50 protein-coding genes and 1 pseudogene (1 of these 51 only partly in view) are annotated in these 55837 nt (G+C 73.5%); 25 read left to right on the forward strand and 26 right to left on the reverse strand.

What is annotated here, in order from left to right:
* Nucleotides 1-147 precede the first annotated feature (147 nt).
* On the reverse strand, nt 148-456 hold the full coding sequence (locus ACFY0I_RS06685; protein WP_388891125.1) for a hypothetical protein: 309 nt from the start codon (nt 454-456) through the stop codon (nt 148-150).
* Nucleotides 453-1253 (reverse strand): carbon-nitrogen family hydrolase, encoded by an 801-nt coding sequence (locus ACFY0I_RS06690; RefSeq protein WP_388891128.1) that lies wholly within the window; start codon nt 1251-1253, stop codon nt 453-455. Before ACFY0I_RS06690 ends, ACFY0I_RS06685 begins: the two co-directional genes overlap by 4 nt.
* 137 nt (nt 1254-1390) lie before the next feature.
* Here ACFY0I_RS06690 and ACFY0I_RS06695 point away from each other — a divergent pair, with 137 nt between their 5' ends.
* The gene (locus ACFY0I_RS06695) at nt 1391-2215 is read left to right on the forward strand and encodes a maleylpyruvate isomerase family mycothiol-dependent enzyme (protein WP_388891130.1); all 825 of its coding nucleotides are present in this window, start codon (nt 1391-1393) and stop codon (nt 2213-2215) included.
* Between the two features lie 67 nt (nt 2216-2282).
* Here ACFY0I_RS06695 and ACFY0I_RS06700 read toward each other — a convergent pair whose 3' ends face one another.
* Nucleotides 2283-3629: a nitrate/nitrite transporter gene (locus tag ACFY0I_RS06700; RefSeq protein WP_388891133.1), complete on the reverse strand. Its 1347-nt coding sequence runs from the start codon at nt 3627-3629 to the stop codon at nt 2283-2285.
* Nucleotides 3626-4285, reverse strand: a complete 660-nt coding sequence (locus ACFY0I_RS06705) for a GntR family transcriptional regulator (protein WP_388891136.1) — start codon at nt 4283-4285, stop codon at nt 3626-3628. The genes ACFY0I_RS06700 and ACFY0I_RS06705 overlap by 4 nt, the downstream gene beginning before the upstream one ends.
* Nucleotides 4286-4430: 145 nt before the next feature.
* Between ACFY0I_RS06705 and ACFY0I_RS06710 the strand changes: the two genes are divergently transcribed.
* Nucleotides 4431-5651, forward strand: a complete 1221-nt coding sequence (locus ACFY0I_RS06710) for a DUF418 domain-containing protein (RefSeq protein ID WP_388891139.1) — start codon at nt 4431-4433, stop codon at nt 5649-5651.
* Here ACFY0I_RS06710 and ACFY0I_RS06715 read toward each other — a convergent pair.
* Nucleotides 5635-7527 (reverse strand): C1 family peptidase, encoded by a 1893-nt coding sequence (locus tag ACFY0I_RS06715; RefSeq protein ID WP_388891141.1) that lies wholly within the window; start codon nt 7525-7527, stop codon nt 5635-5637. The two genes, ACFY0I_RS06710 and ACFY0I_RS06715, sit on opposite strands and share 17 nt — an antisense overlap.
* Nucleotides 7528-7645: 118 nt before the next feature.
* On the opposite strand from ACFY0I_RS06715, the gene ACFY0I_RS06720 reads away from it, so the two are divergent.
* Nucleotides 7646-8167, forward strand: coding sequence for a nucleotidyltransferase domain-containing protein (locus ACFY0I_RS06720; protein WP_388891144.1), 522 nt, complete (start codon nt 7646-7648; stop codon nt 8165-8167).
* A gap of 88 nt (nt 8168-8255) precedes the next feature.
* On the opposite strand, the gene ACFY0I_RS06725 is transcribed toward ACFY0I_RS06720, so the two are convergent.
* Together ACFY0I_RS06725 and ACFY0I_RS06730 are read right to left on the reverse strand one after the other, a co-directional pair.
* Complete coding sequence (locus ACFY0I_RS06725; RefSeq protein WP_388891146.1) at nt 8256-9149, reverse strand: hypothetical protein; 894 nt, start codon at nt 9147-9149, stop codon at nt 8256-8258.
* Nucleotides 9150-9367: 218 nt separating this feature from the next.
* A complete protein-coding gene (locus ACFY0I_RS06730) occupies nt 9368-9973 on the reverse strand; it encodes a TIGR04222 domain-containing membrane protein (RefSeq protein WP_388891148.1) in 606 nt (201 codons plus the stop codon).
* 209 nt (nt 9974-10182) lie between these two features.
* Between ACFY0I_RS06730 and ACFY0I_RS06735 the strand changes: the two genes are divergently transcribed.
* Nucleotides 10183-11391 carry a DUF1266 domain-containing protein gene (locus ACFY0I_RS06735; RefSeq protein WP_388891152.1) on the forward strand — a complete coding sequence of 403 codons (1209 nt, stop codon included), beginning with the start codon at nt 10183-10185 and terminating at the stop codon, nt 11389-11391.
* A gap of 180 nt (nt 11392-11571) precedes the next feature.
* Here the strand turns inward: ACFY0I_RS06735 and ACFY0I_RS06740 are convergent, their stop codons facing one another.
* The 4 genes from ACFY0I_RS06740 to pdhA (ACFY0I_RS06755) form a co-directional block, all read right to left on the reverse strand.
* On the reverse strand, nt 11572-12510 hold the full coding sequence (locus ACFY0I_RS06740) for a GNAT family N-acetyltransferase (RefSeq protein WP_388891155.1): 939 nt from the start codon (nt 12508-12510) through the stop codon (nt 11572-11574).
* Nucleotides 12511-12651: 141 nt separating this feature from the next.
* Nucleotides 12652-14088 (reverse strand): dihydrolipoamide acetyltransferase family protein, encoded by a 1437-nt coding sequence (locus ACFY0I_RS06745; protein WP_388891158.1) that lies wholly within the window; start codon nt 14086-14088, stop codon nt 12652-12654.
* An 11-nt stretch (nt 14089-14099) separates the two neighbouring features.
* On the reverse strand, nt 14100-15080 hold the full coding sequence (locus ACFY0I_RS06750; protein WP_281210538.1) for an alpha-ketoacid dehydrogenase subunit beta: 981 nt from the start codon (nt 15078-15080) through the stop codon (nt 14100-14102).
* Between the two features lie 5 nt (nt 15081-15085).
* Nucleotides 15086-16294 (reverse strand): pyruvate dehydrogenase (acetyl-transferring) E1 component subunit alpha, encoded by a 1209-nt coding sequence (gene pdhA, locus ACFY0I_RS06755; RefSeq protein WP_388891161.1) that lies wholly within the window; start codon nt 16292-16294, stop codon nt 15086-15088.
* 325 nt (nt 16295-16619) lie between these two features.
* Between pdhA (ACFY0I_RS06755) and ACFY0I_RS06760 the strand changes: the two genes are divergently transcribed.
* A complete protein-coding gene (locus ACFY0I_RS06760) occupies nt 16620-17282 on the forward strand; it encodes a response regulator transcription factor (RefSeq protein WP_030857586.1) in 663 nt (220 codons plus the stop codon).
* Between the two features lie 195 nt (nt 17283-17477).
* Nucleotides 17478-17903 (forward strand): pyridoxamine 5'-phosphate oxidase family protein, encoded by a 426-nt coding sequence (locus tag ACFY0I_RS06765; RefSeq protein ID WP_388891164.1) that lies wholly within the window; start codon nt 17478-17480, stop codon nt 17901-17903.
* Between the two features lie 87 nt (nt 17904-17990).
* Here ACFY0I_RS06765 and ACFY0I_RS06770 read toward each other — a convergent pair whose 3' ends face one another.
* Nucleotides 17991-19607 carry a protein kinase gene (locus ACFY0I_RS06770; protein ID WP_388891167.1) on the reverse strand — a complete coding sequence of 539 codons (1617 nt, stop codon included), beginning with the start codon at nt 19605-19607 and terminating at the stop codon, nt 17991-17993.
* A 238-nt stretch (nt 19608-19845) separates the two neighbouring features.
* On the opposite strand from ACFY0I_RS06770, the gene ACFY0I_RS06775 reads away from it, so the two are divergent.
* The 10 genes from ACFY0I_RS06775 to ACFY0I_RS06820 all read left to right on the forward strand — a co-directional run bounded on the left by ACFY0I_RS06775 (nt 19846) and on the right by ACFY0I_RS06820 (nt 32566).
* Nucleotides 19846-21528 carry a protein kinase gene (locus ACFY0I_RS06775; protein ID WP_388891170.1) on the forward strand — a complete coding sequence of 561 codons (1683 nt, stop codon included), beginning with the start codon at nt 19846-19848 and terminating at the stop codon, nt 21526-21528.
* Between the two features lie 304 nt (nt 21529-21832).
* Complete coding sequence (locus tag ACFY0I_RS06780; RefSeq protein WP_388891173.1) at nt 21833-22342, forward strand: hypothetical protein; 510 nt, start codon at nt 21833-21835, stop codon at nt 22340-22342.
* A 95-nt stretch (nt 22343-22437) separates the two neighbouring features.
* A complete protein-coding gene (locus ACFY0I_RS06785; protein WP_388891176.1) occupies nt 22438-23112 on the forward strand; it encodes a PadR family transcriptional regulator in 675 nt (224 codons plus the stop codon).
* Nucleotides 23113-23137: 25 nt separating this feature from the next.
* Nucleotides 23138-23881 (forward strand): ABC transporter ATP-binding protein, encoded by a 744-nt coding sequence (locus tag ACFY0I_RS06790; protein ID WP_388891178.1) that lies wholly within the window; start codon nt 23138-23140, stop codon nt 23879-23881.
* A 101-nt stretch (nt 23882-23982) separates the two neighbouring features.
* Nucleotides 23983-26739, forward strand: coding sequence for an FtsX-like permease family protein (locus ACFY0I_RS06795; protein ID WP_388891797.1), 2757 nt, complete (start codon nt 23983-23985; stop codon nt 26737-26739).
* A 106-nt stretch (nt 26740-26845) separates the two neighbouring features.
* A complete protein-coding gene (locus ACFY0I_RS06800) occupies nt 26846-27385 on the forward strand; it encodes a bacterial proteasome activator family protein (protein ID WP_281211160.1) in 540 nt (179 codons plus the stop codon).
* 779 nt (nt 27386-28164) lie between these two features.
* On the forward strand, nt 28165-29076 hold the full coding sequence (locus tag ACFY0I_RS06805; protein WP_388891181.1) for an NTP transferase domain-containing protein: 912 nt from the start codon (nt 28165-28167) through the stop codon (nt 29074-29076).
* Nucleotides 29073-30362, forward strand: coding sequence for a molybdopterin molybdotransferase MoeA (locus ACFY0I_RS06810; protein ID WP_388891186.1), 1290 nt, complete (start codon nt 29073-29075; stop codon nt 30360-30362). The genes ACFY0I_RS06805 and ACFY0I_RS06810 overlap by 4 nt, the downstream gene beginning before the upstream one ends.
* A complete protein-coding gene (locus ACFY0I_RS06815) occupies nt 30350-31450 on the forward strand; it encodes a potassium channel family protein (protein WP_388891188.1) in 1101 nt (366 codons plus the stop codon). Before ACFY0I_RS06810 ends, ACFY0I_RS06815 begins: the two co-directional genes overlap by 13 nt.
* Before the next feature lie 138 nt (nt 31451-31588).
* Nucleotides 31589-32566, forward strand: coding sequence for an NAD(P)H-quinone oxidoreductase (locus ACFY0I_RS06820; protein ID WP_388891190.1), 978 nt, complete (start codon nt 31589-31591; stop codon nt 32564-32566).
* A 234-nt stretch (nt 32567-32800) separates the two neighbouring features.
* Here ACFY0I_RS06820 and ACFY0I_RS06825 read toward each other — a convergent pair whose 3' ends face one another.
* From ACFY0I_RS06825 to pdhA (ACFY0I_RS06835), 3 genes are read right to left on the reverse strand one after another with little or no spacing between them, the layout of a single operon-like run.
* On the reverse strand, nt 32801-34141 hold the full coding sequence (locus tag ACFY0I_RS06825; protein ID WP_388891193.1) for a dihydrolipoamide acetyltransferase family protein: 1341 nt from the start codon (nt 34139-34141) through the stop codon (nt 32801-32803).
* Nucleotides 34141-35109, reverse strand: coding sequence for an alpha-ketoacid dehydrogenase subunit beta (locus ACFY0I_RS06830; RefSeq protein WP_385690900.1), 969 nt, complete (start codon nt 35107-35109; stop codon nt 34141-34143). The genes ACFY0I_RS06825 and ACFY0I_RS06830 overlap by 1 nt, the downstream gene beginning before the upstream one ends.
* 35 nt (nt 35110-35144) lie before the next feature.
* Complete coding sequence (gene pdhA / locus ACFY0I_RS06835; RefSeq protein WP_388891195.1) at nt 35145-36281, reverse strand: pyruvate dehydrogenase (acetyl-transferring) E1 component subunit alpha; 1137 nt, start codon at nt 36279-36281, stop codon at nt 35145-35147.
* Between the two features lie 193 nt (nt 36282-36474).
* On the opposite strand from pdhA (ACFY0I_RS06835), the gene ACFY0I_RS06840 reads away from it, so the two are divergent.
* Nucleotides 36475-37014, forward strand: coding sequence for an Lrp/AsnC family transcriptional regulator (locus ACFY0I_RS06840; protein WP_388891801.1), 540 nt, complete (start codon nt 36475-36477; stop codon nt 37012-37014).
* Nucleotides 37015-37208: 194 nt separating this feature from the next.
* On the opposite strand, the gene ACFY0I_RS06845 is transcribed toward ACFY0I_RS06840, so the two are convergent.
* Together ACFY0I_RS06845 and ACFY0I_RS06850 are read right to left on the reverse strand one after the other, a co-directional pair.
* Nucleotides 37209-37820 carry a TetR/AcrR family transcriptional regulator gene (locus ACFY0I_RS06845; protein WP_388891197.1) on the reverse strand — a complete coding sequence of 204 codons (612 nt, stop codon included), beginning with the start codon at nt 37818-37820 and terminating at the stop codon, nt 37209-37211.
* On the reverse strand, nt 37817-39337 hold the full coding sequence (locus ACFY0I_RS06850; RefSeq protein WP_388891200.1) for a 3-hydroxyacyl-CoA dehydrogenase: 1521 nt from the start codon (nt 39335-39337) through the stop codon (nt 37817-37819). Before ACFY0I_RS06850 ends, ACFY0I_RS06845 begins: the two co-directional genes overlap by 4 nt.
* A gap of 168 nt (nt 39338-39505) precedes the next feature.
* On the opposite strand from ACFY0I_RS06850, the gene paaN reads away from it, so the two are divergent.
* Nucleotides 39506-41188, forward strand: a complete 1683-nt coding sequence (gene paaN, locus ACFY0I_RS06855; RefSeq protein WP_388891202.1) for a phenylacetic acid degradation protein PaaN — start codon at nt 39506-39508, stop codon at nt 41186-41188.
* 169 nt (nt 41189-41357) lie between these two features.
* Here paaN and ACFY0I_RS06860 read toward each other — a convergent pair whose 3' ends face one another.
* Nucleotides 41358-42074, reverse strand: a complete 717-nt coding sequence (locus tag ACFY0I_RS06860) for a MerR family transcriptional regulator (protein ID WP_388891205.1) — start codon at nt 42072-42074, stop codon at nt 41358-41360.
* Nucleotides 42075-42180: 106 nt separating this feature from the next.
* Here ACFY0I_RS06860 and ACFY0I_RS06865 point away from each other — a divergent pair.
* Nucleotides 42181-43119: pseudogene (locus ACFY0I_RS06865) on the forward strand (hypothetical protein); the annotation flags it as partial.
* Here the strand turns inward: ACFY0I_RS06865 and ACFY0I_RS06870 are convergent.
* The 3 genes from ACFY0I_RS06870 to ACFY0I_RS06880 all read right to left on the reverse strand — a co-directional run bounded on the left by ACFY0I_RS06870 (nt 43075) and on the right by ACFY0I_RS06880 (nt 45983).
* Nucleotides 43075-43854 (reverse strand): TrmH family RNA methyltransferase, encoded by a 780-nt coding sequence (locus ACFY0I_RS06870; RefSeq protein WP_388891208.1) that lies wholly within the window; start codon nt 43852-43854, stop codon nt 43075-43077. The pseudogene ACFY0I_RS06865 and the gene ACFY0I_RS06870 sit on opposite strands and share 45 nt — an antisense overlap.
* A gap of 72 nt (nt 43855-43926) precedes the next feature.
* The gene (locus tag ACFY0I_RS06875; protein ID WP_388891803.1) at nt 43927-45138 is read right to left on the reverse strand and encodes an HTTM domain-containing protein; all 1212 of its coding nucleotides are present in this window, start codon (nt 45136-45138) and stop codon (nt 43927-43929) included.
* A complete protein-coding gene (locus ACFY0I_RS06880) occupies nt 45135-45983 on the reverse strand; it encodes a DUF5819 family protein (RefSeq protein ID WP_388891211.1) in 849 nt (282 codons plus the stop codon). Before ACFY0I_RS06880 ends, ACFY0I_RS06875 begins: the two co-directional genes overlap by 4 nt.
* 135 nt (nt 45984-46118) lie before the next feature.
* On the opposite strand from ACFY0I_RS06880, the gene paaA reads away from it, so the two are divergent.
* From paaA to ACFY0I_RS06910, 6 genes are all read left to right on the forward strand, one after another.
* Nucleotides 46119-47138 (forward strand): 1,2-phenylacetyl-CoA epoxidase subunit PaaA, encoded by a 1020-nt coding sequence (gene paaA, locus ACFY0I_RS06885; protein WP_388891213.1) that lies wholly within the window; start codon nt 46119-46121, stop codon nt 47136-47138.
* A complete protein-coding gene (gene paaB, locus ACFY0I_RS06890; protein WP_281209342.1) occupies nt 47135-47419 on the forward strand; it encodes a 1,2-phenylacetyl-CoA epoxidase subunit PaaB in 285 nt (94 codons plus the stop codon). The genes paaA and paaB overlap by 4 nt, the downstream gene beginning before the upstream one ends.
* Nucleotides 47416-48180, forward strand: a complete 765-nt coding sequence (gene paaC, locus ACFY0I_RS06895; protein WP_388891215.1) for a 1,2-phenylacetyl-CoA epoxidase subunit PaaC — start codon at nt 47416-47418, stop codon at nt 48178-48180. The genes paaB and paaC overlap by 4 nt, the downstream gene beginning before the upstream one ends.
* A gap of 23 nt (nt 48181-48203) precedes the next feature.
* Complete coding sequence (gene paaD / locus ACFY0I_RS06900) at nt 48204-48689, forward strand: 1,2-phenylacetyl-CoA epoxidase subunit PaaD (protein WP_388891806.1); 486 nt, start codon at nt 48204-48206, stop codon at nt 48687-48689.
* Nucleotides 48690-49823 carry a 2Fe-2S iron-sulfur cluster-binding protein gene (locus ACFY0I_RS06905; RefSeq protein WP_388891217.1) on the forward strand — a complete coding sequence of 378 codons (1134 nt, stop codon included), beginning with the start codon at nt 48690-48692 and terminating at the stop codon, nt 49821-49823.
* A 160-nt stretch (nt 49824-49983) separates the two neighbouring features.
* On the forward strand, nt 49984-51126 hold the full coding sequence (locus ACFY0I_RS06910) for an acyl-CoA dehydrogenase family protein (protein WP_388891220.1): 1143 nt from the start codon (nt 49984-49986) through the stop codon (nt 51124-51126).
* A gap of 111 nt (nt 51127-51237) precedes the next feature.
* On the opposite strand, the gene ACFY0I_RS06915 is transcribed toward ACFY0I_RS06910, so the two are convergent.
* The 5 genes from ACFY0I_RS06915 to ACFY0I_RS06935 form a co-directional block, all read right to left on the reverse strand.
* On the reverse strand, nt 51238-51582 hold the full coding sequence (locus ACFY0I_RS06915) for a rhodanese-like domain-containing protein (protein ID WP_388891223.1): 345 nt from the start codon (nt 51580-51582) through the stop codon (nt 51238-51240).
* A gap of 39 nt (nt 51583-51621) precedes the next feature.
* Entirely contained in the window at nt 51622-52503 is an 882-nt protein-coding gene (locus ACFY0I_RS06920; protein ID WP_388891226.1) for a J domain-containing protein, read from the reverse strand.
* Nucleotides 52504-52649: 146 nt separating this feature from the next.
* A complete protein-coding gene (locus ACFY0I_RS06925; protein WP_388891228.1) occupies nt 52650-54122 on the reverse strand; it encodes a DUF2252 domain-containing protein in 1473 nt (490 codons plus the stop codon).
* Nucleotides 54123-54207: 85 nt separating this feature from the next.
* Nucleotides 54208-54855, reverse strand: coding sequence for a response regulator (locus tag ACFY0I_RS06930; RefSeq protein ID WP_388891809.1), 648 nt, complete (start codon nt 54853-54855; stop codon nt 54208-54210).
* Between the two features lie 20 nt (nt 54856-54875).
* A protein-coding gene (locus ACFY0I_RS06935) for a sensor histidine kinase (protein ID WP_388891231.1) crosses the window boundary here: on the reverse strand, nt 54876-55837 show its 3' portion. The gene runs 730 nt beyond the window's last position; only the last 962 of its 1692 coding nucleotides appear in the window; the start codon falls outside the window, past its right edge; the stop codon is at nt 54876-54878.

Genomic DNA, 55837 nt, shown 5'->3' on the forward strand with positions numbered 1-55837 from the left:
GCGGGGGGGGGGGGGGGGGGGCGGCGGGGGGGGGGGGGGGGGGGGGGGGCCGGGGGGCCCCCCGGGGGGGGGGGCGGGGGGGGGGGGGGGGGCCGGGGGGGGGGGGGGGGGGGGGGGGGGGGGCCCCCCCCCCCCCCCCCGGCCGACCTACGGGGCCTGCGCCCCCTCCGCGTGGTGGGCGCGCGCCGCGCGGCGGCCCTGGGCGAAGGGGTCGGACTCCGGGGTGTACGGCCCGCCGTGGGCCTCCAGGTGCTCGGTGATGCGCTGCCACTCCGCCACCACGGCCGGATCGGCGCCCGCCCCGCGGGCCGCCTCCAGGGCCTCGTGCGCCTCGTGGTGGGCCAGGCCGGTGGCCTCGGCGCACACCGCGTCCCGCGCCGCGCGCTCGCCGGGGGCGGGTACGTGGGGTTCCTGCGCGGCCTCGACCTGCGCCTCCTGCCCCTCGGGCGCGCTCATCGCGGGCCGCCCGGGGCCCGGACGCCCAGCGCCCGGTCCTTCAGCGCCGGGAACTGATCGCGGGTCTCGGCGACCTTCTTCGGGTCCAGGTCCACCGTGATGACGTCCTCGCCCGGCCCCGCTTCGGCGAGCACCTCGCCCCACGGGTCGACCACCAGGCTGTGCCCGGACTGCTCGACGCCCGCGTGCGTACCGGCCAGCGCGCAGCCGAGTACGTACGACTGGTCCTCCACCGCCCGCGCCCGGTTCAGCAGGGTCCAGTGGGACCGGCGGCGGGCGGGCCAGCCCGCCGCCACGACCATCGTCGTCGCGCCGGCGTCGACCAGGCCCCGGAACAGCTCGGGGAAGCGCAGGTCGTAGCAGGTGGAGATGCCGAGCGTCTGCTCGGGCAGGGTCACCGTGGTCAGGGAGTCGCCCGCCGACATCAGGACGGCCTCGCCCTGGTCGAAGCCGAAGCGGTGGATCTTGCGGTAGGTCGCGGCGAGCTCGCCCGTCGGGGAGAGGGTGAGGGCCGTGTTGTACAGGGAGCCGTCGCCCGCGCGCTCCACGATCGAGCCGGCGTGCAACCAGACGCCGGCGTCCCGGGCCGCGTCGGCCATGGCCTCGTAGGTGGGGCCGTCCAACGGCTCGGCCTCGGTCTCGAACTGCTCGTAGGCGAAGGCGCCGACGGTCCACAGTTCGGGCAGCACGACGAGATCGGAATCGCTCTGATCCCGTACGAGTTCGGCCACGCGGGAGCGCCGGGAAGCCACCGACTCCCCGTCGTTCACCGCGATTTGGATCAGCGAAGCGCGCACAGTACCACCGTCCTGGCTTGTCAGCCGTCGACTCGGGCCTACGATCGTCACACGAAAGCACTGCCGGGGTGCTCACCGGCAGCGTACTTTTGGGCACAGTCCACAACGCGCCACTGAACAGCACGCGAGGGGTCCCGTTGACCGTCCATCCCAGCCTCCAGCCCTATGCCGACGCGTGGACCCATTCCATCGAGGCGATATCCGAGCTGGTCCTCCCGTTGCCCGAGCGCGACTGGAACCGGGCGACTCCCTGCCCCGGCTGGTCCGTCCGTGACGTTGTGTCACACATCATCGGCATCGAGTGCGAGCAGCTCGGAGATCCCCGCCCCATCCACACGCTGCCGCGTGATCTGCGGCACGTGGTGGACGAGTTCACCCGCTACATGGAAGTCCAGGTGGACGTCCGCCGCCACCACACCGCCCCGGAGATGACCTCGGAGCTGGAGTACACCGTCATCCGGCGCTCGCGCCAGCTGCGCAACGAGAAGCGGGATCCGTCCACGATGGTGCGCGGGCCGCTGGGCGAGCAGGTGACGCTGGAGCAGGCGCTGCGGCTGCGCGCCTTCGACGTGTGGATCCACGAGCAGGACCTGAGGGCGGCGCTGGGCGTGCCGGGGAACTGGGACTCCCCCGGCGCGTACGTGGCGCAGGACATGCTGCTGGCCGGCCTGCCGAAGGCGGTCGCCAAGGGCGCGGGCGCGCCGGCGAACTCGGCGGTGGTCATCGACGTGCACGGACCGCTGGAGTTCATGCGGACCGTACGGGTGGACGCGGCGGGTCGGGGGACCCTGGACAAGTCCCCTTCGCTGGGCCCGGCCGTGACGCTGACCCTGGACTGGGAGACGTACGTCCGTCTCGCGGCCGGCCGGGTGCGACCGCGCACGGTCGCCGACCGGGTGAAGGCGGAGGGCGATCAGGAGCTGGCCGGGGCCATCCTGGCGGCGTTCGCCGTGACGCCGTGACACCGTGACACCGGGAAGCGCCGACGGCGCGACCCCGTAGCGCCCCCGGCCCCGCCCCGCGCGCGCCTCAGACCCCGGCCGGGTCCGTGGCGGCCACGGCGGCGGGTGCGGAAGCCACGGCGGCCGGGGCGCGGGAGCGTTCCCGGGCGAGCGCGCGTCCCCGCAGCCGCAGGATCTGGGTGGTGCCCAGCACCTGGAGGACGAAGACCGAGGAGAAGGCGATCCGGTAGTCGTCGCCGGTGGCGTCGAGCAGCACGCCCACCGCGAGCAGGGTGGTCATGGACGCGAGGAAGCCGCCCATGTTGGTGATGCCGGACGCGGTGCCCTGCCGCTCGGCCGGGTTGGCGGGCCGGGCGAAGTCGAAGCCGATCATCGAGGCCGGACCGCAGGTGCCGAGCACCACGCACAGGGTGACCAGGAGCCACATCGGGGCCCGGTCCCCCGGGTGGACGAGGACGGCGGCCCACAGCACGGCGGTCACGCCGACGGTGGTCAGGGCCAGCGGTATCCGCGCTCCCTGCCGGCGGCCGACGACCTGACCGTAGACCAGGCCGAAGGCCATGTTCGAGGCGACGATCAGGGTCAGCAGCCCGCCGGCGGCGGTCCGCGACAGCCCCTGCGCCTCGACGAGGAAGGGCATCCCCCACAGCAGCAGGAACACCATCGCCGGGAACTGGGTCGTGAAGTGCACCCACAGCCCGAGCTTCGTGCCGGGCTCCCGCCAGGAGTCGGCGATCTGTCGGCGTACGAACCCGCCGGCGGCCCCGGATCCCTTCGCGGCCGGGCTCCCGTACCCCTCGGGCTGGTCCCGGAGGAACAGCACGAGGGGGACCAGCACCACCAGTCCGGCGACGGCGCTGCCCGCGAAGGCGGGGACCCAGCCGATGCCGTGCAGGACGGGCGCCAGGACCAGGGTCGAGACGAGGTTGCCGGCCATGCCCACGAGCCCGGCCAGCTGGGCCATCAGCGGCGCCCGCCGGGCCGGGAACCACCGGGTGCCGAGCCGCAGCACGGAGATGAAGGTCATGGCGTCGCCGCAGCCCAGCAGGGCGCGGGCGGCCAGCGCCATCCCGTACGACGGCGACAGGGCGAAGCCGAGCTGCCCGGCGGTGAACAGGACGGCGCCCAGCGTGAGCACCTTCTTGGTGCCGAGCCGGTCCACCATCAGGCCGACGGGTATCTGCATCCCCGCGTAGACCAGCAGCTGGAGCAGCGAGAAGGTGGCCAGCGCGGAGGCGTTGACCTGGAAGCGGTCGGCGGCGTCGAGTCCGGCCACGCCGAGGCTGGTCCGGAAGATGACGGCGACGAAGTAGACGGCGACGCCGATCGACCAGATGAGGACGGCCTCCCGCCCACCGGGCGGATCCTTGGGGACGGGCCCCGATGCGCCCCGCGCAAAACCGGCGGCGCTCATCGGCCCGACCCCCGCACCAGGGCCTCGACCCGCCCGATGTGCCCGCGTACGGCGGCGGCGGCCGCCTCCGCGTCCCCGGCGCGCAGCGCGTCCAGGATCTCGGCGTGCTCGGCCAGCGTCCGGTCCATCCGGTCGGGGTGCGCGTGCAGCAGGGCGACGCCCATCCGCAGCTGGCGGTCGCGGAGCTGGTCGTAGAGGCGGGAGAGGATCGCGTTGCCGGCGTGGCGCACGATCTCGGCGTGGAAGGACCGGTCGGCGGTCATCGCGGCGGCGATGTCGCCGGCGGCGGCCTGCCGCCGCTGCTCGGCGAGCAGGGCGGCGAGCCGCTCCAGCAGGGCGGGCGGGGCGGGCACGGCCCTGCTCACGGTGAACTCCTCGACCAGCAGCCGGGTTTCGATCACGTCGGCGATCTCCTGCGCGGACACCGGCAGTACCAGCGCGCCCTTCTTCGGGTACAGCTTCAGCAGGCCCTCGGTCTCCAGCCGCAGCAGCGCCTCGCGCACCGGGGTGCGGGACACCCCGACGGCCTCGGCGACCTCGCCCTCGGTGAGCAGCACCCCGCCCTCGTAGCGGCGCTCCAGCACGCCCTGCTTGACGTGGTGGTAGACGCGGTCTGACGCGGTGACGGTGGCCCGGGCGGGGGAGTCGGATGGCATGGGCACAGCTTAGATACAACAGAGGTGCAAGCCGTGGACCGTCCGGGATGTGGACGGAGACCGCGCGCGGCTGCATCGAAGGATGTACCGGCCGTTCGTCCACGGGCAGGACGTACGGCGCCCCGCCCGCCGGGACGCTGAAGTCATGGCCGACACCCTGACCGTCCCGACCCGGCGCGCGACCGCGCGGCTGCCCCTCCTCGACGTCCTGCGCGGCGCCGCCATCCTCGGCACGCTCATGACCAACGTCTGGATCTTCACCTCCCCCGGCTCCGAGTGGGGCGTCCTCCAGGGCGGCCTCACCTCGACCGACCCGATGTCCGACCCGTCCGCCGCGAACATCGCCGAGACGGTGTTCCGCGCCCTCGCCGACGGCAAGTTCCTGGCCCTGCTGACGGTCCTGTTCGGCGTCGGCCTGGCCATCCAGTACGACTCCGCGGCCCGCCGCGGCAACCCGTGGCCGGACCGGTACTGGCGGCGTGCGGCCTTCCTCTTCGTGGAGGGCACCGTCCACTTCCTGCTCGTCTTCGCCTGGGACGTGCTGATGGGCTACGCGGTGACCGCCCTCCTCGTCGCCTGGCTGCTGGCCCGCTCCGAGAAGGTCCGGCGCCGCGCCATGTGGACGGCCGGGGCGCTGCACCTGGTCATGGTGGCGCTGCTGACCCTGGCCCTGGTGAGCGGCCCCGACGACGGCTCGAACGGCTCCGGATCCGGGGCCGGATCCGGGGCCGGATCCGGTGGGCCCGACGCCGATGTCGTCGCCCTCTACGCCGAGGGGAGCTGGTTCGACCAGATCGCCTTCCGGCTGGAGAACTTCGCCGCCCTGCGCGTCGAACCCGTCTTCTCCTTCGGGCTGCTGGTGTTCCTCTTCCTGCTCGGGGTCCGCCTGCACCGCGCCGGCGCCTTCACCGCCGGCGACGCCGGCCGCCGCATCCGGGCCCGGATGGCCGGCTGGGGCCTGGGGCTCGGCCTGCCCCTGACCGTCGCGACCACCCTCGGCGGCGGCGACTTCTTCGCCGTCGGCCGCTACGGCGTCGCCCCGCTGGTCGCCGTCGGCTACATCGGGCTCATCGGCATCGCCCTCGACCGGCTGTGGCTGCCGAAGCCGCTCGTCACCGCCCTCGGCTCGGTCGGTCGCACCGCCCTGTCCTGCTACGTCGCCCAGAACGCGCTCTGCGTCCTGCTCTGCTACGGCCTCGGACTCGGCCTCGCGACCCGCTTCGCCGGTGACGGGCCCTGGTGGGTGATGGGCCTGTGGGCGGTGATCTCCCTGGTCCTGGCCGTCGGTTCGTGGCTGTGGCTGCGCCGCTTCGAGCGGGGGCCGCTGGAGGCCCTCCAGCACCGGGTCCTCACGCCGGGCCGATGACCTGCCCCTCGTGCCAGCCGGCGCCGTCGCGCCAGTAGTGCTGGAGCAACCGGTCGGTGCGCAGCACGACGGCCTCCAGGTTGAACCCGAAGCTGCCCTGGAGCATCCCGGTCACGGCCAGCACGTCGTGCCCGAAGACCGCGCCCCGGATCCAGCCCGCGCCGGCCGCGTTGCCCCGCCACCAGTGCTCCACCCGCCCGTCGCCGCGGGCCGCGCACAGTTCGTAGTTCCCGGCGGTGTCCTCGTCCGCGGCCCCGTGCTGGCCCTCGATCAGGCAGGGCGCGGAGGTGACGCCGGCGCCGAACACCTCGCCCGGTCGCCATGCGAAGCCGTCCCCGTCGTCCCGCCACCACAACTGCATCCGGCCGTCGGTGCGGGCGGCGACGAGGTCCAGCCGGCGGCTCCGGGTCTGGATCAGGGCCGGCCCGTAGTGGGCCGTGCCGGGCGCGAAACGGCCGCCGTCGTTCCAGGTCCAGGGGGCGCCGTTGATCCGCCACCAGTGGTTCAGCCGGCCGTCGGCGGTCCGGACGACCACCTCGAAGTTCCCCGGCTTGCCGTAGTCGCTCTGGATGAACGCGGGGGTCGAGCCGACGGCCGCGTCGCCCGGTCCGAAGGCTCCGCCGTCGCGCCAGACCCGGACGGCCTGCTCGAAGTACCAGTGGCGCAACCGGCCGCCCGTCGTGACGTGCAGGGACTCCATGTTCCGGTTGAAGGTGGTGCCGGTGAAGGCGGGTTGACCGGAGGCGTCGTGCGCGTACGTCTCGGCCCGGGACCAGGAGAACGGGGCCTCGCCCTCGCGCCACCAGTGCCGCAGCCGGCCGCCGCCCGCGGTCGCGGCCATCTCGAAGTTGCGGTGGGCGCGGCCGTTGCCGCTCTCGTAGACGCTGCCGGCGTGCAGCCGACGCTTGCTCCAGGGGTCGATGTTCGTGCCGTACAGGCCGCACTTGGCCCAGTGGTCGATGCCGGAATCGCCGTACGCGATCCGGCCGTACCCGCCGACGTGGTGGTCCGCGCCCCAGGAGTTGCGGAACAGCCAGCAGCCCGCCGCGTCGTCGTAGCCCACGATCAGCACGCAGTGGCCGCCCGCGCGGCGGTCGCTGGTGCGGTGGTAGACGCCGGCGCCGAGCCCGAAGAAGTCGTCGTACACGTCGAAGCAGGCCGTCAGCGGGCCGACGGTGTCCAGCCAGACCTTCTGTTGCTCGACGTCCCCGAGCCGCACGGGCTCGGGGATCCGCACGGTCCGCCCCGACCGGTCCCAACTCGGCGTGTACTCGGCCCGCCACGCCTCCCGCCGCTCGGCGGGCAGCCCCGGGGGCGGTGTGCCGTACGGCCAGCAGTCCGGGTCCGCGAGGCCCCCGTTCGTCCGGATCCAGTCCAGTGCGGTCTCCGGGTCGCCGCCCTGCCCGCAGGCCGACTTCATCCCGTCGTGCACGTCCCCCTCGGACCGCGCGGCCCACACCCCGTGCTCGATCCGGGCCATCGACTCCACCAGCGCCGCCGCCCCGAACACCCAGCACGAACAGCACGGGTTCTGGTCCTTCACCCGGGTCAGCCACGCCCGCCCCCAACGACGGCGCCAATCCACGGAGACGGGCCGCCCACCGCCCGGGCCGTCCCCCACCGCGCCGGGCAGCAGCCCGTGCGCGGCCCTGCGCCGGGTCACGTCCGGATTGCCGCTCGCGTGCCCGACGAGCGCCCGCAGGTCGACGGGGCCCGCCTCCGCCGCCCGCGTCAGGTTCACCCCCGGTTCCAGGCCGAGCGCGGGCCGCGGCACGGGATCCGCGTCCGCCAGGTGCTCACCGACGGACCACCTCGCCCCGCACGCCGCGAGCTGCGCCCGTAGCTCCCCCACGGTCTGGACGGACTCCTGCGGCATGGCGGCCCCCCGGCTGCGCGCGTTCGGATGCGAGACCCCTGAACGTCTCCCCGCCGCGGAACCCCGTCAAGGGGGTCCGCACGGTCGCTCGGTGGCACGGGGGTCGTACGGTGATCACATGAACGACCCCCGCGCGCGGCGCCAGTTGGCGATGATCGCCGAAGTCCTCGGACTCGGCGTGGAGGTCTGGCTGCGGGGCGGGTGGGCCATGGACTTCTGGCTCGGCCGGATCACCCGCGCGCACGAGGACATCGACTGGTTCGCCCGGTCACGGGACGCCGGCCGGCTGACCGGGCCGCTCGTGGCCCGGGGGTACGAGGTCCTGCGGGCGGACGGCCAACAGCTGGACCTCGTACGCGACGGCGAAGAGCTCAGCTTCGCGCTGGTCGACCGGGACGGGGCCGGCCGGATCGTGGTGGCGGGCGGCCCCTGGGCCGGAACGCCGTGGCCCGCCGGGATGCTGGACGGGGCGGAGCCGGGCCGGCTCGGCGCGCTGGAGTGCCCGGTGGTCTCCCCGGCGGCGCAGATCGAGATCAAGCGGATGACCCCGGTGTGGATACCGGGCCGCCCCCGGCGCCCGAAGGACGCGGCGGACGCGGCACTGCTGGAGGCGGCCCTGGCCGCCCGGGGAGCGCCTTGACGCGGGTCCGCAGGCCGGCGCTGCGGGGGTCCGGCGCGCGCGGGCCGGACGCCACGGCCGGGAGGGACGTCGCGGGCGCGCCCAGGCCCTAAGGGACCGGGACCGGGACGGGGAGCGGGGGGAGGCCGGGCAGGCCGAGGCCGGTGAGGAGCGCGACGAGCGCGGCGACCAGGCTGGTCAGGACGTCGGTGGCCTTGGCCTTGGCGTCGGTCGAACAGCCGCAGGGACCGGCCGTCCTGAGGAGTCCGTCGGCGGACTCCTTGAGCTTGTCGATCGCCGCCGTGATCACGTCGAGCGGCCCGGCGAAGGCCCGCGCCGGCACGGGGGGCACCTTGGGCGCGGCGACGGGGACCTGCGGTGCGTCGGCCGGGACCTGCGGTGCGGCGACGGGCAGCTTCGGGGCGTCCGCCGGGACCTGCGGGGCCGCGACGGGAAGCTTCGGCGCATCGGCCGGGACCTGCGGGGCCGCGACCGGCAGCTTCGGCGCATCGGCCGGGACCTGCGGGGCCGCGACCGGCAGCTTCGATGCGTCGGCCGGGAGCTTCGGCGCGTCGGCCGGGACCTGCGGTGCGGCGACGGGCAGCTTCGGGGCGTCGGCCGGCAGCTTCGGCGCGTCCACCGGCGGCGAAACGGCGGGGGCGGCGGGCGGGAGGTTCTTCTTCAGGTCGGCGAGGGCCGTGTCGATCTTCGCCCTGAAGGCGGCCACGTCCGCCTCGGGGAGCTTGCCGTCGGGGGACGTGAAGACGGCGGCGAGCAGATCGGTCACGGGCTGCAACACGCCCGCGACGGAGCCAAGTTGCTGGACCTGCGCGAGCAGCGCCTCGGTGCCGGGGATCGCCTTCGACCCGGCCTCGGCCGGCGCAGCGACCGGCGGGCGCGCGGGGACGTCGGCGGCCGTCGCGAGGCCGGGGGACGCGGCCAGCAGGGCGGTGCAGAGCACGGCGGGGACGGCGTAGCGGGTCAAGCGCGTGGAGCGGCGCAACGGATCTCTCCTGTCCGGCGGGGACCTACGGGTGACATGGGACGTGTCCCGGTCCACGTAGCGGCACCCCGCCGGACCCCGCAACCGCAGGGCGTCCACCGCTCCCGGGGACACGCCGCGCATCCGGCGTACCCACCGCCCCGACCTGCGTCGATGCCGTCACCCCCAGGTGATGCACCGTCAGGCTTGCCGCCCCCGCCGGCGCCCGCCCGGGGCGCTCAGTCGCCGCCACCGCCGCCACCGCAGGAGTGGCCGCCGTCCTGGCCGTCGCCCGACCCGTCGTGACGGTCCTCCGCCCGGTCCAGGGCCTTGCCCATCCGGACGAGGGCCTTGCCCAAGCCGGCCGGCGGGGGCTGCGCCTGCGCGAGCGCCCGGCGCAGCAGCCTGTCCGGCAGCACGGGCGACCCGCCGAAGACGTACGGGGGCCAGGCGCGGCACCGCCGGGCCCGCTCCACCAGCCGCCGCCCGGCGGCGGTCGGCCGGTTCTGCCGGACGCGGCCCAGCAGCCCGGCCGCGCGCAGGTCCTGCCCGATCCGGGCCACCTCGGGCCCTCGGGCCAGCTCCGTCAGCACCATCGCCAGGCTCGCCCCGCGCGGGCAGAGCTCCGTCAGGGCCCGCTCCACGGGAGCGCTCCCGACGCCGGCCGGCGCCTCGGCCCGGACCCGGGAACCCGTGACCCGCACGAGGCCCCGCTCCCGCAGCCGCAGCAGGGCGACCTCGGCCACCCGGTGCGGCCCGCCCGCCAGCCGGGCCAGTCCGTACACGTCCGCCTCGTACCCGTCCGCTCCGCACCCGCCCGATCCCGACCCCGTTCCCGATCCCATCCCCGTTCCCGAGCCCATTCCCATGCCCGTCCCCCGTTCCCGATCCCGTCCCCCGGCGTAACCGCGCCGTGTGCGGGAGATGTCCCCGCGGCGGTCGCGCCAACCCCGTGGGGGCCGGGTTCAGAGCAGGATCTGAGCTTGCGCACCGGCTCGCGAACCGTTCCGGATCCGCCCCGCAACGTCCCGGGACGTCCGTATAGGGTCCCGGTATGACTGGCTGGACGGCGCCGAGCGCGATCGAGAGAGAACTGCACGAGGCCAAGGCGCGCGGCGACTGGTCCGGCTACCTCGACGCCCTCGCCCGCGCCGAACTGTTCCTCCCGCAGTCCCGCGCCCGGGTCGACGCCGATCCGAGCCGGGCCCGCTTCCACCCGTCCCCGCACGACGGCAGCCTCGCCGTCTGGACCCGGGGGATGCTGCCCGCGCCCGACGCCGACACCGTCTTCCTGCGCCAGAGCCTCGCCTGGTTCGCGAACGCCTGGGACGAGCGGGACCCGGCCCACCTCGCCGTGAACCCGGGAACGCCCGCCGAGGCGTACCTGAGCACCACGCCCGCCGATCGCGCCCGCTGGCGGGCCCACTGGAACGCCGCCTCCGGCTGGGGTCCCGAGCCCGGCGCCGTGCACGCCCTGCACACCGGCGGACCGCTGCACGGGCCCGTCGCGCACGGACTGGCCGTCGGGGCCCATCTCGCCGTCCTCAACGGGGAGTTCTGGAACGCCCTCGGCTACCACGGCAAGGGCTACACGCGTGAGCGCGAACGCCTGCGCACCTCCTGGGGGATCACGGACGCGACGGGCTGGTTCGACGTGCTGCGCCGCATGCAGAACGCCGAAGTCGTGAGCCCCGTCTGGGAGTTCGCCCTGCGCGTGCGCCGGATGCTCGCCTCCGACTTCGCGGGTCCCGTCGACGTCGAACACTGGCGGCACGCCGTCGAGTACGGGCTGCGCCGCAGCGCCGAGCAGGCCGTCGAGCCGCAGCTCACCCCGGAGGGCGTGACCATCGCGGAACCGCGTCCGGTCGCCGAGCTCGAAGGGGAGATAACCGGCGTGCAGCGGCTGATCGGCCGGATCGCCCGCTACGAGCAGCGCTTCCGCGCCGACGGGCTGCTCCCCGAGGGCGGCTGGGTGCGTTCCGTCGCGGGCTGGGACCACGGCCGCGCCTCGCAGATGGCCCGTTGGGGCCTGGGCGCCCGCTACTGCACCGTAGAAGACACCGAGCGGGCCGTCCTCAGGGCGGGCGAGGCGGCCCGCGGGAGCTACCGGTCGTGGGCGGAACTCTCCGCCGGGTACCTGCTCGGGCGCTGCCTGCACTTCGACGAGGAGGAGTTCGGCGAGTGGTACGCCTCCTCGCTCGCCACCCATCTGACGTTGACCACCGATCCGGCGAGCCCCTGGCTCAACATCCCCTGGCGGTAACCGACTGCGCACGGCGGCCGGCTCGGAGGCCCGTACGAGGTCGGGCGTGCCCTCCCGGCGCGGGCGGCTCCGCCCAGGCACCGCACGAGGCACACTCCGCCTTTCCCCGGGCGGAGGCCACCGCGTCGGGCCGGCCGGTTCACCCGACCGCGGGGCCCGGTGCACGCCGGTCGCCGGGGCTCAGCTCCCGGCGGGTGCCTCCAGGACGAGGCGGATCTCGGTGACCTCGTAGCCGGCCCGGTCGAAGGCGGCGGCCATCGGCACGTTCACCACGTCGGTGGTCGCGGTGACGCGCTCGGCGCCCGCCGCGGCGTGGAAGCGGGTGATCTCGCCGAGGACCTCGTCGATCAGGCCCTTGCCGCGCTGCTCGGGGACGACGCCGAGGTAGCCGACGTTGCGGTGGTACGGGGTCGCGGAGGGGATCGCCATCCCGGCGAGGGTGCCGTCGGGCAGGTGGGCCAGGCGCCACCAGGAGCGTTCGCCGGGGCAGTCGAGGTAGTAGGCGAAGTCGCCGCGGGCGAACTCCTCCTCCGTCATCGTGGCGAGTTCCTGCTGGGTGTTCACGTCGAGGCTGCCGCGGGAGAGGCGGGCGAAGACGTCGAGGAACTCCTCGTCGGTGCCCTCGCGGAAGACGAGGCGACCGGTGGGCGCGGTGGTCCCGGCGGCCGGGGTCCACTCGTAGCGCAGCCGCTCGACCTCCTGCGTCAGACCGGCCCGTCGGGTGGCCTCCCGGCGCCAGGCCACGGCCTCGACGAGCGCCGGGTCGGAGCGCCAGTCGCGGGGCAGCGAGACGTTGTACAGGGGGGCCTTGCCGAAGGCGGCGTGCCCGGCGGCCAGCAGGCCGGCGGTGACCGCGGCCGGGTCGGCGACGTCCGCGCGGACCTGGAGGCAGTCGAGGGCGACGGGCCGCTCGCTGTCGGCCCGCCCCCACCAGAGGGCGCGGGCGAGGACCTCGCCGTTGTCGTCCTCGGCGAACCAGATCCACTCGGGGCGGAACTGTCCGGCCGCGAGTTCCTCGCGGATGCGGTCGGGGGTGAGCGCCTCGACGGCGCCGTGTGCCGGGAAGGCGAGGGCGCGGTCGAGGTCTGCGGGGTCTGCTGTGGCAGCGCGGAAAGTCATCGGGGTGATGATCACATGGTGGACGCCCTCCCACCAGGGGTTTTCCGTACGAATGCGGGCCGGGGGGCCGCGACCCGCGGACGCGCCGAGGGCCGGCCTCCCCTGGGGAAGGCCGGCCCTCGGCGGATCGGTGCGCCCGGTCTACGACCAGGTGATGAGCCGGCGCGGGTGTTCCAGGACCGCCGCGATGTCGGCCAGGAAGCGGGAGCCGAGCTCGCCGTCGATCAGTCGGTGGTCGAACGACAGCGCCAGGGTGGTGACCTGACGGGCCTTCACCTTGCCCTTGTGGACCCACGGCTGGAGCTTGATCGCACCGACCGCGAGGATCGCGGACTCGCCGGGGTTGATGATGGGCGTACCGGTGTCGACGCCGAAGACGCCGACGTTGGTGATGGTGATGGTGCCCTGCTGCATGTCACCCGGGGAGGTCTTGCCGTCGCGGGCCGTGGCGACCAGCGACGACAGGGCCTCGGAGAGCTCCGGCAGCGTCTTGGCGTGGGCGTCCTTGATGTTCGGGACGATCAGGCCGCGCGGGGTCGCCGCGGCGATCCCGAGGTTGACGTAGTGCTTGAGCACGATCTCCTGGGCCGCCTCGTCCCAGGACGCGTTGACGTCCGGGTTGCGGCGGATCGCCACGAGGACGGCCTTGGCGATGAGCAGCAGCGGGTTGATCCGCAGCCCGGCCAGGTCGGGATCGGCCTTGAGCTCGGTGACCAGCTTCATCGTCCGGGTCACGTCGAGGGTGATGAACTCGGTGACGTGCGGGGCGGTGAAGGCGGAGCCGACCATGGCCTGGGCGGTGACCTTGCGGACGCCCTTGACCGGGATCCGGGTCTCGCGGGCCGAGGCGTCCACGGCGACCGCGACGGCGGGCGCCACGGCGGCGGCCTGCGCCGCCGGGGCGGCCACGGGGGCCGGGGCGACGACCTGCGGGGTGATCGCCGCGGCGGCCGCCGCGTGCACGTCCTCGCGGGTCACGACGCCGCCCTGGCCGGTGGGTACCACCACGGCCAGGTCGATGCCGAGGTCCTTGGCGAGCTTGCGCACGGGCGGCTTGGCCAGCGGGCGCTCGCCCGTCGGCTGCGCCGGTACGGCGACGGCGACCGCGACCGCGGCCGGAGCCGGCGCTGTGCCGTTGCGGGCGGGCACGCCCTCGGCGGCCTTGCGCGGGCGGCGCTTGGTGGAGGCCGTGGACACGCCGTACCCGACGAGGACGGGCTGGCGGGCCGCCGGCTCCGGCTCGGCGGCCGCGGCGGCCTCCGAGCCCGTCGCGACGGCGGCGGCCACGGGGGCCTCGGCGACCGGGGCCGCCTCAGCCGTACCGGCGTCGGCGTCGGCGCCGGTCCGCACCGAGATGATGACCTGGCCGACGTCGACCGTGGTCCCCTCCTCGAAGAGGAGGGCGTGCACGACCCCGTCGAAGGGGATCGGCAGCTCCACGGCCGCCTTCGCCGTCTCGACCTCGCAGACGACCTGCCCGTCGGTGACGGTGTCACCGGGCTGGACGTACCACTTGAGGATCTCGGCTTCGGTGAGGCCCTCGCCCACGTCGGGCATCTTGAATTCGCGGATCGTCATCGGGGCTCTCCTCAGTACGCCAGGGAGCGGTCGACGGCGTCGAGCACCCTGTCCAGGCCGGGCAGGTACTCGTCCTCCAGGCGGGCCGGCGGGTACGGGGCGTGGAAGCCGCCGACGCGCAGGACCGGCGCTTCGAGGTGGTAGAAGCAGCGTTCCGTGATGCGGGCCGCGATCTCGGAGCCCATGCCGAGGAACACCGGCGCCTCGTGGACGACCACGAGCCGGCGGGTGCGCTCCACGGAGGCCTGGAGCCCGTCGAAGTCGACCGGGGACATCGAACGCAGGTCCACGACCTCGACCGACTTGCCCTCCTCGGCGGCCGCGGCGGCGGCCTCCAGACAGACCTTCACCATGGGGCCGTAGGCCGCCAGGGTGATGTCGGTGCCGGAGCGGGCGACGCGTGCCTTGTGGAGCTCCCCGGGGATGGCCTCGACGTCGACCTCGCCCTTGTCCCAGTAGCGCCGCTTCGGCTCGAAGAAGATCACCGGGTCGTCGCTGAGGATGGCCTGCTGGAGCATCCAGTAGGCGTCGCTCGCGTTCGACGGCGAGACCACCTTGAGGCCCGGGACGTGCGCGAAGAGCGCCTCGGGGGACTCGCTGTGGTGCTCGACGGCGCCGATGCCGCCGGCGTACGGGATGCGGATGACGACCGGCATCTTGATCTTGCCGAGCGCGCGGGCGTGCATCTTCGCGAGCTGCGTGACGATCTGGTCGTAGGCGGGGAAGACGAACCCGTCGAACTGGATCTCCACGACCGGCCGGTACCCGCGCAGGGCCAAGCCGATGGCGGTGCCGACGATGCCCGACTCGGCGAGCGGGGTGTCGATGACCCGCTCCTCGCCGAAGTCCTTCTGGAGTCCGTCGGTGATGCGGAAGACGCCGCCCAGCTTGCCGACGTCCTCACCCATGATCAGGACCTTGGGGTCCGTCTCCAGGGCCTTGCGCAGCGACTCGTTGAGCGCCTTCGCGATCGACATCTTTTCGATGGCCATGGTGGTCACTCCCCACCCTCGAAGGACGCGAGGTACGAGGCGAACTGTGCCCGCTCCTCGTCGACGAGCGCGTGCCCGTCCGCGTAGACGTTCTCGAAGATCGCCATCGTGTCGGGGTCGGGCATGGCCCGTACGACCTCGCGCACGCGCTTGCCGAGGACCTCGCTCTCCGCCTCCAGCTCCGCGAAGAACGCCTCGTCGGCGCCCCCGGAGGCCAGCAGGTGGGCCTTCAGGCGCAGGATCGGGTCCTTCGCCTCCCAGGCCGCGGTCTCCTCGTCGCGCCGGTACTTCGTCGGGTCGTCCGAAGTGGTGTGCGCGCCCATGCGGTACGTGAACGCCTCGACCAGGGTCGGGCCCTCGCCGCGGCGCGCCCGGTCCAGCGCCCAGCGGGTGACCGCGAGGCAGGCCAGGACGTCGTTGCCGTCGACGCGGACGCCGGGGAAGCCGAAGCCCTGCGCGCGCTGGTAGAGCGGCACGCGCATCTGGCGCTCGGTGGGCTCGGAGATCGCCCACTGGTTGTTCTGGCAGAAGAACACGACCGGCGAGTTGTAGACGGCCGAGAAGGTGAAGGCCTCCGCGACGTCGCCCTGGCTGGACGCGCCGTCGCCGAAGTAGGCGATGACCGCCGAGTCGGCGCCGTCCTTGGCCACACCCATGGCGTAGCCGGTCGCGTGGAGCGTCTGCGAGCCGATGACGATCGTGTACAGGTGGAAGTTGTTGACCGTCGGGTCCCAGCCGCCGTGGTTCACACCGCGGAACATGCCGAGCAGGTTCGTCGGGTCGACCCCGCGGCACCAGGCCACGCCGTGCTCGCGGTAGGTCGGGAAGACGTAGTCGTCGTCCCGCAGGGCCCGGCCGGAGCCGATCTGCGCCGCTTCCTGGCCGAGCAGCGAGGCCCACAGGCCCAGCTCGCCCTGGCGCTGGAGGGCGGTCGCCTCGCCGTCGAAGCGGCGGGTCAGGACCATGTCGCGGTACAGCCCGCGCAGGTCGTCGGTGGTGATGTCCGCGACGAAGGGCGCGAACTCCGCGAGGTCCGGATTGTCCGTGACCTCGACCCGTTCTCCTTCGGGCGTCAGCAGTTGTACGAGCTGAGGCTCGGCGTCGTGCGGCTGTGCGGTGGCGGCGGCGGTCTTGCGGGCGCTCGCCGCGCCGGCTGCCCGCTTGGTGCCGCTGCTGCGTCGCGGCTTGCGCGCGGCAGTGCTCTCCACGGTCACGTGTGCTCCTCCGTCGGTCCGGCACCCGGGTTCTCCGGGGTCCAGTGCGGCTCACCTGCATCTGTACCCGCGCACGGGGTGGGTGCGCGTCGAGTACGGGATTCAGGCGTGACAGGTGCCCCGGCGAGTGCCCTGCGCAATGCACGTTACCCAGTGCGCCGTATAACCGCGAAACCCCGTTTGACCTGCGATTTTGCTTGGATATCCAAGTAAATCGGCGGGAGCGCGAACAACCACTGGTCACAGCCTTGCAGGGGGCCGGAACAACGGCACGTTATCCCGGGTAACTCCGGCAGGGAAGGGGTGAGTGTGTGAAACTGACTTCGTGCGCGAAGACGGAAAAATCAAGGTATTCCTCCTGGACGACCACGAAGTGGTACGTCGGGGTGTTCATGAGCTGTTGTCGGTCGAAGACGACATCGAGATCGTGGGCGAGGCCGGTACCGCCGCGGACGCGCTGGTGCGCATCCCGGCGACCCGTCCCGACGTCGCCGTCCTCGACGTACGGCTCCCGGACGGCAGCGGCGTCGAGGTGTGCCGGGAGGTGCGCTCGCAGAACGAGGACATCAAGTGCCTGATGCTGACCTCGTTCGCCGATGACGAGGCGCTCTTCGACGCGATCATGGCCGGCGCCTCCGGTTACGTCCTCAAGGCGATCCGCGGCAACGAGCTGCTGAGCGCCGTACGGGACGTGGCGGCCGGCAAGTCGCTGCTGGACCCCGTCGCGACCGCACGGGTGCTGGAGCGGCTGCGCGACGGCAAGAACGGCAAGGGCGACGACCGGCTCTCCAACCTCACCGAGCAGGAGCGCAAGATCCTCGACCTGATCGGCGAGGGCCTGACGAACCGCGTCATCGGCGAGCGGCTGCACCTGGCGGAGAAGACGATCAAGAACTACGTCTCCAGCCTGCTCTCGAAGCTGGGCATGGAGCGCCGCTCCCAGGCCGCCGCGTACGTGGCCCGCCTCCAGGCGGAGAAGCGCGCGTAACCTCCCCGCTCCCCGCCCCACCGACGCACGGACGCACATCATCGTGACGCACGGTGAAGGAACCCGGCGGTCCCAGGAGCCCTCGGGTCGGCCGTCGGTGTCCGGGGCGCTTCGGGCCCATTCGGGACCAACGTCCCCGATCGTCGGGGCGGGATCCTCTTTCCCGACGCCCTGTCGGTGCCGGAGAGTGGTCGCATGTCCCCTGAGGAACTCCACGCCATCGAACTGCTGCGCCGCGTGCCCTACGGCCGAGTCGCCACCAGCATGCGCGCGCTGCCCTTCCTCGCCCTCGCCCGCCACATCGTGGTGGACGGCAAGGTCGTCCTGAGAATGCACTCCGGTTTCGGCTACCACCAGGCCTGCAACGGCAGTGTGGTCTCGTACGGCGCGGACAACTTCAATTCCCCCGACGAACGCCTGTGGTCGGTCCAGTTCACCGGCACGGCGGAGATCGTCGAACCGACCAACGGGGAACTGGAACTATTCGGTCCGGGCCCGCATTTCGTGGACGGCGCGGTCTTCGACCCGGTCTACATGCGCATCGAACCCCAACTCGTCACCGTGCACACCCTGGCCGGGAACATGAGCCGACAAGAACGGCAGTACCAACACGCATTGTGATCATCGGACGGACCGACCTCGCGCGCGGGGACGCGAAAGGGCCCGGCGGAATTCGTTCCGCCGGGCCCTTTCGCGTCCTTCGGGTGCCTACTCGACCTGGCTCACCGGGCCGCCCGTGACGGGGTCCGTCGGCTCCTTCGTCGGAGGCTCCTTCGTCGGAGGCTCCTTCGTGGGGGGCTCCTTCGTGGGGGGCGTCGGGTCCACCGGCGTGCTCTTGCTCGCCGTCGGGGTCGGGCTCGTGCTGGCGCTCGCCGTCGGGCCCGTGCTCGGCGTGAACTTGTTGCTCTTGGTCGGATTCGGCGCGTACGTCTCCTCGTACGTCTTCGAGTTCGACGGCACCGAGCGGCTCGACTCCGGTTCCGGGCTGGTCTCCCCCGGCTTGCTCTGCGAGGGTCCCGGCGAGCTCTGGTTCGTGGACGGGGTCTTGTCCTTGTTGTCGCTGTTGCCGCTCATGGTGTTGACCGCGTACGCCACACCGCCGGCGATGGCGAGCACCGCGAGCAGCGCGAACAGCATCATCTTCCAGCGGCCGCCGCGCGGACGCTCGTCGTAACCGCCGTAGCCGCCGTGCCCGCCGCCCGGGCCGCCGGGACCGCCGCCGCCCGGGAACGCGGAGCCGTCGTCCGGATTGAGCGGCGGCACCATCGGCTGCTGGAACTGCGAGGTCGTCGAGTGCGAGGGGAACTGGCCGCCGTTGCCGTTGCCCTGCATCACCGTGGTCGGCGAGCCGGGCTGGCCGTGCGGGAGGGACATGGTGACCGGACCGGTGTTCCAGGTACCGGTGTTCGCGCCCTGCTCCTGGAGCATCCGGAGCGCGTACTGGACGAGCCCGCGCATCTCCTCGGCGCTCTGGAACCGGTCGTCCGGGTCCTTGGCGAGCGACCGCATGACCAGGCCGTCGAGTTCCTTCGGGATCGAGCCGCCCTCGGGCAGCTGCGAAGGCGGCACCGGGGCGTCCTGCACGTGTTGGTAGACCACCGAGAGCGGGGTCTCGCCGGTGAAGGGCGGCCGAAGGGCGAGGAGTTCGTAGAGCAGGCAGCCGGTCGCGTAGAGGTCGCTGCGATGGTCCACGGCCTTGCCGAGGGCCTGTTCGGGCGACAGGTACTGCGGGGTGCCCATGACCATGCCGGTCTGGGTCATCGTCGACTGCACGCCGTGCAGGGCGCGGGCGATGCCGAAGTCCATCACCTTCACCGCACCGGTGTTGGTGATGATGACGTTCGCGGGCTTGATGTCACGGTGCACGATGCCGTGCTGGTGGGAGTACGCGAGGGCTTCCAGCACGCCCGAGACGATGATCAGGGCCTGCTCGGGGCCGGGGGCCTCGGCGCTGATCAGCAGGTCGCGGATCGTGCGGCCCTCGACGAGCTCCATCACGATGTAGGGGACGACGTTCGGTCCGACCCGGTCCTCGCCCGAGTCGTACACGGCGACCACGGCGTGGTGGTTGAGCCCGGCGACGGACTGCGCCTCGCGCGTGAACCGGGCCTTGGACACCGGGTCCTCGGCGAGGTCGGCGCGCAGCAGCTTCACGGCGACGGTACGGCCGAGGCGCACGTCCTCGGCGGCGAAGACCTCCGCCATGCCGCCGCGGCCCAGGCGATGGGTCAGCCGGTAGCGGCCGTCCCCGACGATGCCGCCCGCGCCCCAATGTTCAGGACCGTCAGCCATCCCGGCGCCGTTTCCCTCGGGTTCGGGTGCCATCAGTCCTCGCCGTCGTCTCTCTCGTCCGCTCTAGCGGTGGGTCCTCATCGGGTCCTCATCGGGTGCTCCGACGAACGCTACAGCCTCGGAACCGGTCACCGTCCGGACAAAGGCGGCGCGTGGCCCCGCGGTCACGGAACGGGTACCTGGCTTGACGTGTGCTTGCCCTCCGGCAGACTGGGCGCCACACGCGCTCAGCCGGACGCGTGGGGACGCAGCCCGAGGGGAAGCAACAGTCATGAGCCAGGACGGCACACAGGGCCGGTACGCAGGCGGCTCTCTGGCCGGTGGCCGTTACCAGCTAAGGGATTTGCTGGGCGAGGGCGGCATGGCGTCGGTCTACCTCGCGTACGACTCCGCCCTCGACCGGCAGGTGGCGATCAAGACCCTGCACAGCGAACTGGGGCGCGAGGCGTCCTTCCGCGAGCGGTTCCGCCGTGAGGCACAGGCTGTTGCGAAACTGTCGCACACCAATATCGTCTCGGTCTTCGACACGGGCGAGGGCGAAGTCGTCTTCGGCGGCTCCACCGGCGGCGACACCACCGTGATGCCCTACATCGTCATGGAATACGTGGAAGGTCAGCCCCTGGGCTCCGCCCTGGAGGCCGACATCCGCCAGTACGGCGCGATGCCCGCGGACAAGGCGCTGAAGGTGACGGCCGACGTGCTGGCCGCGCTGGAGACCAGCCACGAGATGGGCCTGGTCCACCGCGACATCAAGCCCGGCAACGTGATGATGACCAAGCGCGGCGTCGTCAAGGTGATGGACTTCGGCATCGCCCGCGCCATGCAGTCCGGCGTCACCTCGATGACGCAGACCGGCATGGTCGTCGGCACCCCGCAGTACCTCTCCCCGGAGCAGGCCCTGGGCCGTGGCGTGGACGCCCGCTCCGACCTGTATTCGGTCGGCATCATGCTGTTCCAGCTGCTGACCGGGCGGATCCCCTTCGACGCGGACTCGCCGCTGGCCATCGCGTACGCGCACGTGCAGGAGGAGCCGGTGGCTCCGTCGACCATCAACCGGGCGGTCACCCCGGCGATGGACGCGCTCGTGGCCCGCGCGCTGAAGAAGAACCCGAACGAGCGCTACCCCACGGCCTCCGCCATGCGCGACGACCTGCTGCGGGTGCTGTCCGCCGGGCAGACGGGCGCGCCGGTGATCGTGCCGGGCGTCGTCGCCGGGGGCAGCGGCGCCGGCGTGGGTTCGGCCGTGTTCCCGCCCGTCGACTCCGGGTTCCAGGCCCCGCCGCCGCACTCGCTCCAGCAGCCCTACCAGGCCCCGCAGACGCAGTCCCCGTACGCGCCGACGCCCCCGCCGCAGCACCACCAGGGCGGGTACGCGTACCCGCAGCAGGGCGTGCACACGCCAACGCCCCAGCAGTACGCACCCCGGACGCCGCCGCCGTTCACCATCTCCCCGTCGCACCAGGGCGGTCCGACGGCCGTCGGGGGCGGCTCCTCCGGCGGCAAGCGGAACACGCCGGTCGTGGTCGGCGCGATCGTCGTGGCCCTGCTGGCCGTCGGCGGTCTGATCGCGGCGATCTCGATGAACGGCAAGGACGAGGACCCGCAGGCGGGCCCGGGGCCGAGCACGTCCGCGTCGGCGTCCGCCTCCGGTTCCGCCAAGGCGGGCTTCAAGGGGCCGGACACCTCACGCACGATCGACGTCGAGAAGTGCAAGAAGCCGTCCAAGGCCTACAAGGACGCGAACAAGGTCATCGCGCCCGACCTGCGGTACAAGAACCTCCGCTCGGTCAAGGAATGCCTCCAGGCCGCCGGCTGGCGCTACGAGATCGAACAGCGGGACGAGGCGGTCTACGGCCAGGACACCGTCCTGGAGCAGCTGCCCGCCGCCGGTGACGACGTGGCGAAGGACGACACGGAGTTCAAGCTGATCGTCTCGACCGGCAACCCGCAGTAGGAAGAGGTCGGCCCGGGCTTCCCCGGCGACCCGCACGACACACCCGGCATCCCGGGCCACCCCGATGGGCGGCCCGGGATGCCGCTTTTGCCCCACTATGTAAATCTGAGCACGAACCTGCCGCCGTACGGCCGGCCACTCGGCCGCCCGTCCGTCCGTCCGCTCCGCCGTCCGCCGACTCCGCCGTTCGCTCCGCCACCTGCTCGTCCGCCGCTCCGTCGCTCCGCCGCTCGGTCCTCGGTCTTCCGCTTTGCCGGATCTCGGTTTCCGCTTCCTCGGTCAACCGGAACGGGAGGGGCTCCCCGTGACTCAACGCCTCCGCGTCCCGCACTGGGCGACCGGAGCCGCGCTCGCCGCCGCGCTCCTGGTCACGGTGCCCGCGAGCGCCGCCCCCGGCGCCGCCGCGCCCACCGTCACCGGCCGGACCACCGACGCCCCGGGCGGCCCCTGGGAGGAACTCGCCGGCAGCGCCGCCGGCGAGGGCCGGGAGCGCCCCGGGCGGCCGGCCGCCGAGCCGGCTTCCGTCGACGTGGCCCCGGTGTCACGTCCGCTGCGGCCGGCCCGACCCCTCCGGCCCGGGCACCCCGTACGGCCCGCGCAGCCGCCCGGTGAGCCGGTCGTCCCGCCGGAGGTGGCTCCCGAGCCGAGGCCGCACGCCGTGCCGAGCCCGCCGTCGTCCGTCACCGCGATCGGCACCGGGCCGAACGAGCGGGCCGCCGACCTGGCCGCCCACATGCTGCCGCTCGGCACCGGACTGGCCCTGATGGGACTGGGCCTCGGCTTCATGGGGATGCGGCTGCGGCGCGGCCGCTGACGGATCCGAAGCCGGCCCGCGCGGGCCCCACCGCCGCCCCGGGCCCGCCCGGGGGATTCTTGCGAGGGAGGGCATACTCGGTATACATACTGAGTATGTCGATTCGCCACGGCCTTCTCGCCCTGCTGGAACGGGGCCCCCGGTACGGCTCCCAACTGCGCTCCGAGTTCGAATCCCGCACCGGTTCCACCTGGCCCCTCAACGTCGGGCAGGTGTACACCACGCTGGCCCGCCTGGAGCGCGACGGACTCGTCGCCCCCGGCGGCGAGGACGCGGCCGGACACACGCTGTACGTCATCACCGACACCGGGAGCGCCGAGCTGCACGAGTGGTACGAGCGCCCCGTCGACCGCACCAACCCGCCGCGCGACGAGCTGTCCATCAAGCTCGCCATGGCCGTCGGCGCTCCCGGTGTGGACATCCGCGCCGTGATCCAGTCCCAGCGGCACGCCACCGTCCAGGCCATGCAGGACTACACCCGGCTCAAGGCCAGGGCCCTGGGAGCCATCGAGAGCGGTGAGGCCGACGAACGCGACGACCTCGCCTGGCTGCTGGTCCTGGAGCAGCTGATCTTCCAGACCGAGGCCGAGGCGCGCTGGCTCGACCACTCCGAGGCACGGCTCGTCCGGCTCTCCCAGCGGGCCGGCCGGACACCCACCGGATCCGCCGAGCCCGCTCCGGCGCGGGCCGCCGGCGCCGAGCCCGCCACCGAGCCCACGGCCGGCGCCACCGCCGGCCGGCCCCGTACCGCCCGCCCGCGGCGGGGCTGACCACCGTTCCAAGGGGGAACCCCTCATGCCCGACCAGCACACCACGCAACCCGTACTCCAACTGGACCGGCTCGTCCGCACCCACGGCAGCGGCGCCACCGAGGTGCACGCCCTGCGCGGGATCGACCTGAGCGTCCGCCCCGGCGAACTCGTCGCCGTGATGGGCCCGTCCGGATCCGGCAAGTCCACGCTGCTCACCCTCGCGGGCGGCCTCGACACCCCGACCAGCGGCCGGGTCGTCGTCGAGGGGGTCGACATCACCACCGCAAGCCGCAAACAGCTCGCCGCGCTGCGCCGGCGCAGCATCGGCTACGTCTTCCAGGACTACAACCTGATACCGGCCCTCACCGCGGCCGAGAACGTGGCGCTGCCGCTCGAACTCGACGGCGTCCCCGCCCGCAAGGCCCGCGTCGCCTCGGTCGCCGCGCTGGAGGAGATGGGCCTCGCCCAGCTCGCCCACCGCTTCCCCGACGAGATGTCCGGCGGCCAGCAGCAGCGCGTCGCCATCGCCCGCGCGCTGGTCGGCGACCGCCGGCTGGTCCTCGCCGACGAGCCCACCGGCGCCCTCGACTCCGAGACCGGCGAATCGGTGCTGGCCCTGCTGCGCAACCGCTGCGACGCGGGCGCGGCCGGGATCCTCGTCACGCACGAACCCCGCTTCGCCGCCTGGGCGGACCGGGTCGTCTTCCTGCGCGACGGCACCGTCGTGGACGAGACCCTGCGCAGCGGCGCCGACTCGCTGCTCTCGGGGCGGGCGGCCGGCCTGTGACCTCCCCGTTCGGTTCCTGGTACCACCCCTGGGTCGCGGCCCTGCGCATCGCCCGGCGCGACGCCTGGCGCGCCAAGGGCCGCAGCGCCCTCGTGCTGTCGATGATCGCCCTGCCGATCATCGGCGTGAGCGCCGCCGACCTCGCCCTGCGCAGCGGCGAACTCTCCCCGCAACAGACCCTGACCCGTGAACTCGGCGCCGCCGACGCCCGGATCGGCGAGACCCACGTCGACGGCGCCGTGCTCCAACACCCCGACGGCGAGCACTACGTACCGGTCGGCGGCTACGACGCCCACCGGTCGGGCAAGCAGCCGCAATCGCAGCCGCTGAAGGCCTCGGTCCCCACCGGCGCCAAGGCCGTCCAGGACACCTCCGGCCACACCAAGGTGCACACCGCGCACGGCCTCCTCGCCACCGAACTGCGCGAGCTGGACGTGCACGACCCGCTGACCCGGGGCCTGATCACGCTCGACCGCGGCCGGCTGCCCTCCGGGCCGGGGGAGGTCGTCGCCACCAACGCCTTCCTGAAGGCCTCCGGGCTGTACGTCGGCTCCTCGGTCACCCCGCGCGGCTCACCGGTCGCGTACAAGGTCGTGGGGGCGTACGAGCTTCCCTCCTCGCTGCGGACCACGGAACTGCTCGCCCTCCCCGGCACCCTGTTCACCCCGCTGGACAAGGCTCTGCAAGCCACCGGGGCGCCCGGGGTGTCCGCCCGGACCTCGTACCTGGTCTCGGTCGGCGGCGATGGTTTCACGTGGAACATGGTCAAGGAGGCCAATGCCAAGGGCGCGCTCGTGCGCTCCCGCGCCGTGGCCCTGAACCCGCCCGCCGACTCCGACGTCCCGCTGTTCCGGCAGGAGCCGAAGGAGCAGTTCGAGCCGCCCGGCTCCGGGGGCACCGTCACCGAGCGGGCCGTCCTGGCCACCGTCATCGGCCTGACCATGCTGGAGGTGTGTCTGCTCGCCGGGCCCGCCTTCGCGGTCGGCGCCCGACGCTCGCGCCGCCAGCTGGGGCTGCTCGGCGCGAACGGCGGCGACCGGCGGCACATCCGGGCCGTCGTGCTCTCCGGGGGCCTCGTGATCGGCGCCGTCGCGGCCGTGATCGGCACGGCGATCGGCGTGGCCCTCACCGTCGGGCTGCGGCCCGTCCTGGAACAGCAGCTCGGCGCACGCTTCGGCGGCTTCGACGTCCGCCCGCTGGAGCTCCTCGGCATCGCCCTGCTCGCCGTGCTGACCGGTCTCCTCGCGGCGGTCGTGCCCGCGGTCACCGCGTCCCGGCAGACCGTACTGGCCTCCCTGACCGGCCGTCGCGGCGTCCGCCGCGCCAACCGGGTGCTGCCCGTCCTCGGCCTCGTCGCCGTGGCCGGCGGCACCGCGCTCGTCCTCTACGGAGCGAACTACCGGGTCAGCACCACCGTCGTCGCCGCGGGCAGCGCCGTCGCCGAACTGGGCGTCGTCGCCCTCACCCCGGTCCTCGTCGGCCTGTTCGGGCGGCTGGGACGATGGCTGCCGCTCTCGCCGCGGCTCGCGCTGCGCGACGCCGTCCGCAACCGGGGACGTACGGCGCCGGCCGTGGCCGCCGTGCTGGCCGCCGTCGCCGGGACCGTGGCGGTCTCCACGTACGACCACAGCAGTGACGTCCAGGCCCGGCACGAGTACGTCGCCGAACTCCCCGCCAACGTCGGGACCCTGACCGCCAATGACAACACCGGCCACAAGGACGTCCCGGCCCTGCGCGACACCCTCAGCGGCACGCTGCCGGTCGCCGTACGGGCCGATGTCGACCGCTTCGTGGTCGGCAACCCGAACTGCGAGATGCGCGAGTCCGACCCGGGCTGCGGACGCGTCGAACTCATCACCCCGAAGGAACAGCGCTGCCCGCTCTTCGAAGCGCCCGGCGGGATCGACTCCTTCACCCGGGCACAGGCCCGTGAGCTGCGCAAGGACCCGCGCTGCGCACCGCGCACGTTCTACTCGGCCCCCGACGTGGTCGTCGCCGACGAGAAGCTGATGACCGTCCTCGCCGTCACCGACCCCGGATCCGCCGCGGCCCTCAAGGACGGCCGGGCGGTCTCCTTCGAACCGCGCGACGTGAAGGACGGAAAGGTCACCCTGCGGGTCGTCACCGACCAGGCAGCCGTCGAGGAGGCCTCCGCGAAGAACGCCGAACTCCCCGGCCAGGACAAGGTGCTCGCCGTCCACACGGCCCCGCGTCCCGCCGAGGCCTGGGGCATCAAACTGGTCGTACCGCCGGCCGCCGCCAAGAACGCCGGCCTCGCCACGGCTCCCCTCGGCGCCTGGTTCAGCCTCGACGGGAAGGCGACCGGCGCACAGCGGCAGAAGCTCGACGGGGAGATCGACCGGATGGGCGCCGACGCCCACCTCAAGATCGAGGAGGGCTACCAGAAGGAGAGCACCCTCGGCGTGCTCGTCCTCACCGTCTTCGCGGGCCTGATCACCATCGGCGCGGCCGGCATCGCGACCGGCCTCTCCCAGGCCGACGCCGAAGCCGATCTGAAGACCCTCGCGGCGGTCGGCGCCGACCCGCGCGTCCGGCGCACCCTGAGCGGCTTCCAGTGCGGGGTGGTCGCCCTGATGGGCGTGGTCCTCGGCTCCGCCGCCGGGATCCTGCCGGCGGTCGGGCTGCGGCTCACCCAGGAACGCGAACAGGAACGTCTGATCCGCAACGGCCTCGAGATGGGCTGGGCCACCCTGCAGGACGCCGACCTGTACGTGCCGATCGCCGTGCCCTGGTCCACGCTGGCCGGGCTGCTGATCCTGGTCCCGCTGGGCGCGGCCCTGCTCGCGGCGCTGGTCACCCGGTCGAGCGGCGCACTGGCCCGCCGGGAGGCCGGCTGACGCCCGCGACGGGGGCCGGGCCGATGTTCCGGCCCCCGGACAGGGTGGATCACGCTCCCGCGGGGGCACACCGTGTGAGTACGCAGGTGTGCGAGAGAATGACGGCATGGAGATGCCGAGGAGTGAACGGTCGCAGGACAGCCCCCCGAACGTCCTGATCGTGGGACAGGACGGGATGGCGGTCGGCGGCGCCGATGACGAGTCGCGCGAGGTCCCGGTGACGGAGATGGTCGAACAGCCCGCCAAGGTCATGCGGATCGGCAGCATGATCAAGCAACTCCTGGAAGAGGTACGCGCCGCACCTCTCGACGAGGCGAGCCGGGTCCGGCTCAAGGACATCCACGCCGCCTCGGTCAAGGAGCTCGAAGACGGCCTCGCACCGGAACTGGTCGAGGAACTGGAGCGCCTGTCCCTGCCGTTCACCGAGGAGGCCATTCCCTCCGAGGCGGAACTGCGGATCGCGCAGGCGCAGTTGGTGGGCTGGCTGGAGGGCCTCTTCCACGGCATCCAGACGGCCCTGTTCGCGCAGCAGATGGCGGCGCGGGCCCAGTTGGAGCAGATGCGCCGCGCACTGCCCCCCGGCGGATCGCACGAGGACGACGAGGACGGCCCCCACGGCGCGGTCCGCTCCGGCCCGTACCTCTGACCCCACCCCACCCCACACCCACCCGGCGGGCCGGGGCCCCCGGCCCCGACCCGCCGGCGCTTTTCCCCGCACCGCCCCAGCCCCCTCACGCCCCTCCCGAGCAGCCCCCTCCACCCCCGCCGGCGTTTGAGGCCCGAGCCCGGGCAGCGCCCCCGTCAGCCCCGCCGGCGTTTGAGGCGCGGGCCCGGGCAGCGCCCATTTCAGCCTCGCCGGCGTTTGAGGCGCGGGTCCGGGCAGCGCCCGCTCCAGCCCCATCCGCAGTCACGGCACGGGCCGGACAGCACCCATTTCAGCCTCGCCGGCGTTTGAGGCGCGGGTCCGGGCAGCGCCCGGAAACCCCCACCCCGCCGCAACGCACGACGCAGGCCCGGGCAACACCCACATCCAGCCCGCCGGCGCTTGAAGCGCGGGCCCGGGCAGCGCCCGCTCCAGCCCCATCCGCAGTCACGGCACGGGCCGGGCAGCGCCCCCTTCAGCCTCGCCGGCGTTTGAGGCGCGGGTCCGGGCAGCGCCCGGAAACCCCCACCCCGCCGCAACGCACGACGCAGGCCCGGGTAGCGCCCACATCCAGCCCCGCCGGCGCTTGAAGCGCGGGTCCGGGCAGCGCCCGCTCCAGCCCCACCGACAGTCACGGCACAGGCCGGACAGCACCCCCATCCAGCCCCGCCGGCGTTTGAGGCGCGGGTCCGGGCAGCGCCCGGAAACCCCCCACCCCGCCGCAACGCACGACGCAGGCCCGGGCAGCCGGCGAAGGACACCCGGCCCCCATACTCAACGGCATGACCTACGACGCGATCGTCCTGGCCGGCGGCGCCGCCCGCCGCCTCGGCGGGGCCGACAAGCCCGGCCTCCGCGTCGGCGGCCGCGCCCTGCTGGACCGGGTCCTCGACGCGTGCGCCGACGCCGGGACCACCGTCGTGGTCGGCGGCCGCCGGGCAACGGCCCGCCCGGTGCGCTGGGCCCGCGAGGACCCGCCCGGCGGCGGCCCGGTGGCCGCACTGGACGCCGGTTTGCGGGCCACGACGGCCGGGCTGGTCCTCGTACTCTCCGCCGACCTGCCCTTCCTCGACCGGGACACCGTCCGCGCGCTGCTGGCCGCCGACGGGCCGGACGGGGCCCTGCTCCGGGACCCCGACGGCAGGGACCAGCCTCTGGTCGCCGCCTACCGGGCGGAGCCCCTGCGCCGCGAGATCGCCCTGCTCGCCACCGAGCACGGCACCCTCAACGGGCTGCCGTTGCGCGCCCTGACCGCCGAACTCGACCTGACCCCCGTCGCCGCCGCTGCGCCACTCGCCTCCTTCGACTGCGACACCTGGGAGGACCTGGCGGCGGCCCGCGCCCGGATCAGGGAGCATGGGACCGTGCTGGAGCAATGGATCAACGCCGCCAAGAACGAACTCGGCATCGACGTCGACGTCGACGTCACGGCCCTGCTCGACCTCGCCCGTGACGCCGCCCACGGCGTCGCCCGGCCCGCGGCTCCGCTGACGACCTTCCTCGTGGGCTACGCGGCAGCCCGCGCCGAGGCGCAGGGCGCCGACCCGGCGCAGGCCGTCCTCGACGCCTGCCACAAGACCGCCGAGCTGGCCCTGCGCTGGGCCGACGAAGCGCAGAACTCCGATGCGCGGCCCGCCGAAACGAATCCCGACCAGGCGAAGCCCGCCGATCCTCAGGAGAGCGGCTCAGGATGACCCGTACCGACGCCGACGGCGCCCTGGACGAAGCCCTTGCCCTGGTCACCCGCGATGACCGGGCCGGCGCCACCGGCGGCCACCGCGCCGCGGCCTGGCCGCACGCCCGGGCGGCGGCCGTCCGGGCCGGCTCCGGCGTCCGCGGCCGCAGCCACCGGGTACCGCTCCCGGACGCGCTCGGCGAGGTGCTGGAGGCTCCCCTGGAGGCCCTCTGCGACCTGCCGTCCTTCGACACCTCCGCCATGGACGGCTGGGCCGTCGCCGGACCCGGCCCCTGGCGGACCCGCCCCGGCGGGGTCCTGGCCGGGACTGAGCCGCCGGCTCCGCTCGCGGACGGCGAGGCCGTCAGGATCGCCACCGGCGCCCGGATCCCCGCGGACACCAGCGCCGTGATCCGCAGCGAGCACGTCCGCGAGGTCGGCGCCCAGCTGTACGCCGAGCGCGCCGTCAGCACCGGCCAGGACATCCGCCCGCGCGGCCAGGAGTGCCGCTCCGGGGACCTGCTGCTGCCCGTCGGTTCCCTCGTCACGCCGGCCGTCCTGGGCCTCGCCGCGGCCGCCGGGTACGACGAGCTGGTCACCCGGCCCCGGCCCCGCGTCGAGGTGCTCGTCCTCGGTGACGAGCTGCTGACCGAGGGCCGCCCCCACGACGGGCTGATCCGCGACGCCCTCGGCCCCATGCTCGGCCCCTGGCTCACCCGGCTCGGGGCGCAGGTCACCGGTACGCGCCGGCTAGGGGACGACCCGGCCGGGGCGCAGGCCCTGTACGAGGCCGTCGTCGGCTCCACCGCGGACCTGCTGATCACCACCGGTGGCACCGCCTCCGGCCCCGTCGACCACGTGCACCCCGTACTGGCCCGCGCCGGTGCCGAACTGCTCGTGGACGGGGTCGCCGTGCGCCCCGGGCATCCGATGCTGCTGGCCCGCATCGGCGACCGGGCGGACGGGCGGCACGTCGTCGGCCTGCCCGGCAATCCGCTGGCGGCCGTCTCCGGGCTGCTGACCCTCGCCGAGCCCCTGCTGCGCGCCCTCGCGGGCCGCCGACAGCGGCCGCGCTACACGGCGCCGGTGCAGGGGGACGTGCCCGGCCACCCGCACGACACGCGGCTCGTGCCGGTGCTGCTGACCGACGAACATGCCGTGCCGCTGCGGTACAACGGCCCGGCGATGCTGCGCGGCGTGGCCGCCGCCGACGCGCTGGCCGTCGTACCGCCGCACGGCGCACGATCCGGGCAGGATCTCGAAATCCTCGACCTGCCCTGGGCTTCGGGGGGATGTTTCACGTGAAACTTCACGGCCAGGACGCCATGGCGCGCGGCGCGGACGAGAAACTCGTCTCGCGCCGTATCAAGCTGCCCAGACGCGTCGTCGAAAAGCCGCTGCGGCAGGTCGGCCTTCGGCTGTTGATGGCCCTGTTCGTGCTGTTCCTGACGGTCCTGATCGTCTGGCTCGACCGCGCCGGGTACCACGACAACGCGAACGAGCAGGTCGATCTCCTCGACTGCTTCTACTACGCGACCGTGACCCTGTCCACGACGGGCTACGGCGACATCGTCCCGTACAGCGACAGCGCACGGCTGGTGAACATCCTGCTGATCACGCCGCTGCGCGTACTGTTCCTGATCATCCTGGTCGGCACCACCCTGGAAGTGCTCACCGAACGCACCAGGGAAGAATGGCGGCTGAGTCGCTGGAGGAAGAACTTGCGCGAGCACACGGTCGTCGTCGGCTTCGGTACGAAGGGCCGCTCAGCGCTGCAAACCCTGCTGGCCACCGGCCTCAGCAGGGAACAGGTCGTCATCGTCGACCCCAGTGCCAAGGTCATCGACATCGCCAACGCGGAGGGGTTCACGGGTGTGGTCGGCGACGCCACCCGCTCGGACGTCCTGCTGCGGGCGGAGATCCAGAAGGCCCGTCAGATCGTCATCGCCACCCAGCGGGACGACACTGCGGTCCTGGTGACGCTGACGGCGCGCCAGCTCAACCGGGGCGCGAAGATCGTCGCGGCGGTCCGCGAGGAGGAGAACGCGCCGCTGCTGAAGCAGTCCGGCGCGGACGCGGTCATCACCAGCGCCAGCGCGGCCGGGCGCCTCCTCGGGCTGTCGGTGCTCAGTCCGAGCGCGGGCACCGTGATGGAGGACCTCATCCAGCAGGGCAGCGGCCTGGACCTGATCGAACGGCCCGTCAACAAGTCCGAGGTGGGCCGGAACGTACGGGAGACCAACGACCTGGTCGTGAGCGTGCTGCGCGGCCATCGCTTGCTCGCCTACGACGACCCGCACGCGAGCCCGCTCCAGTTGACGGACCGGGTCATCACCATCGTGCGCGCCACGCGCCCGCTCACGCCCAACGTGACGCTCGGCCCGGTCGAGTAGACCGCGGATCGGGTGGACCGCGGATCCGGTGGACCGCGGATCGAGTCGGCGCGGGGGCCTCGCGCCGGCCCCGGGCCGGGCCGCCGCACCGCGGCGGCGTCCTGCCGTCCCGGGGCGGGTTCGCGTAGCCTCCGGGCCATGCATGCGATCACGATCGAGCAGCCCGGTGGCCCCGAGGCCCTCGTCTGGGCCGACGTACCCGATCCGGTGGCCGGCGAGGGGGAGGTGATCGTCGCGGTCGCGGCGAGCGCCGTGAACCGCGCCGACGTCCTCCAACGGCAAGGTTTCTACGACCCTCCGCCCGGCGCCTCCCCCCATCCCGGCCTGGAGTGTTCCGGCCGTGTCACCGCCGTCGGACCGGGCGTGTCCGGCTGGTCGGTGGGCGACGAGGTGTGCGCGCTGCTGGCCGGCGGCGGTTACGCGGAGCGGGTGGCGGTCCCGGCGGGGCAACTGCTGCCCGTGCCGGCGGGCATCGACCTGGTGACGGCCGCCGCGCTGCCGGAGGTCGTCGCGACGGTGTGGTCCAACGTGTTCATGGTCGCCGGGCTGCGCCCCGGCGAGACCCTGCTCGTGCACGGCGGCTCCAGCGGCATCGGCACGATGGCGATCCAGCTCGGCAAGGCGGTCGGTGCGCGGGTCGCGGTGACCGCGGGCGGCAAGGAGAAGCTGGCGCGCTGCGCCGAGCTCGGCGCGGACATCCTGATCGACTACCGCGAGCAGGACTTCGTGGAGGAGCTGCGGTCCGCCACGGGCGGCGCCGGAGCGGACGTGATCCTCGACATCATGGGCGCGAAGTACCTGGCGCGGAACCTGGACGCGCTGGCCGTCAACGGGCGGCTCGCCGTGATCGGGATGCAGGGCGGTGTCAAGGCCGAGCTGAACCTGGGCACCCTGCTGGCCAAGCGCGCGGCGATCACCGCCACCTCGCTGCGGACGCGGCCGCTGGAGGAGAAGGCCGCCATCATCGCGGCCGTACGGGAACACGTGTGGCCGCTGGTGGCTGCGGGGCGGGTGCGCCCCGTGGTGCACGCAACGTTCCCGATGGCCGAGGCCGCGGAGGCCCACCGGGTGCTGGAGTCCAGCGCCCACGTCGGCAAGCTGCTGCTGACCGTGTAGCCCACCGCGGAACGCCTCGTACGGGCGGCGCCCCAGTACGGCCGGCACGGGTGCTACGGGCGGCGCGGCAGTACGGCCGGCACGGGTGGTACGGCCGGGCGGGGTGGGGGTCCCGCCCGGCCATTGTTCCCGGGGCCGCCGCCCCGGGAGTCCTTGGCCGCGGCCCCGGCCGCCCGGGTCAGGACGGGCGGCTCGGGTGCTGCGGATCGGAGGCCTCGGATCCGAGGCCCCTGGTCAGAGGCTGCGCAGCAGCACCGCCGGGTTCTCCACGCAGTCGGCGACGTAGCGCAGGAAGCCGCCGGCCGCGCCGCCGTCACAGACCCGGTGGTCGAAGGTCAGCGACAGCTGGACGACCTTGCGCACGGCCAGCTCCCCCTGGTGCACCCACGGCTTGGGGATGATCCGGCCCACGCCGAGCATGGCCGCCTCGGGGTGGTTGATGATCGGCGTGGAGCCGTCGACCCCGAACACCCCGTAGTTGTTGAGGGTGAACGTCCCTCCCGTGAGGTCGGACGGTGCCAGCTTCCCGGCCCGGGCGAGCTCGGTCAGCCGGGCGAACTCCGCCGACAGGGACTCCGGGCTGCGGTCCTGCGCGTCCCGGACCACCGGAACCATCAGACCGCGCTCCGTCTGCGCGGCGAAGCCGAGGTGCACGGCCGGGAGCCGGACGATCTCGTTCGCCGCGAGGTCGACGGTGGAGTTGAGCTCCGGGTACTTGGCGAGCGCGGCCGTGCAGATCCGGGCGAGCAGCGCGAGCACCGAGATCTTCGGGCCGTCCACGGTGTTCATCGCGGCCCGGGCCGCCATCAGTTCGGTGGCGTCCGCGTCGACCCAGCAGGTGGCCTCGGGGATCTCGCGCCGGCTGCGCGAGAGCTTCTCCGCGACGGCCCCGCGCAGCCCCTTGAGCGCAATCCGCTCGCCCTGGGCCGCGGATCGGGTCGCCGCGACGGGTGCCGCGGCTGCGGCGGGCCGCGCGACGGAACCGGCGGACGCCGCGGACGCCCCGGCCAGGGCCGCCTCGACGTCGGCCCGCAGGATCAGCCCCTCCGGACCGGAGCCGTGCAACGCCCGCAGGTCGAGCCCGTTGTCCCGGGCCAACTTGCGCACCAGCGGCGAGATCACCGCGACGGGACCGACGGCGACCGCCGGAGCGACCACGACCGCCGGAGCGGCAGCGGCCACGGCCACGGCCGCCGGAGCGGCCTGCGCCGCACCCGCCGGCCTGACCCGGCGGCGTCGCGCCGGCCGGGAGTGGTCCGTGCCGTAACCGACCAGCACGTTGCCCGACCCGGACGCCGTCTCCGACGCCTCCGGCTCCGGCGTGGTGCCCGAGCCGACCGCCACCGTGATCAGCGGTGCTCCGACCGGGAGTTCCGTGCCCTCCTCGCCGAAGCGTGCGGTGACCACGCCGCCGTACGGGCAGGGGACCTCGACCATCGCCTTGGCCGTCTCGACCTCGACGACCGGCTGGTCGATCTCGACCACGTCGCCCACGGCCACCAGCCAGCGGACGATCTCCGCCTCGGTGAGCCCCTCCCCGAGGTCGGGCAGCTTGAACTCCAGTACCTGCGGCATCAGTTCTCCCACTGCAGGCGGGCCACGGTGTCCAGGATCCGGTCCACACCGGGCAGGTGGTGCTTCTCCAGCATCGGCGGCGGGTACGGAATGTCGAATCCCGTCACGCGCAGCACGGGCGCCTCCAGGTGGTGGAAGCACCGCTCCGTCACGCGAGCGGCGATCTCCGCGCCCGGTCCGCCGAAGCCGCCGGCCTCGTGGACCACGACCGCGCGCCCGGTACGGCGTACGGAGGCCACGACCGTCTCCTCGTCGAACGGGACGAGCGAGCGCAGGTCCACGACCTCCAGGTCCCAGCCCTCCTCGCGAGCCGCCTCGGCCGCCTCCAGACAGACCGGCAGGGACGGTCCGTAGGTGATCAGCGTGGCGCTCGTGCCCGCCCGGCGGACCAGGGCCTTGCCGATCCCGGGGACCTCGTCCGGCGCGTCCGGGGACCACGGTGACTTCGACCAGTACAGCCGCTTCGGCTCCAGGAAGACCACCGGGTCGTCGCTCGCGATCGACGCGCGCAGCAGCCCGTACGCGTCCTCGACCGTCGCCGGGGTGACGACCGTCAGACCGGGCGTGGCCACGTAGTACGCCTCGGAGGAGTCGCAGTGGTGCTCGACGCCGCCGATGCCGCCGCCGTACGGGACGCGGATGGTGATCGGCAGCGGCATCGCGCCCCGCGTGCGGTTGCGCATCTTCGCCACGTGCGAGATGAGCTGCTCGAAGGCCGGGTACGCGAACGCGTCGAACTGCATCTCCACGACCGGCCGCAGCCCGTACATGGCCATGCCGACCGCGGTGCCGAGGATTCCGGCCTCCGCGAGCGGGGTGTCCGTCACGCGGTCCTCGCCGAACTCCTTCACGAGGCCGTCCGTGATCCGGAAGACCCCGCCGAGCGCCCCGACGTCCTCGCCCATGACGTGGACGGTCGGGTCCTCGGCCATCGCGTCGCGCATGGCCCGGGTGAGGGCCTGCGCCATCGTCGCGGGCTTCACCGCCCGCTGTGCCACCGTGCTCACGCCTCTTCCTCGGCTTCCAGTTCGGCGCGCAGCAGGTCGGCCTGCTCGCGCAGTCGTCCGGTCTGCTCCGCGTAGACGTGCGCGAACAGGTCCATCGGGTCCAGGACCGGTTCGGCGTTCATCCGCTCGCGCAGGTTCGCGGCCATCGCCTCGGCCGCGTCGCGCGCCTCCCGGATGCCGTCCTCGTCGAGGATCCCGCGGGCGGTGAGCTCGCGCTCCAGCAGTTCCACCGGGTCGTGCGCCTTCCAGGCCTCCACCTCGGCGTCCGTGCGGTAGCGGGTCGCGTCGTCGGCGTTCGTGTGGGCCTCCATCCGGTACGTGATGGCCTCGATGAGGGTCGGACCGCCGCCGCCGCGGGCGCGCTGGACGGCCTCGGTGAGCACCTCGTGCATGGCCGCGACGTCGTTCCCGTCGACCAGCCGGCCGGGCATTCCGTAGCCGACGGCCTTGTGGGCCAGCGTCGGCGCCGCGGTCTGCTTGGCGAGCGGGACGGAGATGGCGAAGCCGTTGTTCTGGACCAGGAAGACCACCGGGGCCTGCCAGACGGCCGCGAAGTTCAGCGCCTCGTGGAAGTCGCCCTCGCTGGTGCCGCCGTCACCGACCATGGCCAGCGCGACGACCTCGTCCCCGCGCAGCCGGGCGGCGTGGGCGACGCCCACCGCGTGCGGCAGCTGGGTGGCGAGGGGGGTGCACAGCGGGGCTATCCGGTACTCGCGCGGGTCGTACCCGGTGTGCCAGTCGCCCCGCAGCAGCGTGAGCGCCTGTACGGGGTCCAGCCCGCGCGCCACGGCCGCCAGGGTGTCCCGGTAGCTCGGGAAGAGCCAGTCCTGCTCCTCCAGGACCAGCGCGGCCGCGATCTCGCAGGCCTCCTGGCCGACGGTGGACGGGTACACGGCGAGACGGCCCTGCCGGGTCAGCGCGGTGGCCTGCGCGTTGTAGCGGCGGCCGCGCACGAGTTCGGCGTAGTACCGGCGCATCAGCGTCGGGTCGAGGCGGTCGGCCGCCTCGGTGCCCAGCACCCGGTACGGCTCGGGGTCCGGAAGCAGCGCCGCTGCGTCCGTACGGGGCCTCCAGGCGGGCGGCGGGGTGACACGGTGGGACGCACCGGCACCGGGCAGCTCTTGGACCGTCATGGCGGCGTACACCTCCTCGTGGGAAGCGGGCAGGGAGTGCCCCGGATGTGAGGCCCCTCACCAACCGATTGTTCGGTTGTCCGGGCAATTTGGCTACAGGCGGCTCCAGGCTGTGGACAAACTGGCGCCGGGGCCGTGGGATGGGTGCAGGACGTCCAGGAGAGGGAGGCATCGGGCAATGCCGGATGAACAAATGGCCGGAGCCGGTTCCGGCCCGGTCCCGCCGGGGGCGGTCCCGGGCGCCCCTCCGGTGCCTTCCCGCCCCCTGGATCCGATCGACCGGTCGATCATGCGGCTGCTCCAGGCGGACGGCCGGGCGTCCATACGCTCGGTGGCCGAGCAGGTCCACGTGTCGCGGGCCAATGCCTACGCCCGCATCAACCGGCTCATCGACGACGGGGTGATCCGCGGTTTCACCGCCCGGGTGAACCACGAACGAGCAGGTCAGGGCGCTTCCGCGTACATCACCCTGAAGATCGTCCAGAACTCCTGGCGGACGGTGCGCGAACAGCTGCGCGAGTTGCCGGGAGCGGCGCACATCGCACTGGTCAGCGGCGACTTCGATGTCCTGCTGCTCGTCCACACCCCGGACAACCGGACCTTGCGCGAGCTGGTCCTGACGCGCCTCCAGTCCATCCCGGAGGTCCTCTCCACGCGCACGCTGCTGGTTTTCGAGGAGACGGACCTCCTCGACCCGGGCCCCGCCACCGGTCCCGCCCTCACGGAGGAGTGAGCGCCCGGCCCACGGACGACACCGGTACGACTGATCCGACCGGGTGGTGCGGGGGAGCGGTCGACCACGCGGTGCCCCCCCCCGGATCCCGGACAACGCGGTGCGCCCCCCGGATCCCGGAGGGCGCACGGTGTGCCGGTGTGTCGCGCGGCGTCCACGAAGCCGCTTTCTCCGCGTTCCCGAAGAGGCCGCGGTCACGAAGCCGCGTCGCCACGTCCCTTCGGGGTCGCGCGGAGCCCGTCGAGGGCCATGTGGACCACCGCGTCGGCGAGCTGGCCGTGGTCCGCGCCGGGGTGCGGGCGGTACCACTCCACGAGCGAGTTCACCATGCCGAACAGCAGCCGCGTGGCGAGCCGGATGTCCACGTCCGCGCGCAGGTCCCCGTCGGCCGCGGCGGCCTTCAGCAGGTCGGCGACGCGGTGATCGAACTCGCGGCGCCGCTCCAGCGCCCAGCGCTCGGTGCGCGTGTTGCCCCGGACCCGCAGCAGCAGCGTCACGTACGGCAGTTCGCCGAGCAGCACCTCGACCGTCCGCCGGGTCACGTACTCGACCCGTTCCACCGCCCGGCCGCGTACGGCGCCGGGTTCGTCGAGGACGGCGAAGAGTCCGTCCAGCGCGCGGCTGACGGCCCGCAGGAGCAGTTCCTCCTTGCCCGCGACGTGGTGGTAGATGGAGGACTTGGAGATTCCGGCCGCCTTGGAGAGGTGCTCCATGGAGGTGCCGTCGTAGCCGCGCTCGTTGAAGACCTGGACGGCCACGGAGAGCAGCGTCTCCGGGGTGTAGGTGTCCCGCCTGACAGTGGTCATGCCGTGTCCTCCCCCTCGTCTTCCCCGTCCGCCGCGTAGCCCAGCCTGAACAGCGCCAGCGAGGGCGCGTAGCGGCCGCCGGGACAGCGTTCGTCCAGGTTGTGCAGCAGGTCGTAGGCCCAGTCCGGGCCGAGCAGCGCGTGCCAGGCGGACGGGCCCAGGGGGTAGTTGACGCCGAGGGTCATCGCGGTGTCGATGTCCTCGGCGTCCGCGACGCCCCGCGCCACGGCGTCGGCGGTCAGGTCGATCAGCATGGCGACGGTCCGGGCGACGATCATGCCGGGGACGTCGCCGATGACGGAGACCTTCTTGCCCAGCTTCTGGAAGAGGCCGACGGCCTCCGCAAGGGTCCGCGCGCTGACGTCCTCGCTCGCGGAGAGCGCGACACGGGTGGCGCCGCGGTAGTCCAGGGCGAGGTCGAAGTAGACGACGTCGGTGAACTCGACGGAGGTCTTGCCGTCCGCGAGCACCAGCTGGCCCTCACCGGGCAGCTGGATGTACGGACCGCCGTGCCCGGTGGCCGTCACCGCGATCCCGGCCTCCTCGATGAGCTCCGCCAGGACGGCGGCCGGGCCGAGGTCGCCGACGACGGTGACCTTGTCCGGCGCCTCCTCGGGGCCCGCGGTGTGCGGCTCCGGCAGCCGGGCGTCCTCCCCGTACGGGAACCAGCCCTGCCCGGACTTGCGGCCGAGCCGGCCCGACTGGACCAGCCGGCGCTGGGCGAGGGAGGGGGTGAACTTGGGGCTGCGGAAGAACGAGTCCCAGACGGAGCGGGTGACGGCCTCGTTGACGTCCTGGCCGATCAGGTCGGTGAGCTGGAACGGCCCCATCCGGAAGCCGCCGCTCTCGCGGAGCACGGCGTCGATGGTGGCCGGGTCGGCGCCGCGCTCCTCGTACACCGCGAAGGCCTCGGCGTAGAACGGGCGGGCGATCCGGTTGACGATGAATCCCGGGGTGTCGGAGCAGTTGACCGGGGTCTTGCCCCAGCCGAGGACCGTGGCGTGGACGCTCTCGGCCACGTCGGGGTCGGTCGCGTGCCCGCTGACGACCTCGACGAGGGGCAGCAGCGGCGCGGGGTTGAAGAAGTGCAGGCCGAGGAAGCGGCCGGGGTGGCGGAGGTCGGCGGCGAGTTCGGTGACCGAGAGGGAGGAGGTGTTGGTGGCCAGCACCGCCCCGGGCGCGATCACCGCTTCCAGGGCCGCGAAGAGGGTGCGCTTGACGGTGACGTCCTCGACGACGGCCTCGATGACCAGGGCCGCGTCGGCGAGGTCGGCGAGGGTGCGCGCCGCGCCGATCCGGCCGATCGCCTCCTCGGCCTCGGCACCGTCCAGGCGGCCCTTGGCCGCCATCCGCTCGACGCGGTCGCGCACGAGGCCCGCCCCGGCCTCGGCGAAGGCGGGGTCGATGTCGTGGAGCAGCACGCGGTGACCGGCGAGGAGGGCGACCTGGGCGATGCCCTGCCCCATGGTGCCGGCGCCGACGACCGCCACAGTGCGGGACCGCTCGATTGCTGTCATGTCCTGATCCTCCCGCACCGACTTATCCACAGGCCTGCCGGGCCCTCTTGTCCCGACCGATCGTTCGGTTACTCTAACTGCAGTCTGCTCTTCTTCACCCGCCCCTGCCTGATCTCAGCCTGCGAAATCAGCCTGATCCTGCCCGGCTCAACGAGGAGTTGGTCCCTGATGGCCGCCGAGCTCACCCTCCCCCAGCTGTCCGAGAAGCACCGGCCCACCCTGGACCAGGCGCTGGCTGCCATCCGCAGCCGCGCCTACTGGTCCCCGCACCCCGAACACCCCAAGGCGTACGGGGAAACCGCCCCGGCCGACGGGCTCGCCGCCTTCGAGGCCGTCCGCGGCTCCCGCTTCGACCTCGACCAGCCCGGCACCGACGGCTGGACGGGCGGCGAGGTCTCCCCGTACGGCCCGGAGCTGGGCGTCGAGTACCCGCACGCCGACCCCGACGTGCTGATCCCCGCGATGCGGGCCGGCATGGGTGCCTGGCGGGACGCCGGGCCCGAGGTCCGCGCCCTGGTCTGCGTCGAGATCCTGTCCCGGATCGGCGCGCGGACGCACGAGTTCGCGCACGCGGTCATGCACACCAGCGGCCAGGCCTTCATGATGGCCTTCCAGGCTGGCGGCCCCCACGCCCAGGACCGTGGCCTGGAGGCCATCGCCTACGCGTACGAGGAGCAGACCCGGGTGCCCGGCCGGGCCGACTGGTCGAAGCCGCAGGGCAAGCGCGACCCGCTGGAGCTCGACAAGACGTTCACGGCCGTCCCGCGGGGCGTCTCGCTGATGATCGGCTGCAACACCTTCCCGACCTGGAACGGCTACCCCGGCCTGTTCGCCTCGCTCGCCACCGGCAACCCGGTCCTGGTCAAGCCGCACCCGCGCGCCGTCCTGCCGCTGGCGCTGACCGTCAAGGTGGCCCGCGAGGTCCTCGCCGAGGCCGGCTTCGACCCGAACCTGGTGGCCCTCGCCGTCGAGCGCCCGGGCGAAGGCATCGCCAAGACCCTCGCGCTGCGCCCCGAGGTCAGGATCATCGACTACACCGGCTCGACGGAGTTCGGGGACTGGCTGGAGACCAACGCCCGCCAGGCGCAGGTCTACACGGAGAAGGCGGGCGTCAACACCGTCGTCGTCGACTCCACCTCCGACTACAAGGGGATGCTCTCCAACCTGGCGTTCTCGCTGTCCCTGTACAGCGGCCAGATGTGCACCACCCCGCAGAACCTGCTGATCCCGCGCGACGGCATCGGGACGGACGCCGGCCACAAGTCGTACGACGAGGTCGTCGCCGACCTCGCCGCCTCGGTCGGGGGCCTGCTGGGCGACGATGCCCGGGCCAACGCCCTGCTGGGCGCGCTGGTCAACCCGGACGTCAAGGCCCGCCTGGAGGCGGCCGCCTCCCTCGGCGAGGTCGCCCTGGCCTCCCGCGAGGTGGTCAACCCGGAGTTCCCGGACGCCGTGGTGCGCACCCCGGTCCTGGTCAAGCTGGACGCCGCCAAGCCGGACCCGGAGGCCGCCTACCTCTCGGAGTGCTTCGGCCCGGTCGCCTTCGCGGTCGCGGTGGACTCCACCGCCGACGCCCTGGAGCTGCTGCGCCGCACGGTGCGGGAGAAGGGCGCGATGACCGTGGGCGCGTACACGACGTCCCCGGACACCGAGCGGGCCATCGAGGAGGTCTGCCTGGAGGAGTCGGCGCAGCTCTCGCTGAACCTGACCGGCGGGGTCTACGTCAACCAGACCTCGGCCTTCTCCGACTTCCACGGCTCCGGCGGCAACCCGGCGGCGAACGCCGCCCTGTGCGACGGCGCGTTCGTCGCGAACCGCTTCCGCGTGGTGGAGGTCCGCCGCCAGGCATGACCCGTACGGGGCGCCGAGTCGGCCGGGTACCCGTACGGGGCTCCCGGCCGTACGGGGCGTCCGGTCGGCCGGGGCGGCCCGGGATTTCCGGGTCGACCCGGGGCGCCGGGTCGGCCGGGGCGGCCCGGGGTGATTCCCGTACCGCCGCCGGCGCCCGTACCGCCCCGGCTCACCCGGGAAGGCCGTCGGGCCCGGCGGCTCCTCCCGTGCCGAAGGCGCGCGAGGAGCCGTCCACCTGGGCCATCCTGCGCAGGGCCGCGAACATCGCGTCACCCATGACGATGCCGACCACGACCTCCTCGATGAGGTCCTCCCGCGCCGGCCCCCGCCCCACGTGCGCCAGGTCCGCCCGCGCCACGCCCTCCGCCGCCGTCGCGTACGCGTCGAGCACCTCCGCGAAGCCGCCGTGCCCGATCCGGGACAGTGCCGCCAGCGCCGTGGTCAGGGCCTGCGCCTGCGGACTGTCGGGCGAGACGTGCCAGTCCCGCGCCGCGATCAGGTCCGCCACCTTCTTCCGGGCCACGACCACGTCGGGGTCCGCGTCCAACTCCGCGTCCGGAGCCCCGTCCGCGTCCCCGTCCGCCAGGGTCGCGCACCCATCACCGGTGTACCCGGGTACGAGCAGGTCGGCGGCCGCGCCCAGCAGCTTGTGCGTCGAGCGCTGCTTGTCGTCCACCGCGACGAGGACCTCGCCGATGTTCGCCACCGAGAGCCCGCCCACCTCCAGCAGGGCGCGGATGAGCCGCAGCCGACGCTCATGGGCGTCCCCGTAACTGGCCTGGTTGGGGCTGGTGAGCTCCCCGGGCGCCAACAGCCCTTCCCGTACGTAGTACTTGATCGTCGGGACCGGCACGCCGGTCCGGCCGCTCAACTCTCCGATGCGCATCGTGCGTCCACTTCTTCTTTTTGCTTGCCTGCCCCCGCCTCATCATAGATAGTGGCGCTACCGGATAGCGGCAAGTGCCACTATCTATCTTTCACCGGGGGAACGAATGTCGCTGTCTTCCTTACGTACCTGGCACCGGCCACTGACCGTCTTCGCCGCCGTGATGGTGCTGTGGGCCATCGGCTCCGGCATCGGACTGCTGGTGGACGACCGCGTCCTGGTCGGCGCCCCGATCTGGGCCAAGCCCTTCAAGTTCGCCGTCTCGTTCGTCGCCTACGCGCTCAGCCTGGCCTGGATGGTCTCCCTCGTCGGCTCGGCCCGCCCCCGACTGCGGCGACCCGCCTGGTGGGGCGGCACCGTCGTCGTCGCCGCGAGCGGCGTCGAGATGCTGCTCATGACGATCCAGGTCGTGCGCGGCGAGCAGAGCCACTTCAACCGGCGGACGCCCTTCGACGCCCAGCTCTACGACGCCATGGCCATGACCGTGGTGGTGCTCTGGCTGTCCACCCTGGTCATAGCCGTCCTGCTGTTCCGCACCCGGATCACCGACCGGGCCACCACCTGGGCGATCCGGATCGCCGCCGTCCTCGCCCTCACGGGCGCCGGACTCGGCTTCCTGATGACCCGGCCGACCGACGAACAACTCCTCGTCGACGACGCGCCGGTGGTCGGCGCGCACGGCGTGGGCGTACCGGACGGCGGGCCCGCCATGCCGCTCACCGGCTGGTCCACCACCGGCGGCGACCTGCGCGTCCCGCACTTCTTCGGGATGCACGCGCTCCAGGTGCTTCCGCTGCTCGTCCTGGTACTGGCCGCCCTCGCGGCGCGCCACGCCCCGCTGCGCGCGGAGCGGGTACGGCTGCGCCTGACCGTCGTGGCGGGCGGGCTCTACGCCGCCACGCTCGCGCTGCTCACCTGGCAGGCCCTGCGCGGCCAAGCCCTGATCCACCCCGACGGCGCGACCCTGGGCGCGGCCGCGGCGATCGTGGTGGCGGGGGTCCTAGGCGTCCTCGCCGCCCTGCGATCCGGCCGGGGGGCCGCCCCAGTGGAAGAGGGTCATGGCCACGCTGGTGGCGAGGTTGTAGCTGGAGACCTGGGGGCGCATCGGAAGGGAGACCAGGTGGTCCGCCCGGGCGCGTAGCTCGGGTGAGATGCCGTGCCGCTCGGAGCCGAAGGCGAGCAGGGCGTCGTCCGGGAGGGTGAGGCCGCGGATGTCCGCGCCCTCCGGGTCGAGCGCGTACAGCGGCCCGGTCGGCAGCTCCTCCAGGGCGAGCCGTTCGACCGTGGTGGCCCAGTGCAGGCCGGCCCCCGCCCGGACCACGTTGGGGTGCCAGGGGTCGAGGTCGCCCCGGGTGACCACGCCCGTGGCGCCGAAGCCGGCGGCGAGGCGGACGACGGCGCCGACGTTGCCCAGGTTGCGCGGGTTGTCGAGGACCACGACCGGCGCCGGCCGGGGCCGCCGGGCCAGCGCCGCCCGCCCGGCGGCGCGGTCGGGCCGCACGGCGAGCGCGGCGACGCCGGTGGGATGGACGCGGGGCAGCAGGTCCTTGAGCGGGGCCCGCCGCAGCAGCCGCCCCACCTCCGGGGCCACGTCCGGAGCCAGCTCGGCGGCCAGGGCCCGTACGGCGTCCGGGTCGTCGGCGACGACCACGCGGATTTCGGCGCCGAAGCGCAGGGCGTGCTTGAGCGCGTGGAACCCGTCGAGCAGGACGGCCCCGTCCTGCCCGGCCGCCTCCCGCCACTGGCGCACGGTCTCGTCGGGACTCCGCTGCTCGCTCATGCGCCGACCCTACGACGCCGGGGGCGGGGGCCCGCCCCCGGCCCGTCGCCGGGGCGCGGCCGGCCGCCGCCGTCAGCGCGGTACCGCGGCGGGTTCCGCCACGACGGGGTCCTGCGGGGCTCGGGACGCCCGCGCGTCCGCCGGCTCCCGCGCCCCCGGCCTCCGTACCCGCCCCCGTACGGGACGCAGCGCCGCGGTCCGGGCCCCGAGCCACACCAGGAAGGCCGTCGGCAGGAACACCGCGTCGGCCGCGATCATCGCCAGCGAGAAGAACGGCAGCCCCAGCAGCAGCGCGATGCCCGCGTGCTCCAGCATCATCACCGCCAGCAGCACGTTCTTCACACGCCGGTCGAACAGCGTGAACGGGAAGGCGACCTGCACCGCCACCGTCCCGTACGAAAGCAGCATCACCAGCGTCCCGCTGCCCGCCAGCAGCCCGGACAGCCCCGGCCAGGGGGTGAAGTAGTCCAGTCCGAGCGGGTAGTACAGCGCGGTCCCGTCCTGCCAGCGGGAACCCTGGATCTTGTACCAGCCGGCCGTCGCGTAGATCAGGCACACCTCCGCCATGATCACCAGCATTCCGGCGTTGTGCAGCACGTTCGCCAGGACGTCCAGCACCGCCCGGGCGTCCCCGTCCGGCTCGTACCGGTCGACCAGCCACCACAGCCCGAGCCCGACCCACAGCGCCGCGAAGGCGGCCAGCCAGCCGGTGCTGAACCGCCCGGTCAGCGCCCCGTACGCGAGGACGACGCCCAGCACGCCCCACAGCACCGGCCCCGCCGCGCCCGCCGAGGCGCTGCCGCGCAGCCGGACCCGGCGGGCGTCCAGCGACCACACCTGCGCGCAGCGGGTCAGGACCAGGTAGATCGCCATCAGGTGGATGACGTTGTCCCCGCCGTCGCCCATGAAGACGCTGCGGTTCTGCAGGGACAGCACGCCGACCATGAACACCACGGACGTCGCCCGGGTGCGCCAGCCGAGCACCAGCAGCAGGCTCGCGAGCACGGAGACGGCGTAGACGATCTCGAACCAGAGTGAGGAGTCCGACCACATCAGGACCGTGAACGCCCGGTTCGAGGCGATCAGCCGCTCGGCCAGCTGCCAGCTCCACGGGCTGTCCGGCCCGTACAGTTCGTGCCGGTTCGGGAGCTCGCGCAGCAGGAAGAACAGCCAGGTCCCGGCGAAACCGATGCGGACCACGGCGCTCTGGTACGGGCCCAGCGCCCGCCCGGTCACCTTGGTCAGGGCGGCGACCGCCCGGGCCCGGGGCCCCGGCCGCTTCACACCGTCCACCACGGCAGCTCCCGGTAGTAGGTCTGGGTGTCCGTCTTCTCGGTGCTCCAGCTCGGCGCCGCGACGGCGGTGGTCGCCGAGCGCAGCTGGATCCGCTCGATCCGGTCGGCGGCGCCGCCACCGCCCCGGTCGCCGCTCGCACCGCCTTCGGCGAGCCGGTCCAGGGCGATCCGGCGCAGGTACTCCTCGGACAGCGCGCCCCGGTCGCCGTTCGGGCGGTTGTTCTCGTCGTGGGAGCCCGTGAAGAAGTCCCAGGCCCGGCGGAGCTCGTTCTGTTCGGTGTGGCTCGGCAGCAGGCTGTGCCGGATGGCCGCGCCGTCCTCGGCGGACAGGTCGCGCCAGCCCCCGGTGACGACCTCGCCCCCGGAGGTGCGGACCTCGGCCCGGACCTGCACGGAGATGTTCTGCTGGAGGGGGTTCGGGGCGAAGAGCTTCCAGTTCTGTTCGAACTCGGGGTAGACCCATCCGTCGACCAGGTCCGCGTGCTGCTTGCTCAGCGTGTTCGACGGCGCGACGTGCAGGAAGACGAGCGCCAGATGCAGGCCGGCGGCGACGGCCACCGCCGCCAGACCCAGCGCCGCCACGACCCGGTACGGGGCGGGCAGGCCCCCGATGCCGGGGGCCCGGGGCGGGGCGGCAGGCCCATCCGGCCCGTCGGACGGGGCCGGATCCGGCGCGGGATCCGGGCCGGGGTCGGCGGCGGGATCCGGGCCGGGGTCCGCGGCGGAATCCGCGACCTCCGGCGGCGCGGCGCGAGCATCCTCCGCCGGGCCGGAAGGTGCCGGAACGGCCGTCGGAGGGACTCCTTCCGCAGGCTCGTGCTCGTTCGAAACCATCCCGCCCCGATCATCCGGCGTCCACAGGGTTGCCCACAGAGGTTGACACCCTACGGGCCGCCGTCTCACCATTGAAGAGGATGAACCGAACGATCGGTCGGTCGGGCGGACGGAAGAATCTGACAGGGAGCCGAGATGGTCGCAGTGACCCCGGAATCGGGCCCGGGCACGGCAGCGGCGGCAGGTACGGCGGCCGTCGTCGAGGCGGACCTCGTCGCGCAGCTCGCCGCGGCCTTCGACGCCGCGGTGGCGGCGGACGAGCGCGTCGAGCCGCGCGACTGGATGCCCGACGAGTACCGCGCCTCGCTGGTCCGGCAGATGGCCCAGCACGCCCACTCCGAGATCATCGGCATGCAGCCCGAGGCCAACTGGATCACTCGGGCGCCGTCGCTGCGCCGCAAGGCGATCCTGATGGCCAAGGTGCAGGACGAGGCCGGCCACGGCCTCTACCTCTACAGCGCCGCCGAAACCCTCGGCACCAGCCGCGACGAGCTGCTCGACAAGCTCCACGCCGGCAAGCAGAAGTACTCCTCGATCTTCAACTACCCCACCCTGACCTGGGCGGACGTCGGCGCGATCGGCTGGCTCGTGGACGGCGCGGCGATCACCAACCAGGTGCCGATCTGCCGCTGCTCGTACGGCCCGTACGCCCGCGCCATGGTCCGCATCTGCAAGGAGGAGTCCTTCCACCAGCGCCAGGGGTACGAGCTGCTCCTCGCCCTCTCGCAGGGCACCGAGGCCCAGCACGCCATGGCGCAGGACGCCGTGGACCGCTGGTGGTGGCCCTCCCTGATGATGTTCGGCCCGCCCGACGACGAGTCGGTCCACTCCGCCCAGGCGATGGCCTGGCGGATCAAGCGGCACTCCAACGACGAGCTGCGCCAGCGCTTCGTGGACATCGCCGTCCCGCAGGCCGAGTCCCTGGGCCTGACCCTGCCCGACCCCGACATCAAGTGGAACGACGAGCGCGGGCACCACGACTTCGGCGCCATCGACTGGTCGGAGTTCTGGAACGTGCTCAAGGGCAACGGTCCGTGCAACGAGCAGCGGATCAGCCAGCGCCGGACGGCGCACGAGGAAGGCGCGTGGGTCCGCGAGGCCGCGGCGGCCTACGCCGAGAAGCACACCAGCACCGGACGAGAGGTACAGGCATGACGCAGAACTGGCCCCTGTGGGAGGTGTTCGTGCGCTCGCGCCGCGGCCTCTCGCACACGCACGCGGGAAGCCTGCACGCCCCGGACGCGGAGATGGCCCTGCGCAACGCCCGCGATCTCTACACGCGGCGCGGCGAGGGCATCTCCATCTGGGTCGTGCCCTCCACGGAGATCATCGCCTCCTCGCCGGACGAGCGGGACCCGTTCTTCGCGCCGTCCGCCGACAAGCCCTACCGGCACCCCACCTTCTACGACATTCCCGAGGGGGTGCGTCACCTGTGAGCAGCACCGACACCACCCTCACCGGCTCGACGGCCGCGGCCGCGCTCGCCCTCGGCGACGACGCGCTGATCCTGTCCCACCGCCTGGGCGAATGGGCCGGTCACGCCCCCGTCCTGGAGGAGGAGGTGGCCCTCGCCAACATCGCCCTCGACCTGCTCGGTCAGGCGCGCGTCCTGCTGTCCATGGTGGGCGACGAGGACGAGCTGGCCTTCCTGCGCGAGGAGCGTTCCTTCCGCAACCTCCAGCTGGTCGAGCAGCCCAACGGCGACTTCGCCCACACGATCGCCCGGCAGCTCTACTTCTCCTTCCACCAGCACGAGCTGTACGGCGCGCTGGCCGCCGGGAACGGCCCGTTCGCACCGCTCGCGGCCAAGGCCGTCAAGGAGACCGCCTACCACCGCGACCACGCCGAGCAGTGGACCCTGCGCCTCGGTGACGGCACGGAGGAGAGCCGCCGACGGATGCGGGCCGGGCTGGACTCCCTGTGGAAGTACACGGGCGAGATGTTCCAACCCCTCGACGGATCTGACGGACTCGACGGATCCGACGGCCTCGGCCTGGACCGGGTCGAACTGGAGGCCCGCTGGCTGACCGCCGTGGGCGGCGTACTGGAGCGGGCCGGTCTCGCGCTCCCCGAAGGGCCGCGCACGGGGGCCTGGGCCGCCGGCGCGGGCCGCGAGGGCCTGCACACCGAGTCGTTCGGTCGGCTGGTCGCGGAGATGCAGCACCTGCACCGCAGCCACCCGGGAGCGTCCTGGTGACCGGGACCGCGGGAGCCCTGGGCATGACCCGTCTGGAGGCGGAGCTGGCCGAACTCGCCGGTTCCGTCCCCGACCCGGAACTGCCGGTCCTCACGCTCGCCGAGCTCGGCGTGATGCGCGGTGTCCGGATGCACGCGGACGGCCACGCCGAGGTCACGCTCACCCCCACCTACACCGGCTGCCCGGCGATCGAGGCCATGTCGGCCGACATCGAGCGGGTGCTGATCGGCCACGGGATCCCCGAGGTGCGGGTCGTCACCGTGCTCGCCCCCGCCTGGTCGACGGACGACATCAGCGCCGAAGGCCGCCGGAAGCTGGCCGAGTTCGGCATCGCGCCGCCCCGCCCGCACGCTGCCGGAGGCCCCGTCCCGCTGACCCTGTCGGTGCGCTGCCCCAACTGCGGGTCCACCGACACCGAGCTGCTCAGTCGGTTCTCCTCCACCGCGTGCAAGGCGCTGCGCCGCTGCGTTGCCTGCCGCGAACCGTTCGACCACTTCAAGGAGCTGTAGATGGCCGTGTCTGTGCCCTCGGCGGACCCGGGCCCCGCGCGCCCCGCGCGCCACGGCGCCTTCCACGCGCTGACGGTGGCGGCGGTCGAGCGGCTCACCGACGATTCGGTGGCGCTCACCCTCGCCGTGCCCCCGGAACTGCGCGAGGAGTACCGGCACGCGCCCGGCCAGCACCTCACCCTGCGCCGCAGCGGCTCCGAGGGCGGCGGCGTCCGCCGCACCTACTCGATCTGCTCCCCCGCCCCGACCGCCGAGGGCCCGGGCCCCGCCGCCCTGCGGGTCGGGGTACGGCTCGTGGAGGGCGGCGAGTTCTCCACGTTCGCGCACAAGGAGATCGCCTCCGGGGACGTGCTGGACGTGATGGTCCCGGCCGGTCGCTTCGTGCTGGACCCCGCCGCGGCCCCGGCCGCCGCGCACTACGCGGCCGTCGTCGGCGGCAGCGGGATCACCCCGGTCCTGTCGATCGCCGCGAGCCTGCTGGCGGCGAGGCCCGACGCCCGTTTCTGCCTGGTCCGCAGCGACCGTTCGGCCGCCTCGACGATGTTCCTGGACGACGTGGCCGACCTCAAGGACCGCTACCCCGACCGCTTCCAACTGGTGACCGTGCTGTCCCGCGAGGAGCAGGAGGCGGGCCTGCCGTCCGGCCGGCTCGACCAGGCGCGGCTGGCGGACCTGCTGCCCGCGCTGCTGCCGGTCGCCGAGGTGACGGGCTGGTTCCTGTGCGGGCCGTACGGGCTGGTCCAGGGCGCCGAGCGGGCCCTCGGCGAACTCGGCGTCGCCCGCGCCCGGGTGCACGAGGAGATCTTCCACGTCGAGGACACCGCGCCGCAGGCCCCCGCCCCGAGCGCCGCGCCGACCCACGTCCGGGTCACCGCCCGGCTCGACGGCCGGTCGGGCACCTGGCCCGTCCAGGACGGCGAATCCCTGCTGGACGCCGTGCTGCGCGGTCGCGCGGACGCCCCGTACGCCTGCAAGGGCGGCGTCTGCGGCACCTGCCGGGTCTTCCTGGTCGGCGGCGAGGTGCGGATGGACCGCAACTTCGCGCTGGAGGCCGAGGAGACGGACGCCGGGTTCGTGCTGGCCTGCCAGTCGCACGCGGTGAGCGAGGAAGTGGAGATCGACTTCGATCGCTGACCGGCGCAGTTGTCGCACGGCAGCGCCGCGGAACCCGGGCCGGACGAGCGAAGCGGACGGCCCGGGCCCTCCCCCTGTGCATTTCCTCCCGCCTGCTCTATCTTGACGGACCGTCAGATATGCGAGCGGGACCGCTCCGGTGCACGCGGGAGGACAGGCAGTGGACTTCACCTTCACCGAGGAACAGCAGGCGGCCGTCGAGGCGGCCAGGGCCGTGTTCGCGGATGTCGCCCCCGACAGCGTGCCCAGCCCCGCACTCACCCCGGGCGCCGTCGCCGACGAGTTCGACCGGCCGCTGTGGGGCAGTCTCGCGGGGTCCGACCTACTGAGCCTCGTCCTCGCCGAGGAACACGGCGGCGCCGGGCTCGACGCCATCGCCCTGTGCCTGGTGCTGCGCGAGGCCGCGAAGGTGTTGGCCCGGGTGCCGCTGCTGGAGCACTGCGCCACCGCCATGGCCGTCCAGGCCCACGGCAGCGCCGAGCTGGCCTCCGCCCTGTTGCCCGGCGCCGGCCGCGGCACAGTGGTGCTGACCGTCGCCGCGCACGGCCGCACCGGCCACGATCCCGCCGAACTCGCCGTCACCGCACACCGCGACGGAGCCGAATGGACCCTGGACGGGGTGCAGACGTCCGTCCCCTGGGCGCACAGCGCCGACTGGATCGCCGTACCCGCCCACCGGGGTGACGGCGAGGCCGTCCTCGCGCTCGTCCCGCGTTCCGCCGGCGGGCTCACCCTCGCCGACCAGTACTCCACCAGCGGGGAGCGGCTCGCGGAGCTCACCCTCGACGGGGTTCGGGTGCCGGCGGCCCACCTCATCGAAGCCCCTGACGCCTGGGACCGGCTCCGTCAGCTCCTCACCACCGGAACCTGCGCCCTCGCACTCGGCCTGGGCGAGAGCGTCCTCACCATGACCAGCCAGTACACCAGCAAGCGGGAGCAGTTCGGCTTCCCCGTGGCGACCTTCCAGGCCGTCGCCGTACAGGCCGCCGACCGCTACATCGACCTGCGCGCCATGGAGGTCACCCTCTGGCAGGCCGCCTGGCGGCTCGACGCGGCGACCGGCGGCGCGGGCGGCCCGCTGCCCAGCTCCGGTGACGTCGCCGTCGCCAAGATCTGGGCCTCCGAGGGCGTACGCCGGGTCGTGCAGACCGCCCAGCACCTGCACGGCGGCTTCGGCGCCGACACCGACTACCCCCTGCACCGCTTCCACGCCTGGGCCAAGCAGTTGGAGCTGCAACTCGGGCCGGCCGCGGCGCACGAGGAGGCCCTGGGCGACCTGCTGGCCGCCCACCCCCTCGCCTGAACCGGCCCGCGAGCCGCCACGAAGCCGAAGGGCCCCTCGGAGAGGGGCCCTTCCGCGAAAGAAGCCTCAAAGCCTCGGCTCAAAGCCCCAGAGACCCAAAGGCTCAAAGGCTCAAAGCACGAAGGCCGGGTTCCCGTTGTCCGTCACCATCGGGCGCCCGGCACCCTCCCAGGCCTGCATCCCGCCGTCCACGTTCACGGCGTCGATGCCCTGGCGCACCAGGTACTGGGTGACCTGCGCCGAGCGACCGCCGACCCGGCACATCACGTGCACCCGGCCGTCCTGCGCGATGGCCTCGGTCAGCTCACCGAAGCGCGCGACGAAGTCGCTCATCGGAATGTGCAGCGCGCCCTCGACGTGCCCGGCCGCCCATTCGTCGTCCTCGCGGACGTCCAGGACAAAGCCTTCGGAGGGCACCGCGGCGGCGTCCACCGAGGGAAGCGGTCCGAAGTTCATAGCTGTCGCCTTCTCTCTTCGCGGATCTGGCCTGCCAACCTACCCGGCGAGGGCCTCCAGCTCCGCCTCGCGCTCGGAGACCTGCGCGAGCAGCTGCTCCGCGATCTCCTCCAGCAGCCGGTCCGGGTCGTCCGGGGCCATCCGCAGCATCGACCCGATCGCGCTGTCCTCCAGCTCCCGGGCCAGCACCGCCAGCAGTTCCTTGCGCCGGGCCAGCCACTCCAGCCGGGCGTACAGCTCCTCGCTCTCGCTCGGCCGCACGGCCTCCGGCGCCGGGCCGGCCGCCCACTCCTCGGCCAGCTCGCGCAGCGACTGCTCCTCACCGCGCCCGTAGGCGGCGTTGACCCGCGCGATGAACGCGTCCCTGCGCTCCCGCTCGGCCTCGTCCTGGGCGAGGTCCGGGTGCGCCTTGCGGACCAGCTCCCGGTAGAGCCGACGGACCTCCTCCGAGGGCCGCACCCGCTCCGGGGGCCTCACCGACCGTCCGGTGAGCATCGCGGACGCGTCGTCCGAGATCCCGTCGGAGTCCAGCCAGTCGTGGAACAGCTCGTCGACGCCGGGCATGGGCATCACCAGTGAGCGCGCCTCACGGGCCCGCCTCAGGTCCTCGGGATCCCCGCTGCGCTCGGCCTTCGCCTCCGCGATCAGCGCGTCCAGCTCGTCGAGCCGCGAGTACATCGGCCCGAGCTTCTGGTGGTGGAGGCGGGAGAAGTTCTCGACCTCGACCCGGAAGGTCTCGACCGCGATCTCGAACTCGATGAGGGCCTGCTCGGCGGCCCGCACGGCCCGGTCCAGCCGCGCCTCGGGACGCTCGTCGGCGGAGTCCGGGGGAGCCGCCGGGGCCGCGGAAGCCTCGGGCCCGCCGGGGACTGCCTGCTCGGGGTGCTCAGTGCGCTCGGGGTGCTCGGTCTGCTCGCTCACCCGGCCAGCCTACGGCCCGTCCGCCCGGGCGGTGTTTCACGTGAAACACCGCCCGGTTTCACGTGAAACATCCCCCTGCGCTCCACGTGGAGCTGCGGCGCCGTTTCACGTGGAACAACCCCAGGGTTCCGGTGGAACGCCCCCGCTCAGACCCCGGCCTCCGCCGCGATCCGCCCGGCCCGGACGGCCGCCACCAGGTCGGCGTGGTCGGCCTCGGTCCGGTCCGCGTACGCCACCGCGAAGGCGGCCATCGCCTCGTCCAGCTCCTCGTTCTTGCCGCAGTACCCGGCCAGCAGTCGCGGATCGGCACTGTGCGCGTGCGCCCGGGCCAGCAGGGCACCGGTCATCCGCCCGTAGTCGTCGAACTCCGCGGCGGTCAGCGCCGCCGGGTCCACGCTGCCCTTGCGGTTGCGGAACTGGCGCACCTGGAAGGGGCGCCCCTCCACCGTGGTCCAGCCCAGCATGATGTCGGACACCACCTGCATCCTCTTCTGCCCGGCCACCACCCGCCGGCCCTCGTGCTCCTCCACCGCCGCCTCGAAGCCCAACCCGGGCAGGTACGGCAGCAGGACCGACGGCCGAGCCTCCTTCACCTGGAGCACCAGCGGATCACCCCGGTGATCGAGCAACAGCACCACGTACGAACGCGTCCCGACGCTTCCCGTCCCCACCACCCGGAACGCCACGTCCTGGATCGCGTAGCGGGCCAGCAGCGGCAGCCGGTCACCCGACAGGGTCTTCAGGTACGGGCCCAGCGAGGCCGCCACGACCGCCGCCTCCGCGTCACCGACGCGGCGCAGCACCGGCAGCGCGTCGACGAAGCACCGGCCGCCGTCGGAGCCGATCTCGGTCGACCTGGCGGCGAACCGGGCCGAGGTGTTGTTGCGGGCCTTCGCGGAGACCCGCTCCAGCGTGCCCAGCAGGTCCCGGGCGTCGGTGTGCGAGACGAGTTCCTCGTCCGCGATGGCGTTCCACGCGTCGAGCGCGGGAAGCTTCGCCAGCAGCCGCATGGTCCTGCGGTACGCGCCCGCCGCGTCCAGGGCCGCCGCCCGGCAGGTGTCCTCGTCCGCGCCCGCCACCCGCCCGGCCAGCACCAGCGAGGTGGCCAGTCGCTTCACGTCCCATTCCCACGGTCCGACGACGGTCTCGTCGAAGTCGTTGAGGTCGATGACGAGCCGGCCGCTCGCGTCCCCGTACAGACCGAAGTTGGCCGCGTGGGCATCGCCGCAGATCTGCGCCGCGACCCCGGTCACCGGGCCGCCGGACAGGTCGTGCGCCATCAGCCCGGCCGCTCCGCGCAGGAACGCGAACGGGTTCGCGGCCATCCGGCCCACCCGTATCGGGGTCAGCTCGGGAACCCTGCCCTCGTTGGACTCCTCGACGGCCCGGACGGCGTCGGGCCGTCCGGCGGGTGCCTCGAACCGGGCGTGGGCCGCACGCGGCACCCGCCCGCGCAGGGCCTTGCCCGCCTCCTTGGGCGACCCCGCGAGCGGCCGGGGCGCGAAACCCTCGACCTGCGGAATCCGCCCGCCGCGGGGGCCCGTCGGCCCCGCCGTGATCGCGGCCGCGACCTCGTCGGCTCTCGCGCCCCCCGCGTGCTGCTCCGGTACCGTCACCATTTCGCGCCGCCCCCGCACCTGTCGCTCCGTGTCGGCCGAGGCGGCCGACTCCCTGTCGGCCCGGCCGTTTTCGGCCCGACCGTATCTAGAGCCCGGCATCCCTGGCCAGCAGGGCCGCCTGTACGCGGTTGTCGCAGCCCAACTTCGCGAGGATCCGGCTCACGTACGTCTTCACGGTCGCCTCGCTCATGTGCAGCCGGCGGCCCGCGTCCGCGTTGGACAGACCCTCCCCGAGCAGGGCCAGCACCCCGCGTTCGCGCTCGCTCAGCTCGGCCACCCGCCGCCGGGCCGCGTCGCCGCGGCCGGCGACCCGGCCGGTCGCCAGCTGGTCGACCACGTGCCGGGTCGCCGAGGGGGAGAGGTAGGCGTCCCCGGCGGCGGCCGCCCGGACCGCGCCGATGAGCTCGCCCGGCGCCGAGTCCTTCAGCAGGAACCCCGCACCGCCCTCGCCGAGCGCCCGCAGCACGTTCTCCTTCTCCCCGAAGGTCGTCAGGATCAGCGCCCGCACGTCCGGTGCGGCCCGCCCCAGCTCGCCCAGCGCCGTCAATCCGTCCATGACCGGCATCTGGATGTCGAGGAGCACCACGTCGGGCGCGTGGGAGCGGGCGAGTTCCACCGCCTCCCGGCCGTTCGTGCCCTCCGCGACGACCTCGATGTCCGGCGCCGAGGTCAGGATCATCCTGATGCCCGCCCGGATCAGTGGCTCGTCGTCAGCGATCACCACTCTGATCACCTTGGCTGTCACCCGCGCTCCTACTGCTTGACCTCGTACGCCTGCTTCTCGACGAGCTTGCCGTCCTTGAAGCAGAACCGGAACACGTCGTCGGTGGACAGGTCGTCCGAGTCGTCCTCCGACAACAGCGCCAGACACTCCGACCCCTCGGGCCTGGCCGGCCCCTTACGGTCGAGGCCCGACGTCATGATGCTGTCCCCGGAGGGCAGCCGGTCGCGGATGGTCTTCTCCGCCTCGCCGACGCGCACCGCGTCGTACTCGTCGCGGCCGATCATCGCCTTGTTCGCGGAACCCACCAACAACGCCGCCCCGGCGCCCATGACGATCATCAGCAGCACGAGGGCCGCGACGGCGATCCCACAGCCCAGGGCCCAACCCCCGGTCCGGCTGCGCAAGGGCGTCGCCAGTTCGCGGTCCACCGCCGCCCAGTCCAGGGGAGGCGCGCCCTTCGCCGCCGTCGCCACGGCCTGCGAGCGCTGCCCGAAGTCGTCGGCGACGTCGTCGACCATCCCCGCCGGCTCCGCGCCGTAAGGGAGCACCCCGGCCACCCGGAAGCCCCCGCCGTCGGCGGCGGCCGCGTGCACCATGCCACCGACCAGCCGGGCCCGTTCCCGCAGCCCGGTGAGCCCCTGTCCGCCGGAGACCACCTCGCCGGCCCCGGGGCCCGCCGCGGGCCCGTTGGCGATCTCCACCACCAGCGAGTCGTCCTCGTACCGCAGTTCCACCGTGATCGCGGCCCCCGGAGCGTGCTTGTACGCGTTGGTCAGCCCCTCCTGCACGATCCGGTACGCGGCGTGGTCGCAGGCCGCCGCCAGGGGACGGGGCTGCCCCGTCACCGAAAGCCGGACGTCGGTCCCGGAGCCCCGCGCCGCCTCCACGATCCCGCCGATCCCGGCGACCCCGCGTGCGGCGGACTGCGCCTCCTCCACGGGCAACGGTGCCTCCACCCCGTCCCGCAGGATGCCGACGACCTCGCGCAGTT

It is taken from the genome of Streptomyces sp. NPDC001568 (assembly GCF_042893755.1).
Lineage (GTDB): Bacteria > Actinomycetota > Actinomycetes > Streptomycetales > Streptomycetaceae > Streptomyces.

Excerpts from the sequence above, each read along its gene's own strand:
- ACFY0I_RS06685 (WP_388891125.1), bottom strand. The coding sequence starts at position 456 with ATGAGCGCGCCCGAGGGGCAGGAGGCGCAGGTCGAGGCCGCGCAGGAA.
- ACFY0I_RS06700 (WP_388891133.1), bottom strand. The coding sequence starts at position 3,629 with ATGAGCGCCGCCGGTTTTGCGCGGGGCGCATCGGGGCCCGTCCCCAAG.
- ACFY0I_RS06705 (WP_388891136.1), bottom strand. The coding sequence starts at position 4,285 with ATGCCATCCGACTCCCCCGCCCGGGCCACCGTCACCGCGTCAGACCGC.
- ACFY0I_RS06710 (WP_388891139.1), top strand. The coding sequence starts at position 4,431 with ATGGCCGACACCCTGACCGTCCCGACCCGGCGCGCGACCGCGCGGCTG.
- ACFY0I_RS06715 (WP_388891141.1), bottom strand. The coding sequence starts at position 7,527 with ATGCCGCAGGAGTCCGTCCAGACCGTGGGGGAGCTACGGGCGCAGCTC.
- ACFY0I_RS06720 (WP_388891144.1), top strand. The coding sequence starts at position 7,646 with ATGAACGACCCCCGCGCGCGGCGCCAGTTGGCGATGATCGCCGAAGTC.
- ACFY0I_RS06730 (WP_388891148.1), bottom strand. The coding sequence starts at position 9,973 with ATGGGATCGGGAACGGGGTCGGGATCGGGCGGGTGCGGAGCGGACGGG.
- ACFY0I_RS06735 (WP_388891152.1), top strand. The coding sequence starts at position 10,183 with ATGACTGGCTGGACGGCGCCGAGCGCGATCGAGAGAGAACTGCACGAG.
- ACFY0I_RS06740 (WP_388891155.1), bottom strand. The coding sequence starts at position 12,510 with ATGACTTTCCGCGCTGCCACAGCAGACCCCGCAGACCTCGACCGCGCC.
- ACFY0I_RS06745 (WP_388891158.1), bottom strand. The coding sequence starts at position 14,088 with ATGACGATCCGCGAATTCAAGATGCCCGACGTGGGCGAGGGCCTCACC.
- ACFY0I_RS06750 (WP_281210538.1), bottom strand. The coding sequence starts at position 15,080 with ATGGCCATCGAAAAGATGTCGATCGCGAAGGCGCTCAACGAGTCGCTG.
- ACFY0I_RS06765 (WP_388891164.1), top strand. The coding sequence starts at position 17,478 with ATGTCCCCTGAGGAACTCCACGCCATCGAACTGCTGCGCCGCGTGCCC.
- ACFY0I_RS06770 (WP_388891167.1), bottom strand. The coding sequence starts at position 19,607 with ATGGCACCCGAACCCGAGGGAAACGGCGCCGGGATGGCTGACGGTCCT.
- ACFY0I_RS06775 (WP_388891170.1), top strand. The coding sequence starts at position 19,846 with ATGAGCCAGGACGGCACACAGGGCCGGTACGCAGGCGGCTCTCTGGCC.
- ACFY0I_RS06785 (WP_388891176.1), top strand. The coding sequence starts at position 22,438 with ATGTCGATTCGCCACGGCCTTCTCGCCCTGCTGGAACGGGGCCCCCGG.
- ACFY0I_RS06790 (WP_388891178.1), top strand. The coding sequence starts at position 23,138 with ATGCCCGACCAGCACACCACGCAACCCGTACTCCAACTGGACCGGCTC.
- ACFY0I_RS06795 (WP_388891797.1), top strand. The coding sequence starts at position 23,983 with ATGATCGCCCTGCCGATCATCGGCGTGAGCGCCGCCGACCTCGCCCTG.
- ACFY0I_RS06800 (WP_281211160.1), top strand. The coding sequence starts at position 26,846 with ATGGAGATGCCGAGGAGTGAACGGTCGCAGGACAGCCCCCCGAACGTC.
- ACFY0I_RS06805 (WP_388891181.1), top strand. The coding sequence starts at position 28,165 with ATGACCTACGACGCGATCGTCCTGGCCGGCGGCGCCGCCCGCCGCCTC.
- ACFY0I_RS06810 (WP_388891186.1), top strand. The coding sequence starts at position 29,073 with ATGACCCGTACCGACGCCGACGGCGCCCTGGACGAAGCCCTTGCCCTG.
- ACFY0I_RS06815 (WP_388891188.1), top strand. The coding sequence starts at position 30,350 with ATGTTTCACGTGAAACTTCACGGCCAGGACGCCATGGCGCGCGGCGCG.
- ACFY0I_RS06820 (WP_388891190.1), top strand. The coding sequence starts at position 31,589 with ATGCATGCGATCACGATCGAGCAGCCCGGTGGCCCCGAGGCCCTCGTC.
- ACFY0I_RS06825 (WP_388891193.1), bottom strand. The coding sequence starts at position 34,141 with ATGCCGCAGGTACTGGAGTTCAAGCTGCCCGACCTCGGGGAGGGGCTC.
- ACFY0I_RS06830 (WP_385690900.1), bottom strand. The coding sequence starts at position 35,109 with ATGGCGCAGGCCCTCACCCGGGCCATGCGCGACGCGATGGCCGAGGAC.
- pdhA (WP_388891195.1), bottom strand. The coding sequence starts at position 36,281 with ATGACGGTCCAAGAGCTGCCCGGTGCCGGTGCGTCCCACCGTGTCACC.
- ACFY0I_RS06840 (WP_388891801.1), top strand. The coding sequence starts at position 36,475 with ATGGCCGGAGCCGGTTCCGGCCCGGTCCCGCCGGGGGCGGTCCCGGGC.
- ACFY0I_RS06845 (WP_388891197.1), bottom strand. The coding sequence starts at position 37,820 with ATGACCACTGTCAGGCGGGACACCTACACCCCGGAGACGCTGCTCTCC.
- ACFY0I_RS06850 (WP_388891200.1), bottom strand. The coding sequence starts at position 39,337 with ATGACAGCAATCGAGCGGTCCCGCACTGTGGCGGTCGTCGGCGCCGGC.
- paaN (WP_388891202.1), top strand. The coding sequence starts at position 39,506 with ATGGCCGCCGAGCTCACCCTCCCCCAGCTGTCCGAGAAGCACCGGCCC.
- ACFY0I_RS06860 (WP_388891205.1), bottom strand. The coding sequence starts at position 42,074 with ATGCGCATCGGAGAGTTGAGCGGCCGGACCGGCGTGCCGGTCCCGACG.
- ACFY0I_RS06870 (WP_388891208.1), bottom strand. The coding sequence starts at position 43,854 with ATGAGCGAGCAGCGGAGTCCCGACGAGACCGTGCGCCAGTGGCGGGAG.
- ACFY0I_RS06880 (WP_388891211.1), bottom strand. The coding sequence starts at position 45,983 with ATGGTTTCGAACGAGCACGAGCCTGCGGAAGGAGTCCCTCCGACGGCC.
- paaA (WP_388891213.1), top strand. The coding sequence starts at position 46,119 with ATGGTCGCAGTGACCCCGGAATCGGGCCCGGGCACGGCAGCGGCGGCA.
- paaB (WP_281209342.1), top strand. The coding sequence starts at position 47,135 with ATGACGCAGAACTGGCCCCTGTGGGAGGTGTTCGTGCGCTCGCGCCGC.
- paaD (WP_388891806.1), top strand. The coding sequence starts at position 48,204 with ATGACCCGTCTGGAGGCGGAGCTGGCCGAACTCGCCGGTTCCGTCCCC.
- ACFY0I_RS06905 (WP_388891217.1), top strand. The coding sequence starts at position 48,690 with ATGGCCGTGTCTGTGCCCTCGGCGGACCCGGGCCCCGCGCGCCCCGCG.
- ACFY0I_RS06915 (WP_388891223.1), bottom strand. The coding sequence starts at position 51,582 with ATGAACTTCGGACCGCTTCCCTCGGTGGACGCCGCCGCGGTGCCCTCC.
- ACFY0I_RS06925 (WP_388891228.1), bottom strand. The coding sequence starts at position 54,122 with ATGGTGACGGTACCGGAGCAGCACGCGGGGGGCGCGAGAGCCGACGAG.